Origin of the sequence: Mesobacterium pallidum, assembly GCF_019966535.1 — a bacterium.
Taxonomy (GTDB): Bacteria; Pseudomonadota; Alphaproteobacteria; order Rhodobacterales; family Rhodobacteraceae; genus Mesobacterium; species Mesobacterium pallidum.
Window position 1 is genome coordinate 57,672 of the sequence record NZ_JAIMID010000015.1, and the last position, 57,671, is coordinate 115,342.

Below are 57,671 nucleotides of genomic sequence, written 5' to 3' on the forward strand. Positions count from 1 at the left end.
CAAAGGCCTACCTGGCCTGTATCGCGGGCGGGGAGGCGCTGCAATCCTGCCTTGCGGTGGCCCATGCGGCCTGCGACGCGATCCCGGCCGAAACACCCGCCGCGGCCATCGCCTGCTACCGCGCGGCCGAGCAGGGCTGGACCGATGCGATCAAGTCCACGCTGCAATCGCGGGCCGAGACCATGGCGCCGGACGCGCTGACGGCCCTGTCGATCAACACCCGTTATGACCTCATGACCGCGCTGCTGCAATGCGACCGGCGGCAAGAGATCGGGCTGGCCGTGACCCAAGACCCCGCGCCCGAGATCCAGGCCGCCCGCGCCCGCTGCGGCGCGCTCTCGGCGGCGCTGGTACTTGCGCGGCTGGGCGCTGCGCCATGACGCCGCGCGCGGCCTTCTGGCGCGGCTACCGCGACTGCGCGCCCTTCATCCTGATCGTCGCGCCCTATTCGATGTTGTTCGGCGTTGTGGCGCGGGACGCAGGCCTCGACGTGGTGCAGACCATGTCCATGTCGGTTCTGGTGATCGCCGGCGCCTCGCAGTTCACTGCCGTGGCCCTGTTGCAGGACCATGCCCCGGTGCTGATCGCGCTGCTCGCCTCGCTGGCCGTGAACCTGCGGATGGCGATGTATTCGGCCGCGCTGGTGCCGCATGTCGGGCATGCGCGGCTTTGGGTGCGGGCGGTGATGGCCTACCTGATGGTCGACCAGGCCTTTGCCGTGGCCGTGCGCACCTACGAGGATCGGCACGACATGACGCCCGCCGCCAAGGTCGCCTATTACTTCGGCTGCATGATGCTGATCTGTCCGTTCTGGTACGGCTTCACCTTTGCGGGCGCCGTGCTGGGGCAAGCTGTCCCCGCGTCCTGGTCGCTGGATTTTGCCGTGCCGGTCTGTTTCATCGCCCTGGTCGCGCCGCTGCTGCGGACCGGCACGCACCGCGTCGCGGCGCTGGTCTCGGGTGTCGCAGTATTGGGCTTTGCCTGGGTGCCCTGGTCGCTGGGGCTGATCATCGCGGCCCTCGCGGGGATCGTCGCCGGGGCGCAGGCCGAGCTCTGGCTCGCGCGGCGCCGGGTGCCCGCATGATCGACGCGGGCGATTTCTGGCTGCTGACCGGGCTGATGGCCGTCGGGACCTTTGCGATCCGGTTCTCGTTCCTGGGGCTGCTCGGCGGGCGCGAGCTGCCGGGCTGGCTGCTGCTGCATCTCAAGTACGTGGGCGCGGCGGTCTTCCCGGCGCTGATCCTGCCGCTGCTCGCCTGGCCCGCCGCGACGGGAGGAGAGACTGATCCCATCCGCCTCGTCGCCGCGCTGGCCGCGTTCCTTGCCGGGATGCGTCTGTCGGTCATCTGGGCCATCGTGGCCGGGATGGGAACGCTCTACCTGCTGCAAGTCCTGTTCGCCTGAACCATCGGAGTCCGCCATGATCCACGAACCGCCCGCCCTGACCATCCTCCGCGACTTTCCCCGCCCGACCGGGGCGCAGGTGGCCCCGTTCCGCGACGTGCCCACCGGGTTCGTCTGCGACGCCATGGGCGGGCAGGGGGCGTTGGCGTCCGTGATCCAGCCGCTGGGCGGCGGGCGCGACATCGACTGCCGCGCGGTCGGCCCGGCGCTGGTCGCGGACAATGGCCCGGCCGAGGCGGCGCTGGAGGAAAAGGTCAGGGGCGGCTATTGCGACGTGCCTGAAGTGGCGGCGATGATCGCGGACGGGCGCGCGGTGGTGAGCGGGTAGGGGGCGCTGCCCCCGTCCGCCAGGGCGGACTCCCCCGGAGTTTATTGGCAAGATGAAGGGGATCCCCGGGCGTCTTGTTCAGAGGCGGGCCGCCTGGAGCGAGGGCATTGGGGGCGCTGCCCCCGTCGCCATGGCGACTCCCCCGGGGTATTTCCGGAAAGATGAAAGGGATCGGGGGCTTTCGGGCGGCGGTCAGGCCCTGGTGAAGGCGCTTCTGGCGCCGGCGGAGTCCTGGGTCTTGAAGATCGAGCCGGTGTCGGGGGCCGGGGGAAGCGGCATGCGGATGGGGACCTGCTCGATGCGCGGGGTGAGACAGGGGGCGCCGGTGATCGTGCGCTCTTGCAGGTCTTCCCAGAATTTCCGCTGGCCGAGGCCGTGGAAGTACGACCCGGCGCCGAGCAGGGGCCAGGCGTCGGCCGATGCGACTTCGTAGAACAGGATCTTGCGGGCGCGGTCCGACAGGTTCGGGGCCGAGCCGTGCAACACGCGGACATGGTGCACCGTCATGCTGCCGGCGCGGCCGGTGAGGGTGACGGCCCTTTCGGGCTGGAACAGCGGATCATCGGGGTCGATGGCCCCGGCGAAGACACCGTTGGCCATGTGGCTCAGCACCGGGCCGCGGTGGGTTCCTGGAATGACCATGAGCGGGCCGTTGTCCGGGGTCACGTCCTCGAGCATCAGCCCGAAGGCCAGCAGGTCGTCGTTGGTATGCGGATAGAAGGCCCAGTCCTGGTGCCATTCCACCGCGCGCCCGCCACCCGGCGCCTTGGTGTTGAGCTTGGAGGTCAGCAGCGTCGTCGCCGGCCCCAGCAGGTCGGTCAGCACCTCGGTCATGCGCGAGTCGCGCAGCACCTCCCAGAAATACGGGTCCTGTTTGTGCGGGACCTTGATGCGCGTCAGCCGCGGCGTCTCGGGCCCGTGACCGGTGTCGAGGTCGTAGACCTCGTCGCTTGTGGTCACCTGCCGCGAGGCGTCGATCAGCCGGTTCGTGATCTCCTGCATCCGGGCCAGCTGGTCGGGGCTGACCGCGTCCTCGACCAGGAGATAGCCGTTCTCGGCGTAGAAGTCCTTTTGCGCGGCGGTGAGCATCAGCCCCGGCCCTTTGCCGCTTCTTTCTCCATGTCGAGGCCGTTCAGCCGCGCGATGTGGTCGGCGATCCAGGGCACGTAATCCTCGCCGTGGCCGATCGCCTCGACATGGGCGAAATACTGTCGCGTGGCCGAGGCGATGAGGCTGAGCGCGCCGGCCTCGGCGGCCATGGCATTGGCGTAGCGTACGTCCTTCGCGGCATTCGTCACGGTGAACTTGTGCGCGTCGCGGTTGCGGTCCACGGCGTAGGACATGAACGTGTCGAAGAACCCGTTGCCGAGGCGCGACGATCCGATGACCTTCTGCACGGTCGCCGGAGCGATGCCGACCTTGGCGCCCAGCACCGTCGCCTCGGCGTAAAGCGCGGCGTAGGACATGGCGATGAGGTTCATCAGGAGCTTCATCTTGTGGCCCGCGCCCACCGGGCCGACGTGGTTGATGTTGCCCGCCCATGTCTCGATGATCGGCTTGACGCAGTCGAAGACATCCGCATCGGCCCCCACCATGGCGTCGAGTGTGCCGGCCTCGGCCTCCTTCGGGGTGCGGCCCAGCGGGGCGTCGACGAACCTGCCGCCCTTGTCCGCCAGTGCCTCGGCCAGGGCGAGGGTGGAGTTCGGATCGGCGGTCGAGGCGTCGACGACGATCAGCCCGGGGCGCGCGCCGGCCAGCAGCCCGTCGTCGCCGTGGAAGACGCCTTCGACCTGGGGCGAGTTCGACAGGCAGATGTGGATCACGTCGCACTGTGCGGCCATCTCGCGGGGGGAGGCCGCCTCGGTCGCGCCCTTCGCGACAAGGTCCTCGACCGGCGCGCGGTTGCGGTTGCCCTTGACGACCAGCGGGTAGCCGGCGCCGAGGATGTTGGCGGCCATGCCGTGGCCCATCAGGCCGACACCGATGAAGCCGATGGTGGGTTTGTCGCTCATGGCTCTGTCTCCTGTTCAGAGGCTTGCGGTGATGCCGCCGTCGACGAACAGCGTGTGGCCGTTGACGAAGCTGGAGGCGTCGGAGGCGAGGAAGATGCAGGCGCCGACCAGTTCCTCGACCCGGCCCCAGCGCCCGGCGGGGGTGCGCTTTTCCAGCCATGCGGAAAACTCGGGGTCGGCGACCAGCGCGGCGTTCAGGGGCGTGTCGAAATAGCCCGGCGCGATGGCGTTGCAGTTCAGGCCATGCCGCGCCCAGTCGGTGGCCATGCCCTTGGTCAGGTTGGTGATCGCGCCCTTCGAGGCCGTGTAGGGCGCGATGCCCGGCCGGGCCAGCGCCGACTGGACCGAGGCGATGTTGATGATCCGGCCCCGCCCGCGCGAGATCATGTGCCGCGCCACCGCCTGCCCGACGTAGAAGGCCGAGTTGACGTTGGTGCGCATCAGCCGGTCGAAGGCCTCGACCGGGAAATCCTCGAGCGGGGCGCGGTGCTGCATCCCGGCGTTGTTGACCAGGATGTCGATGGGGGTGCTGCCTGCGTAACCATCCACAGCCGTGCGGACGGCATCGGCATCGGTCACGTCGAAGGGCAGGGTGTCGACCGTCGCGCCCGTGCTGCGCAAGGCTTCGGCGGCCTCGTCCAGCCGCGCGCCGTCGCGGGCGTTCAGGACGATCCGCGCGCCTGCTGCGGCCATGCCGCGCGCCAGCGCCAGCCCGATCCCCATGGATGATCCGGTGACCAGGGCGGTGCGCCCGGTCAGGTCGAATAGCTGCATGTCACCTCCCTCGGTACGCGCCTTGGCGCGGGGCGTCGGCGCGGCATTGACATTGCCGCCCAAACCCGTACCCATGAAAATGGTATACCATTTCGGGGGCGATGCAAGCATCGTCCCGGGCAGGGAGGATGGCCCGGATGCAAGCGTTATATGCGCATGGCGCAAAGGATCTGCGCCTGTCTTCGTGCGAGCTGGCGGCGCCGGGGCCGGGCGAAGTCTCGGTCCGGCTGGCGCGCGGGGGGATCTGCGGGTCGGACCTGCATTACTTCAATCACGGCGGGTTCGGCACGGTGCGGCTGCGCGAGCCGATGATCCTGGGCCACGAGGTTTCGGGCCATGTCACGGCCCTGGGCGACGGCGTGAGCGGGCTCGAGGTCGGGCAGCTGGTGGCCGTGTCGCCCTCGCGTCCCTGCGGGGACTGCGGCGAATGCCTGCGGGGGCTGCCGAACCAGTGCCTGAACATGCGCTTCTACGGCTCGGCCATGCCTTTTCCGCATATCCAGGGCGCCTTTCGCGAGGAGCTGGTGGCGGGCGCCGCTCAATGCATCCCGGCCGACGGTCTGGACCCGGCGCAGGCCGCCATGGCCGAGCCGCTGTCGGTCGCCCTGCATGCCGTGCGGCGGGCGGGCGAGATGCTGGGCCGCCGCGTGCTGGTCACCGGCTGCGGTCCGATCGGCGTGTTGGTCATCCTCGCTGCCCGGCGGGCCGGGGCGGGGCAGATCGTGGCGACGGATATCAGCGACCGGATGCTGGAGTTTGCGCGGGCTGCGGGCGCCGATGTCGTGCTGAACACGCGCGAAGACCCCGAGGCGCTGGCGCCCTTCACTGCCGGCAAGGGCACGCTGGACGTGCTCTTTGAATGTTCCGGCGCGCAGCCGGCGCTTGTCGCGGGCATCGGCGCGCTGCGGCCGCGCGGGCGGATCGTGCAGCTGGGCCTGTCGGGCGACATGTCCCTGCCGATGATGCAGCTGACCGCCAAGGAGCTTGAGCTCTGCGGCTCCTTCCGCTTTCACGAGGAATTCGCGGTCGCCGTGGACATGATGCGCAAGGGGCTGATCGACGCCGGCCAGCTGCTGACGCACAGCTTCCCGCTGGCGGATTTCGCGGATGCCTTCGCCATGGCCAACGACCGAACACAGGCCATGAAGGTGCAGCTGGATTTCGCCGCATGCTGACCTTCACGGCCGCTGTCTTCCTGCTGTTCATCACGCCGGGGCCTGGTGTGCTGACCACGGCGGGCTTTGGCGCGGCCTACGGGTTCCGGCCGTCGCTGCGCTATGTGCTCGGCCTTTTCATCGGCACCAACCTCGTGATGCTGGGCGTCGTGACCGGCGTCGCGGCGGTGATCCTGTCGCTGCCCTGGCTGCGCATCGTGCTGATGATCGCCTCGGTCGGCTACCTCATCTACCTCGCTGCCCGCATCGCCTTTGCCGGGGCGAAAATCGCGTTCATGGAGGCAAAGGCCCCGCCCGGCGTGCTGGGCGGGCTGGCCTTGCAGGCGATCAACCCCAAGGCCTACGCAGTCAACACCTCGCTGATCTCGGGGTTCAACTACGCGCCCGACGCCTATGTGTTCGAGGTGGTCAGCAAGGCCGTCATCATGAACGCGATCTGGATTCCCGTGCACCTCGCCTGGCTCTGGGCCGGGGTCGCGCTGCACCGGCTCGACCTGTCGCCCCGGGCGCAGCGCGGGATCAACTATGCCATGGCGCTTTCGATGCTGGGCGTCGTGGCGCTGGCGCTCTGGTCGGCGGCGCAGACATGACCGATGTGAATGAACAGGAGACTCCCATGACTCCCATCCCCGATGCCACGCTGGTCGGCCGTGCCTGGCTGCCGCAGATCGGCCCCGCTCTGGTGCGGCTGGACGGCGAGACGCTGGTGGATATCACCAGCCGCGAGTTGCCGACCATGCAGGCCCTGCTCGAGGCCGAAGACCCCGCCGCCACCGCCCGCGCCGCGCCCGGGCACGCGCTGTGCGCGTTGGCGGATCTGGGCGGCGCGGGCAAGCCGCAGCTGCTGGCCCCGCCTGATCTGCAGGCGATCAAGGCCTGCGGCGTGACCTTCGCCCAAAGCATGGTCGAGCGGGTGATCGAGGAACAGGCTGCCGGTGACCCGGACCGGGCCGAGGCGATCCGCGCCCGTGTGGGCACCGCGATCGGTGACAGCCTGTCGGGCATCGTGCCGGGCTCCGACAAGGCGATGGAGGTCAAGCGCGTGCTCCAGGCCGAGGGGCTCTGGTCGCAATACCTCGAGGTCGGGATCGGCCCGGATGCCGAGGTCTTCACCAAGTGCCAGCCCATGGCCTCGGTCGGCCATGGCGCCGCCATCGGGCTGCACCCGGTGTCGCGCTGGAACAACCCCGAGCCCGAGATCGTGCTGGCCGTGTCCTCCTGCGGCACCATCGTCGGCGCGACGCTGGGCAATGACGTGAACCTTCGCGACGTCGAGGGGCGCTCGGCCCTGTTGCTGGGCAAGGCCAAGGACAACAACGCCTCCTGCGCCATCGGGCCGTTCCTGCGGCTCTTCGATGACGGCTATTCGCTTGACGACGTGCGCCGGGCCGAGCTGACGCTGCGGGTCGAGGGGGAGGATGGCTTTATCCTCGACGGCGCCTCGTCGATGCGCGCGATCAGCCGTGACCCGGCTGACCTCGTGGCACAGACCATCGGCGCGCATCACCAGTACCCGGACGGGTTTTTCCTGTTCCTCGGCACGCTCTTCGCGCCGACGCAGGACCGCGACGCGCCGGGGCAGGGGTTCACGCATCACATTGGCGACGTTGTCACGATTTCCGAGCCCAGCCTGGGCGCGTTGACCAACACCGTGCGGCTCACGACCGAGTGCCCGGAATGGACCTTCGGCACCTCGGCCCTGATGCGCAACCTCGCTGAAAGGGACATGCTGTGACCGGGCTGCGCGTCTTTGACGACCGCAATTGTTCGCTGGGCGAGGGGCCGCTGTGGCACCCGGCGCGCGGCCAGTTCTTCTGGTTCGATATCAACGCGCATCGCCTGCTGACGCGGACCGAGGACGGCCCGCAGCACTGGCAGTTCGACGACTACGTCAGCGCGGCGGGCTGGGTCGATCCGGGCAGGCTGATGGTCGCCACGGCCAGCGCGCTTGTGCTCTTCGACCTCGGCACCGGCGCGCAGGAGAAGATCTGCGATCTCGAGGCGGACAGCCCCGCCACCCGCTGCAACGATGGCCGTGCGGACCCGTATGGCGGTTTCTGGATCGGCACCATGGGCATTGACAAGCAGCCCGATGCCGGCGCGATCTATCGCTATTACCGGGGCGAGCTGCGCCAGCTCTACGCCCCCTGGTCGATCCCCAACGCGATCTGCTTCACGCCCGACGGCGGCCATGCCTATCTTGCCGACACGCCGCGTAATCGGGTCTGGCGCCAGCGGCTGGACGCGCAGGGTTGGCCCTCGGGTGAGCCCGAGCTGTTCCTTGACCTGCCGCTGGACAGCTACCGTCCGGATGGCGCCGTGGTGGACAGCGCGGGCGACATCTGGATCGCGCAGTATCGCCACGGCAAGGTGGTCCGGTTCTCTCCGAACGGGCCGGAAAGGCAGGTGATCCCCGTCCCCGCCGCCCGCACCACCTGCCCGGCCTTCGGCGGGCCGGAGCTGACGACACTCTACATCACCACCGCGAACCAGGAAATGGACGCCCCGGGCGAAGCGGACGGCCGCACCTACGCCCTTGAGGTCGACGCACGCGGGCAGGCCGAACACCGGGTGATCCTGTGACACGGTTCCTTGCCATCGGCGAATGCATGGTCGAGCTGGCCGAGACCGGCCCCGACACCTACCGCCGGGGCTTTGCCGGCGACACGTTCAACACCGCCTGGTACGCGCGCAAACTGCTGCCCGCCGACTGGTCGGTCGGCTACGCCAGTGGCATCGGCACCGACGCTGTGTCCGAGGAAATGGCGGCATTCATTGCCGCGCAGGGCATCGACACCTCTGCCTTGCGGCGGGTGCCGGGCCGCACGGTCGGCCTCTACATGATCTCGCTGAAGGACGGCGAGCGCAGCTTTTCCTACTGGCGCAGCCAGTCAGCGGCCAAGCTGCTGGCCGAGGATGAAAGCTGGCTGGACAACGTCTGCGCGGGCCGCAAGATCATCCATTTCTCGGGCATCACGCTGGCGATCCTGTCCCCCGACCACCGCGAGACGCTCTGCGCCGCGCTGGCCCACGCCCGTGCCGGCGGGGCCACGATCGCCTTCGACACCAACCTGCGCCCGCAGCTCTGGGGCAGCACCGAGGCGATGCGCGACGGCATCACCCTGGGCGCCTCGGTTGCGGATGTGCTGCTGCCGTCCTTCGACGAAGAGGAAGGGCTGTTCGGCGACGCGACACCCGCCGACACCGTCGCGCGCTACCGCGACGCGGGCGCGCAGGTGATCGCGGTCAAGAACGGCGGCGGGGACGTCACGCTATGGGACGCGGACGGGTTGCGCACGCTGCATGTCGACAAGGTGCCGCAGGTCGTGGATTCCACCGCCGCCGGCGACAGCTTCGGTGCCGCTTTCCTGGCGGACCTCGGCCAGGGCCACGGCACCGACGCATCCGCGCGGGCGGCGATGAAACTGGCAGCAAAGGTCATCCAGGCGCGCGGGGCGCTCGTCCCCGCGATCTTCGAGGGAGGAGGAGAGACATGAAGGTACTCATCATCGGTGGCGGCGGGGTCATCGGCCAGAAGCTGGGGCAACGGCTTGCCGCGCGCGGTACCCTGCGGGGGCAGGCGATCGACCGCATCGTGCTGGCCGATATCGTCGACCCCGCGCCCATTTCGGGCGACGTTCCAGTCGACACGATCCAGGTCGACATCGCCGACCCGCAATCGGTTGCCAAGGCCGTGACGGCGGATGTGGACGTGATCTACCTGCTCGCCGCCATCGTCTCGGGTCAGGCGGAATCGGACATGGACCTCGGCTACCGCATCAACCTGCAGGGCACGATCAACGTGCTGGAACAGGCGCGGGCGCTCGGGACCTGCCCGGTCGTGGTCTTCTCGTCCTCGATGGCGGTCTACGGCGGCGACGTCCCGGACCCGATCGGCGATCACACGCCGCTGCTGCCGCAGACCTCTTACGGCGCGCAGAAGGCGATGGGTGAGCTGCTGGTCAACGACTACACGCGCAAGGGCTTCATCGACGGGCGCGGCTTCCGGCTGCCGACGATCTCTGTCCGGCCGGGCAAGGCGAACCTCGCGGCGTCGAGCTTCATGTCCTCGATCCTGCGCGAGCCGCTGAACGGGCAGGCGGCGATCTGCCCGGTCGAGGACGACTTCCCCCACTACTACCTCAGCCCCCGCATGTGCGTCGAAAACCTCGTCCGCGGCGCCGAGATCGCCGCCGAGGACCTGGGCACCAACCGCTGCATGCAGATGCCGGGCCGGATGTGGACCATCCGCCAGCTGATCGACGCCATGACGGCGGTGGCGGGGCCCGAGCCGGCCAAGCTGATCCGCTGGGAGGCGCAGCCCGAGGTGCAGCGCATCGTCATGGGCTGGAAATACGATCTGCGCGCCGACCGGGCCCTGTCGCTGGGCCTGACGGCGGATGACAGCTTCGAGGACAACGTGCGCTACTACATCGAGGACGACCGCCCCGCCGCCCCTGCCTGAAGCCGCCGGACCGCGCGCCCGGCCCAGCTGTCGGATTGCCTCCGGCGGGAGTATTTCAGGAACAGTGAAAGGGCAGGCGCGCCCAGCCCTTCATTGTTTTCCAAATACCTCGGGGGGAGTCACCAAAGGTGACGGGGGGCTGGCCCCCCTGTCGCACCGTCTGCCACCCGCGCCGCACCTGTGCTTCCTTGGTCCCGAAAGTACCTCGGCGGGCGCGCTTGCGCGCGGGGGACTGGCCCCCTGCGACGTCCGACCCGGACGCTCAGTTCACCGGGGTGAGCAACCCGCTGCCGCCCAGGAAGGCGCTGACGTTGTCGCGCTGCAACTGGCCCATGGCGGCGCGGGTCTCGACCGTGCCCGAGCCCTGGTGCGGCTGGATCACCACGTTGTCCAGCGCATAGAAGCGCGGGTCGATCGCGGGCTCGTTCAGGAAGACGTCAAGCCCGGCGCCAGCGATGGCCCCGCTTTCCAGCGCGTCCAGCAGGGCCGCTTCATCGATCGTGGTCCCGCGCGAGATGTTCACGACGATGCCGCGGGGGCCGAGCGCGGCCAGCACTTCCTTCGAGACGAAGCCCTCGGTGTCCTTGCCGCCGACAAGTGCGACGACCAGGTAGTCGACCGCCTTGGCCAGCGACACCGGGTCGGCATGCCAGGTCCAGCCGGGCGTGTCCTTCTCGGACCGCGCGAAATAGTGGATGTCCATCTTGAACGCCGCCAGACGGTCGGCGATCTCGCGCCCGATCCGGCCCAGCCCGACGATCCCCGCCGTGCCGCCGCTGATCTTGCGGTTCAGGCGGTATTCGCCCTTGGCCTTCCAGTCGCCCGACCGGGCCCAGGCCGAGGCTTTCTCCATCTCGCGGCCCTGCATCAGCAGCATCGCGACGGCGAGGTCCGCCACGTCGTCGTTCAGCACGTCGGGCGTGTTGGTCACCTTGACCCCGCGCGCCGAGGCGGCGGCGGTGTCGATGGCATCGTAACCCACGCCGTAATTGGCGATCAGGCCGAGTGCGGGCAGCAGGTCCATCTGCGCGGCGCCGAAGGGCTTGTGCCCCTTGTAGGCCACGGCCGTGACCGCGTCGCGCTCCGCCACGTCGCCCAGCCCCTCGGGGCCGTCGAGGAACGCCGCGCCCAGGGCGGCAAGGGCCGCGTGATCGTCGTCGCTGTAGGGGCCGATGGCCAGGATCTTGGGCATGGGTGCCTCCTGAATTTGGTATACCAGATGTGTGCGGCGCGGCGGGCGCCCTGTCAACCGGGCTCAGATGTTGTCGGGCCGGAAGCCAAGCGCATCCTGCTGGCGGCGCGCGCGGTCCGTGGTGGCCTTGCGGCGGGCGCGGCCGCGTCGTTCGGCCCGGGCCTGCGCGATGCGGCGCATCAGGTCGGCCAGCCGGCCCGGGATGCGGCCCTGGTTGCCGAAGGTCGCCCGCCGGACCAGCCGCACGAGGCCCGGCACCTGGTCGGTGAACAGCGCATCCTCGAGCGACACGAAGGCCTGGGCCGAACCGCGCTGCCCCTGCCGCGCGGCCCGGCCGATCAGCTGCCGGTCGATCCGGGCCGAGCCGTGGAATTCGGTCAGGATGACATGCAGCCCGCCTATGGCCTCGACCTCGGGCGCCACGGGGATGTCGGTGCCGCGCCCGGCCATGTTGGTCGCGACGGTGATGCGCCCCGCCGCCCCCGCGCGGGCGACCAGCGCGGCCTCGTCCGCGTCCTGCCGGGCGTTCAGCACCTGCGGATCGAGGCCGAGGTCGCGCAGCCGCGCCGCCACCTCTTCGGAGGCCGCGACCGAGCGGGTGCCGACCAGCACCGGCCGCCCCGCGCCCGCCAGCTTGCGGGCCGCGGCGGTGACGGCGCGCCATTTCGCCTCGCTGCTGCCGAAGGCGCGGGTGGGCCAGTGCGCGCGGCGCGGCCGGCGATGGGTCGGCAGGCGCAGCACGGCCCGGCCATGGGTCAGCCGCAGTTCGCGCGCGACCTCGGCCGCGGTGCCGGTCATGCCCGCGAACCACAGGTAGCGGGAAAAGAATGTCTGGTAGGTGATCTGTGCCAGGGTCTCGCGCTGGCCCGATCGCTCCACCTCTTCCTTGGCCTCGATCATCTGGTGCAGGCCGGATTGCCATTGCCTGTCGGCCATGACGCGGCCGGTGAATTCATCGACGATGGCGATGCCGTCCTCGGTGCGGATGTAATGTTCGTCGCGGATGTAGAGGTGCAGCGCCGACAGCGCCTGCACCAGCGCCTCGCGCCGGGCGGGTTCGGGGCGCAGCTCGGGCGTCGGCGGGTCGAGCGCGGCCAGCACGTCTTCGGCCGGGGGCAACAGGCGCACGGCGCGGGCCTTGGTGTCGACGCGGTAGTCGCGGCCCTCGGTCAGCGATGCGGCCAGCGCCAGCATGACCGCCTGCGCATGGCGAGCGTCCTCGCCGCCGGGGCGTTCGGCGGTGATGATGAGGGGCGTCTGCGCCTCGTCGATGAGGATGCTGTCCACCTCGTCCACCACCGCGAACCCCAGCCCCCGCGTCAGGATACGCCGCGCATCCGGCCCGGCGTGGCGCGACAGCACCCGGCGCGACAGGCTGGCGAGCGTGGACCGGTCCGCGCCGATGGCCAGCCGGTCCCGCAGGTAGTCGAAGGCGACGTCCGAATTCGTCGCGAAGACCACGTCGCGGTCGTAAAGCGCCGGGCGCTCGTGATGCTCGGTGTCCTCGGTGATCACGGAATGGGTCAGGCCGAAGGCATTGAGCACCGGGGCCAGCGTCTCGCGGTCGCGGGTGGCAAGGTAGGGGTTCACCGTGATCACATGCACCGGCGTGCCGGTCAGCGCGACCAGCACGGCGGGGACGAGGGTGGTGATCGTCTTGCCCTCGCCCGTCGCCATCTCGACGATGCGGCCGCGCGCCAGGGCCAGGCCGCCGGTCATCTGCACCGGGTGATGGCGGAGGCCAATGGTGCGAAAGGTCATCTCGCGCACCCCGGCGGCGGCGATCCGCAGGGGGGCGCCGCGCAGCCCGTCGGCGATCAGGCGCGGGGCCTGCGCGCGGACCTCGGTCACGATGGCGGCCGTGTCCAGCGTCTCCATCCGCGCGCCTTCGCGCAGGATCGCGCGGGTCTCGGCCCGGACCCCGAGCCCCGGCCCGGTGGCGGCGCGGCGCAGGCGCGACAGGACCGCGCGCACCGCCTCGTCCGACTTGTGCGGGCGGGGCGGGCGGCGCTCGGGCTCGACCGTGTCGGCGCGGTCGGCGATGTGCCAGGGGCGCGGATCAGACGTCGAAAGCATCGAGGAACACCGCCCGCACCGCCCGAGAGATCCGCGTGGCGAGGGGCTTGGGTGCAAAGGTCAGCCGCACATGCGCACGCATCCCCCAGGCGGGGCGGGAGGGCGCGTCGAGCGCCACGTCGAACTGGAAGAGCCGCGTGGCGCTGCGCAGGCTTCCATCCTGCGTGGGCGTCGTGGCGAAGGGCCCGCCGCCGTCCAGCGCCAGCACGGGCGAGGGCAAGGCGTCGGACCCCGCCGGCACGCTGCGCGCTACGTGGCCCGGCAGGGCGCGCGAGATGTCCGAGGCAAAGCGCACCTCGACCCGGCGCACCTCGCCGCGTACCAGCTCGGCCAGGTCTTGCGGGACGGCGACGCGGATCACCGGGGGCGTGTCGGGCAGCACATGGGCGATGACCTCGCCGCGGCGAAAGAACCGGCCCTCGGGGCTGGTCTGGCCGGGGATGTCGAGCTGTCCGGCCAGCTCTGCGGTGACCGACAGGGCGGCCAGGCGGTCCTGCGCCTGGGCGAGGGTGGCGGCGGCTTGCTCCACCGCTTCGGACCGATCGGCGGCTTGTGCGCGGTCGGTCACACGTGCGGCTGCCAGCTCGGCCCGGGCGCGGGCCAGCTGCGCCTCGGCCATACGGACCCGGGCGGAAAGATCGGGGGCGGAGAGCGTCAGCAGCGGTGCCGCAGCATCGACCATGGCGCCCGGGGGCTGGGCCAGCGACGCGACGCGCCCATCCTCGGGCGCGCGGACAAAGGCGTCGTCGGGCAGCCAGGTGACCCCCTGCACCACCGCCATATGCGGCAGCGGCACGGCGAAGAGCCCCAAGGCCAGCAGCCCGCCCGCCGCCAGGGCGCCCCCCGTCGCCCGCCCTCCGGCAGCGCGGATGCGCGGGTCGGTCCAGGCCTTGCGCGCGGTCTTGAGCGCCGGCCAGAGCAGCGACAGCGTCAGCGACCAGGCCGCCAGCACGATGCCCAGCAGCCGGTACGTTCCAGCGACGAAGAGCGCGATGGTGAGCGAGATCATCACCCGGTAGACCAGCGCCGCCGGGGGGTAGAGCGCGAACCACAGCCGCTCCCACCGCACGGTCTGCATCCGGGCGCGGGGCCGCTCGATGGTGCCCAGCAGGTGGATGCGCAGCTTTTCGCCCCACCATTGGTTGCCGCGCTGGGCCAGGTTGGGGATCTCGATCAGGTCGCACAGAACGTGGTAGCCGTCGAACTTGAGCAGAGGGTTGCCGTTGACCGCCAGCGTCGACAGGCCCGAGATCACCATGGTGTTGAAGAGCACCGCCCGCAAAGCGCCGGGTTCCGTGTGGATCCACAGCAGGAAGGCGAGGGAAGCGATCACCAGTTCGACCACCACGCCGGCGGCGGCCACGGCGGCCCGGTCCCACTTGGACGGAAAGCGCAGAGCGGCCGAGGCCTCCACGTAGGGGATCGGATAGAAGGCGATGAACATCAGCCCCATCTCGTGCACCTCGCCGCCGCGCGACCGGGTGACGACGCCATGGCCGATCTCGTGCAGCGCCTTGACCACCGGGTAGATCAGCGCGATCAGCCCGAGGTTCTCGAGGTCGAGAAAGCCGTCGAGCCCGCGCGCCCGCAGCGCCGCCCAGTGCAGCGGCAGCTGCGTGAGGCCTGCCAGGATCACCGCCAGCGCGATCAGCCACCAGAGCGCCGAAGGCAGCGGCGACATCGCCCGCGCCAGCGCCTTGAGGAAGCGGTCGGGGTCGACCAGCGGTAGCGTGGCCGAAAGCGGGTTGAGCAGCAGCTTGCGCCAGGCCATGCCGCGCGCCTTGTCGCGGCGGGTCAGCAGGTCTGCGAGGTGCGGCGTCTCGGCGCTTTCGAGCAGGTCGGCCTGGTGCAGCTGGGTCATCAGCTGCACGACCTCGTCCTGGGTCGGGGCGTCCTCGGCCAGCGTCTCCGACACGTCCTGCCAGATCCGCTTCACATCCTGCGTGCCGTCGAACCGGCCCGCGATGGCCCAGGCGGCGGGGGTCAGCCGGTGCACCTTGGTGCCCGTGCGGTCGGTCAGCACGTACCAGGGCCGGCCGAGGTAGACATGCCGGGTGGCGCTGGCGTCGCGGCGCAGGCGCGGCCGCGCCTCGGCCACGCGGTACCAGTCCTGCGACCGGTGGCTGTCGGTCGTCATGGCCAGATCCGCCAGAGCAGCAGCCGCAGGCGCACCCATGTGCCCCGCGTCCAGGCGCGGGCCAGCGAGGTCCGGCCGGCGGTGATCTTGGCCGTGCCTTCCATACCCGGGCGCAGGGTCGGGGGAGGTTCGGTCACCCGCGCCTCGACGCGGAACCGGTTCTCGCCCTCGGCCGGGTCCGAGACGGCGGCGATGGCGGTTACGGTGAAGGGTACCGGCTGGCCGGGCAACCCGGTCAGCACCGCCTGTCCCGCCTGGCCTGGCGCCACCAGCCCGAGGTCGTACTCCGACAGGTCGATCCGCAGCCGCCAACCGCTTTGCGCGGCGATTTCGAACAGGGTGTCGCCCCGGGTGACGGGCGCGCCGATGCGTTGCGACAGGTCGCCCGAGACGATCAGCCCGGCAATCGGCGCCGTGATCTCGAGCCGCGACAAGCGCTCGGCGATCAGGTCGAGCGCGGCCCTGGCCTCGTCCAACTCGGCATTGGCAATGGCGGCGGCGGCGCGGTCGCCGTCCGACAGCGCCTCGCGCAGCGCCTGCCGGGCCTGGCCCACCCGCGCCTCGGCGCCGCTGCGTTCCAGCGCCAGGTCGCGGTCGTCGAGCCGGGCCAGCAGCTGACCCTCGGTCACCTCCTGCCCGGCGCGGGCGAATTGCTCGGCCACGAAACCGTCCACGGGCGCGACGGCGGCCTGTTGCACCGCGCCCTCGAGCGTGGCATCAGCGCGCAGGCGCAGGTCGGTGGGGATCACCCAGGGCAGGCCCAGCACCAGCGCGGCCGCCAGCGCGCCCGCCGCGATGGCCGGACGGCGGCCCAGCAGGGCCGTGGCCCCCCGGCCCGCCCAGTCGCGCAGCCGCCCCGAGACCAGCCGCCGCGCGTCATGCTTGGCCTTGAGCAGCGGTGCGATGGCCGCCGCGACCAGCCGCAGTTCGTCCAGCGTGCGATCGGCCAGCCGCATCGCGTCCTCGCCCCGGGCGCGTTGCAGCGTCAGCACGCCGACCACCTGCCCGCGCACCAGGAGCGGGGCCGAGACCAGCGCCCCCGCCCCCAGGTCCTGCGCCAGCGCGCGGTGCGCGCCGTCGATCATGCGGCGTCCGTCCGGGCGCTCGGGCCAGGCGATCACCTCGGACTGCGCCACGACCTCGTCCATCGCCGCCTCCCAGGCGCGGGCGCGGTCGGATTTGCGCGCGAAACTCGCCTGCCGGCTCAGGGCCTCGAGCCGCACCCGGCCGCGCCGGACCATCCCCAGCGCCGCGCCGTCGAACCCGGTGTGTTCCGGCACCGCGTTGACCAGCGACAGCGCGGCTCCGTCGAACCGTTCATGTTCGTCGGCGGCGGCCAGCAGGGCCGTCATCAGCCGCGCCGAGTCCGCCTGCCGCCGGCCCAGTGTCGCCTGCCCTTCCCACAGCCGTGCCTCGATCCAGCCGCAGGCCCAGTGCAGTTCGCGCATGAGCGTGCGGAACCGGGCGCCGTCCGGGTGGCGGGTCAGCGCCAGCACCAGGATGCCCTGCACCTCCGCCCCCGTCTCGACCGGGTAGCCCAGCAGGGTCCGCGCCGCGTCGCGGTGCAACAGCGGCTCGGGGTGGCGCAGAACGGCCTCGGCCAGGGTCGCCATGGCCCGGTCCTCGCCGCTGGCCTGCCAGAGCGCGGCGGTGCCCAGCCGCCCGCCCTCACCGCGCAGGAACAGCGCGCCACCGCTGGCGTCGGGAATGCGCCCCGCCGCGATGGCCAGCCAGCCGGACAGGAAGGCGCCGCTGTCTCCGGGCGCCAGGAAATCCCGCCAGGGGTCGGCACCGTGGCCCTGCGGCGCATCGGTGGGTGTCTGTTGCCCGCTGCCGCCGTCCACGCCCTAGTCCTTCAGCGGGCCGTAGCGGTTGCCGTAGCCCTCGAGCAGCTCGTCCAGCACGTCGCGCAGGCGCCGGGCGGCATGGGGGCTCATGATCACGCGATGGGCGATCTCGATCTCGAAATCGCCCTCGGTCCGGTCCCAGTTCTGGTTCAGGCCAAAGTTCAGCACGACCTCGTCCCGGGTCGAGGTCGCGTTGCAGACGTTGCAGTAGCTGCTTTTCATCCGGCTGGTGTCCAGCTTGATGCGCCGGTCGGCGGGCGTGGTCGGGCGGTCGGTCATTCCTGGTCCATCGGGTCGGAGCCGTCCAGCAACGCGGCGTGCCTTGGCCGCGCCCGGCGGGTCGTGTCCCGCCCAGCTTGACGCGGAGAGAGCGAGGAGGCAAGCGCCAGCGCGGCCAGCGGCGGCAGGCTGACGCGGTCGCCGGCGTCGGTGACGGCCTGTGCGGCGGGGGGCAGGGCGGCCTCATCGAGCTCCGACACCTCCTCAAAGCACAGCCGGGTGCGGGGCCGGGTGTCGGGCGCCGGGACGGGCGCGGCGCGGCTGTCCAGCACCTCCTGTGCCGGGCGTTTGACGAGGCGGAAGATGTCGCCCGTTTCGAGGTCGGGCGTGCCGGGGACGGTCAGGCAGATCTCTCCTTCCGGCCCGGGTGCATCGGGCGGCGGCGGGGTGGTCAGCCCGTTCAGCCGCCAGCGCTGGTCCGGGTCCGCCAGGTCGGCGGCGCGCCCTTCGAAACACAGGCCGATGCGCGCCGCGCGGCCGGTGGCGCCCGCGCCTGCGTCCTCGGGCACGAGGCACAGCTCGACCGGGCGGGAATAGGTGTAGGTGATCAGCCGATCGTCGCCGCGGACAAAGCTGTCCGGCTGTCCGCCCATCATGAAGGCGGGCAGTCCGGCCTGGCCGGGGCCGGTTGCCTCGGAGCCGAAGATCGTGGCAAAGGCCGCCGTCAGGCCCGAGCCGCGCGTCCCGGCCTGCGCCTGCGCAGTGGGGAAGGTGGGCGTGACGGTGCCTCCGCCACCGCCCGTACCGCCACCACCGGTGCCGCCACCACCGGTGCCACCGCCGCCCGTACCGCCACCGCCCGTGCCACCGCCGCTGACGCCCGACAGGCGCAGCGCGTCGGGATCGACGCGGAACCAGGCTGACAGCCCCTCCATCGCCGCCGGGTCCAGCGTGTCAAAGAGCGCCGCGTCGCCGTCGGTCGCGCTGGCATCGCCATCGGCATCGCCAAGCAGCGCGGCCAGCGCCAGCACCCGGTCGCCCGACAGGCGCTGCTGGCCGAGGCTTTGCGCCACGCCGTTGATCTCGACCACCGAGACGCGCAGCGGCTGACCCATCGCGCCGTAGGCGGCACCGTCCAGCATGCGGCCCAGCACCCGGCCAAGCTCCAGCCGTCCCGCATCCGGCGGCGTATCAAAGGCGATCCGGAACCGCGCCATCCCGCTGGCCTGCGATACAAGCGTGACCTCGACCCCCGAAAGGTCCGACACCAGCCCTTGAACCGTCATCAGCGCATGGTCCCAGCCCAGCTCGATCACCATGGACCGCAGCCCGCCGGATTGGTCGAGCGCCAGCTCGAGCCCTTCGCCCTCGGGGCCAAGCGCCTCGCCCGGGGCCTGCACGGCCTCGTCCAGGTGCAGCTGCACCGGGCTCGCGGCCACGGTAAAGGCGGTCTCGTAATAACCCTGCGCGCCATTCGACAGGGCATCCCAGCGGCTTTTCCAGCCGAGGTCGCCGCCGACCAGGCGCAGACGGTAGGTGCCGGGCGCCATGCCCTCGCCCGTCGCGATCAGGGCAAAGCCCATGTCGTCGGCATCGGGGATCAGGCTGCCGCGGATCGGCACGCCGGCGGCGTCGATCAGCAGCACGTCCACCGGCTCTCCCGGACGGTCGGCGGTGCGGTAAGGGTTCGGCAACCCGGTGTCGATGGGCGCGTTGAACCGGACGTTGACGCCCCAGGGCCCGGCCGTGACCGAGGTGACGAACAGCCCCGGCGTCTCGACCGGCAGGGTGGCGGTCAGGGTCGCCGTCGCGCTGACGCCGTCGCTGCCGGTCAGGGTGACGGTGTAGGTGCCGGGGGCGGCATAGGTGTGGCCGGCCGAGGTGGCCGCGGGGTCGAGCATGTCTTCGCTGCCGTCGCCCCAGTCGATCCGCAGCGTGGCGCCGGCGAAGTCCACATTGGCCAGCGACAGGGCGACGCGCACCTCTTCCTCGACCACCGCGCGGGCGGGGGTTTCGAGCGTGAGTTCCGGCGTGGTGCTGCCTTCGGGCGTCACGGTGATCGTGATGACCTGCTCGGCCGTGCCGCCCTTGCCGTCGCTGACGCGGACGCGGATGTCCTGCGGCCCGCTGCCGGTGGCGATCCAGGCCAGCGCGCCGCTGTCGCTGACTGTGACGCCCGCCGGGCCATCGACCAGCGCAAAGGTCAACGGGTCGTCATCGGCATCGGCGGCGGTCAGTTGCAGGCTCAGCGCCTCGCCCGCGCGCAGGGTGGCACCGGCCGAGGTCAGGAAGACCGGCGCGTCGTTCACCGGGGTCACGTCCATGGTCACAGTGGCGGGCAGGCTGGTCAGCACCGCGTCGCTGGCGGTGAAGGCAAAGCTGTCGGTGCCGTTGAAATGTTCGCCCGGGATGTAGCGGAAGGTGCTGCCGTCCACCCGCACCAATGCGCCGTTCTGCGGCTGGCGGGCGATGGCAAAGCGCAGCGCGTCGCCCTCGGCGTCACTGGCGAGCGGGGCGAGGTCGATCAGCAACGGGGTGTCTTCGGGCGTCGTGACGCGCGTCGCCGTGACCACGGGGGGCGTCGTTTCCTCGGGCAGGGGCACGTCGAAGGCCAGGCCCTGCACCTGCGCCTCGGCATCCTCGGCGCCAAAGCCGATGAGGTCGAGCGACAGCACCAGCTGCGCCCCGGCGCCGATGGCCGAGAGGTCCACGGTGATCCGCCGTTCGATGAAACCGTCCCCGGCCAGCACGGGGCCCGAGGCGGTCAGCCCGGCGGCCAACCGCAGCGTGCCGTCGGCCTGCAGGTTCAGCGCGGCATCGGTGTTCGTCAGCCCCGGCAGCACGGTCAGCGGGTTGCCCACCGCGCTCAGCAGCGCGATCTCGAAGGCGTCGGGCACTGTGCCGGGCCGCGCCACCATCCGGGTGCGCAGGGTAAAGGCCAGCTCGGTCGCGCCCTCGGGCACGGTATAGGTGCGCTGAGCGGCGGTGCGGGCGCTGTCGCCTTCGGCCAGGGTCAGCCCCTGCGCCCCGCGCGTGACGTCGCCCAGCACGTGCCAGCCGGTATCGGCCAGCGGGACCGAGCCGGTGAAGGGCGCGAAGGCATAGTCGCGGTTCGGCCCGTCGCCGTCGTCTTCCAGCACGCTCGCCGCCCGCGCCTCGCGCAGGAAGGCGGTCAGCCGGTCCACGTCGACCGCGTGCAAGGCATCGGGGTTGTCCGAGGCCAGCCGCAGGATGTCGCCCAGCGGCCCGCTGATGTTGAAATTGTTCTGCACGCCCATGAGGCCCGCGTTCGGCAGCTCTGCGCCCTCGTCGAAATCGTAAAGGTCGGGCAGGCCCAGCGTATGGGCGATCTCGTGCGCATAGCTCCAGGCCGCGATCTCGGCAAAGGCGGCGGCGGCATCGAACCCGTCCGCGCCGCTTTGCGCGACGAGGGCGCGGAACATCGCCTCGGGGTCGAGCACCACCGCATCGCCGTAGCGGTCGAGGTTGAAGAGCTGGTCAAGCAGGAAGAGCCGCTCGGCCCGGGTCATCTGCGCCGTCTCGGCGGGGTCCAGAAGGCGGTCCAGCAGCGCGGTCGTCTCGGCATCTGCCCCGGGGTCGGCCGGGGCGAAATCGTACCTGGCAAAGCCGAGACGGCTGGCGGGCGTGATGCCGGAAAGCCGCGCGAGCACCTTGTCGAGCTCTTCGGCGGTCTCTTCCTCGAAGGTCTCGGTGGCGGCGCTGGCCGCGTCCAGCTCGGCCTGGGCCTCGCCCGCGGCCTGGGTGACCTCGGCCAGAAGCGCGTCGTAGGCGGGATCGTCGGGCGCCGTCTCGACCAGTCGCGCCAGCAGCCCGCCGACCCGGTCCATAGCGCCCTGCATCCCCGCGAAGACGGCCGAGAGGCCGTCGATACTGGCGTTGATGGCACTCGTGAGGTCGGCGGCACCGTCCAGCCCGGCACCCTCGGCCGCGCCGCCGATGGCGCCAAAGCGGTTGACGGTCTGCGCCATGTGCACCGTCTCGTGCTGGACCTGCAGCATCTCGCTGTTGAACTCGGTCAGCAGCGCGCGGGCGTCGGCCTCGGTCGCGGCGCGGGCCCGGAACGGGGCCAGCTTGCTGTCGGCACTGTCCGAGACCGTCGCGCGCAGCACGTCAGAGGTGCCGCCGAACTGGTCGCGCAACTGCTGCATCTGCGCCTCGCCCCGTTCGCGCAGTGTGCCGGCGGTGGAGCCGTCGGTGATCGCATCGGCCGGCGGGCCGCCGACCTCGGTCCGCACGCGGGTAAAGATGTCGCCGGCGCGGTCCAGCTCGGCCTGGCCGGCCTCGTGCACCCCGGCCAGGTCGTTGACCCGCGCGGCGAATTCGAACGAATCCACCTCGCCGCCAAGGATGTCGCCAAGCAGGTCCAGCGCCTCGGAGACCGAGCCGCGCAGCCCGCCCAGCGACTGGTGATAGGGGTTGGCGGCCGAGCCGTCGGGGCTGGCCGCGTCGCCCAGCAGCGCGTCGATGCTGGCGACCAGCCCGCTGGCGTCGAGCGCATGGTCCCCCTGCGGCCCGCCGGTGACCGAGCCGGGCGACGAGAGCGCATCGACGATGCTGTGCCGCAGGCTGTCGCTGATCACGTTGCCGTCGCGGTTGAGGAAGGGCGAGGTGGCGGCGAGCCCGGACAGTTCGCCCTGCACCGCACCCATGAACCCGGCCAGCGCATCCCGGTCGCCGCCGGCGATTCGCGTGCTGTCGGTCAGCCAGTCGCCCAGGCCGGTCAGCTCGCCCCCGGTGTCGTAGGCGGACGCGATCACCGCGTCGAAATCCGCGAAGAGGTCGGCAAAATAGTCGCCGGCCGACACGTCCTGGCTGCCGAAGTCGCGCATGATGTCTTTCGCGGCGTCGTTGGCCCTGCGCGTGGTGTCGACCTGCTGCTGGATCATCTGGTCCAGCTGCTGGGTGCGGCCCTCGATCTCTTGCTGGCGGCGGGTCATTGCCTCGATCTGGGACGTGAATCCCTCGAGCAGGCGATGTTCGGCCTCGGTCGCGGTCTGTTCGTTGATCTCGCCGGCCCGGGTTGTCACGTCGGTGCGATAGGCGTCGGACTGGCTCTGGTGGGCCATTTCATGCGCATGGAGGTCGAGCGTGGTGTCGTCCCACCAAACCGTAAATTTCTGCGCCTCGGTAAAGGCCCGCGCGCCCTGCGCTTCGATCGCCTGCCGCGTCGCTTGCTCGATCTGGATCGACGAGGCGTCCAGCACCTCCTGCCTGAACCGGTCCAGCGAGGATTGCAAAGCCGCGTTGTCGGCCGCGAGTGCGGTGCTGCTGGCGCCACCTTCGGCCCGGGCCTGCGCGCTGTCCTCGCCGCCGAAGACCGCGTCGTAATTGGTCAGCAGCGTGTCGAAGCGTTGAAGCTCGCCCTGCACCTGGCCCAGCGTCGTCGCGCTGCTTTCGGTCACGTCGCCAAAGAACGCCTGCATCTGCGCGGCAGCGGCCGGATCGGTGGACAGCGCCTCGCGCAGGCTCATCCCCGAGGCGCCCAGGCTGGCGCTGTCGGTGCCCGCCATGCCCTGTCGCAGGATCGCGGTGAAATCCGACAGCGCGGCATTGCCGGTGCTGCCGTACCCGGCCTGCGGCTGGAACGTGCTGCCGGTGCCAAGGCCCGCCGCGCCGATCAGGCCGGTCAGCCGGCCGCGCGCATCGTTCATGCGCTCCAGCACCGCGTTCATCTCGTTCAGAACCTGCACCTGCTCGGCCGTCTGGGCCTGCGACTGCGAGACCAGCGCGCTATGTGCGTCCAGCAGGCCCGTGAGCGATTGCGCCTGTCCGGTAAGCGCGGCGTTGAGAGCGCCAAGGCTGGCGCCGGCGCTGGCCAGCATCCCGCCATAGGCGGTCGCGTCGCCGTCAGCGGCGGCCACGATCTGCTTGAGCGCGGCGGTCTCGGCCTCGAAGGCGGCCATCTGCGCCGAGAACCCGGCCGAGACCTCGGCAAAGAACGCCTCGGTCTGGTCGGCCAGCGTGGCATAGGCGGCCATCTGGTCACCTTCGGCGATCAGCGTGCCGGCGGCATCGCCCATCGCCTTGTCGAACCGCTGCGCTGTCTCCTCGAGCTTGGCGGCCTCGTCCTCGATCGCCTCCTGTGCGGCGCCTTTGGCCTCTTCGGTCGCCTCTTCGCTGGGATCGGGCGGCACGTCGAGCGTGGCGGCATCGGCCGCGCCCGAGGTGAAGGCCCAGTCAAGGCTGCCGTCCGCCGCTTCGCTGAGGATGAAGGACGTGGCGCCCGGGATCGCCAGCATGGTCTGCACCGCCTCGCGGATGCGCGACTGCACCTGGCTCCAGCCCGCGTCGGTCAGGCCCTCGAAAAGCGCGGCGAAACTGTCCACCGGGGGCTCGTCGCCGGCCTCCCAGCCCTCCAGTTCGCGCAGGGCGGTGAGCTGTTCCTCGACCGCCGCCTTGAAGCTGTCGAGGTCGAGGTTGATGACCTGCGTCGGCACGGCCCGCCCCTCGAGGTCGACGCCGCCCAGGTCGCCGCCGTTCCATTCGAACCTTATGCCGGCGGTGTCGATCAGCCCGTCCGCGATGGCCGCACCGGCGCCCAGGTAGGCCGGATCGAAGAGAAAGCGCAGCGTGCCGCCCTCGGGCGTGTCGGTCTTGAAATAGCCGCGCCCGTCCGTGGCATCGACGCTTGCTTTCAGCTCGCGCGCGCCCGACAAGCTGCCGTGCACCGGGATCTCGACATAGCGCGTGGCCAGGTTGGCCCCGGCCGCATCGGCATTGGGCGCCAGCGTGATCTTGCCGTCGGTGCGGTCGTCATCCCCGGCCTCGACCAGGTAGAAGAGGTTGCCGCGCTTGGTCTTGACCCCCGCTTCGCCCTCGATCGACCAGACCATGTCCAGCTCTCCGGTCAGCATGGCCAGGCCATCGGGGCCCAGCAGGCCGTCGAGCCGGCTGGGCAGCACCGACGCCTCGAGCGACAGCTCGGCAAAGGCGCCGCGGGGCAGGGTGATCTCGACCGTCAGGGCGCTGTCGCCCGCGCGCATGTCGACACCTTCGGCGGTCAGCGCCGCGCCGCCCACTTTCCAGTCGCCCCGCGCCGCGCCCACGGTCAGGAAATCGTTCGCCGGCACGCGGATGCGCAGGGTGACGGTCTTGTCCTCGGTGTTGCGCACGGTGACGGTGTGGCGTGTGTTGGCGCCGGTCGGGGCATCCTCGGCCGCCGTTTCCGGCCGCGCACCATCGTTGAAGAAGATGTTGAGGTCATTGGCGGCGGCGCTGCTGTCGGTCAGCACCAGCCGCCCTTCAAAGCTGATGTTGTCCACGTTCAGCACCAGGTCGCTGTTCAGCTGCGGCTGGCCCGAGACGAACATGTGCGAGATGATCAGCCGCCCGACCTTGCCCTGCACCTCGGGCGGGATCCTGAACATCACCCGGTCCCAGAGCCCGCGATGCTCGGCCGAGATGCGGTCGCTGCCGGCCTCGATCGGCTCGAGCTCGATCAGCGATCCGTTGATCTCGGCCTGCACGCGGATGCGGTTGATCACGTCCGGGAAATCGGCGCGGTCGGTCAGGCCCACCGTCCACTTGGTGTCGATGCCGATCTGGTCCTGGCCCGAAGGGAATTCCAGCGTGTTGTGCACCAGCGCATCGCCGGCCTGGATGCGGAAGCTCCATTCCGCGAACTCGTCCTGGATGTACTTGAGGATCGGCGGCAGCTGGTCGAGCAGTTGACCCACCCGTTCGCGCCCCGCGCTGGTCGTGGGGGCAGGATCGGTCGTCGTGATCTCGGTCTGCTTGAAGATCCGCCAGCGGTTGGCGATGCCCTCGGGCGTGCGGTGGACGCTGTCGGCGCCGTTGCGGCGTACCTCTTCGCGCAGCCGGTGCTGGAAGTCGAGCCGCTGCGCCGCCTTCAGCCAGCGTCCTTCGGCCTTTTTCAGCAGCGTGTCCCAGGTCTTCTGACTGGTCACCGCGTCGAAGATCCGGGTGTCGAGCGTGTCGAGGTCGGTGAAGGCCTCCCACATCTCCTGCAACTCGCCGGTCTTGAGCTTGTAGAGGATCGAGGCAAGGTCGGACAGGATCGACCCGGCATTGCCGGTCTCGGCGCCGACGCCCGACGGAGCGTCCCCGCCGCTGAGCACGATGGGCTCGGCGCCCGGCTCGGGCGTCAGGAACAGCCCGTTCAGCAGGCGGCCGATGTCCTGCGCCATCGACTTGGCCTCGTCCAGCGTGATGCCGGCCTTGGCCTGCAAGAGCAGGTTGGCGATCCGTTCGACCGAGAATTCCAGCGCCAGCGAGGACAGGCCCGGCACCGGGATGGCCATGGCGTGGGTCGCGGCGTCGAAGCCGTCCAGCTCCGGGTTCGGTTCGAACCAGCCGGCAAGCCCGCCGCCGTGGTAGGACCAGCCCGCCACCTCGTAAAGCGACCGGCCCGGCAGCGGCGCCCGGCCAAAGAAGGGGCGGAACGAGGCCTCGAAATCGCCGTTGAACACGTCATCCAGCACCGCCTTGCGGTCCGGGTCGGTTGAGTTGTTGTAGGTGACCGGGTCGTAGCCTTCGCGCAGGGTCTCGCCCACCGTGCTCTGCGCCTCTCCCAGCTTGAGGCCGCCACCGAGCGAGGAATAGAACCAGCCGGTGCCGACGCCTTCCCAGTCGTGGCCGGTGTTCGGCGCGGTCAGGGCCCTGTAGGCGCCGGTGCTGAGGCCGAAGGTGCCCAGCTGTTCCTCTTCGCGGGCGACGTACCAGCTGCGCAGGTTCTTTTCGAACCCGGCCACGTTGGTCTTGATGTTCTCGGCCGAGGGTGGCTGGTCGCCTTCGTCGTTGTAGAACCGCGCCAGCTTGCCGATGTCGAACGACACGTCGCTGAAGAAGGGGATGGAGGCGCTGTAGGCCGTCTTGACCTCGGCAAAGCGGTCCTGCAACCCGCGCCAGATGTTGTCGGGTGTGCCGCCGGCGCCGGTAAAGGTCTGCGCGTTGATGTCGGCGGTGCCGAGATACCAGCCAACCGCCCGCGCGTTCAGCGTGCCGACGCCCAGCCCGTACTGGTCCGGATTGAAGAAACCGATCTTGATGTTCGGCACCGCGTCGTCCTCGAAGAACCCGGGCCGGCCGTCGAGCAGCATGTTCACGTCGGCGGTCAGCACCGCCCCGCCGATCGAGGTGAAAGAGCTGACCTGATCCTTGTTGGCGGCGGTCTGGTAGTAGTTGTCGGCGTAATCCACGCCCTTCCAGTTGACCACTGCCGGGTCGCGGAAGTTGGAATAATCGATCTTGTCGAAGCCGACCCATTTGACCACGCGGCGGGTGTTCTCGATGATCTGCTCGACCTTGGCGGCCAGCCGCGCGAACCGGAAGCTGTGGATCGTCAGCGGCCCGGTGACCGCGGCGGTCGCGCCTTCGCTCACCACCGTGACAAAGGCCGTTCCGATCCCGAGCGTGTAGAAGCCGACCTTGGTCAGCGTCGACATCTTGCCGATCAGCTCGAGATACTTGTCGGTATTGACCACCATCTGCGGCTGCGGCGTGGTGATCGGGTCGATGGTCGTGACATGGACATGGCCCAGGTTGTCCTCGCCATAGCGGGTCATCAGGCGCTGCACGATCTCGGAATTGACCGAGGCGCCGCGATCCTGGCCGATGAAGTGCAGCGGCGATTGCAGCGTGCCCGAAAGCGCGGTCTCGAGCGCGACGATGTCGGCGTAGAAGGCATCGGCCGCCGCCTCGGCAAAGCCGCCGTCGTTCGACACGCTGGCGTCGATCCAGTCGGGGATCAGCACCAGCGAATTGGCGGTCCGCGGATCGCCGTTCAGCGCGACCCAGTTGCCGACCCGCCGGGAGTCCGTGCCGCCGTTGCCGAACTGCGGATCGTACAGCATCGCGACGCCGCCCGAATTCTCGGCGATGGCCAGCGCCAGCGCGTAGACCGGGCTTTCCTCGAGCACGCCGCCGATCAGCGGCGCGCTGAAACCATGGGTCACCACCGTGACCCCGGCATAGCGCGCGCTGCCCTCGGGCTGCGGGCTTTCGACGAAAAAGCTCGCCTCGGCGTATTCGGTCTCGTGCTGGTCGTCCTTGGCCTGGCGCCGGACCTCGACGCCCCAGTGGTATTGCTGGCCGAAGGTCAGCACCGTGTCCTCGGGCAACTCGATCCGGGTCAGCCCGTCCTCGCCGGTGATGGCCTGCATCTCTTCGGGGGTAAAGCGGCGCGTGAAGACCCGGTTGCGGTTGCCCTCGACCGTCAGCAGGTCGGTGCCCGAGGTCACGTCGGTCCAGCCCAGCAGCTTGAGCGCCTCGATCTGCTCGGCCGTCGTCTCGCCCGGGAAGAGGCCCTGCGCCGGGCCGGCGGCCGAGACGGTGACGATCAGCTGCGACACGTCCTCGTAATCGAGCACCTGGAACACCAGCGTGGGCGTCTCGAACGCGCCGCCGCCCGGGGCATAGGGCGCCAGCCGGATGCGGTTCTTGGCCGCCGTCACCTCGGTCTCGCCGGTGACGCCGGCGGGGGCGAGGTTGATCGAGTTGCGCCGCTGGGTCACCCCGTTGACGATGCCGCCGGTGACGATGGGGGCGTAGCGTTCCCAATCCTCGGGCGTGCCGAGGATCTCGATATCCTCGAGCCCGTCGGAATAGCGGAAGACACCGTAAAGCGCGCGTTCGTCGACCTTGAGCGACACGGTGCCGATGCTGCGGCCAAAGGTGCTGGTGCGGCCGGTCTCGCCGAAATCGTCCAGCGGGAATTCGTAGAGCCGGTTGAAGAGCCCGTCCGCGTCGCGGTCCTGGACCAGGCGGATCAGCTCGTCCATCGCGGCGATGTCGTAGACCAGCGCGGTGCCCAGCCGGCCGCCGGACATGATCAGCTCGCCCCCGTCGGCGGTAAGCCCCAGGTCGGTGCCCCAGCTTTCGGGAATGCCGCGCGTGGCGGCGATCACCTTGATGCCGCCGCTCTCGCCGCTGCCGGGGCCGGTGGCGCCCGTGCTCTCGAGCAGCCCGGTGACCACGGCGATGTTCGACCCCGCCGGGTTGAAGTACCGGTGCGAAATGGTCGGGAAGGTCTCGGCCGCGAGGTTGGGGTTGCGGTCGATATAGCGCCAGTCGTAGCGCCGTTGCCCCAGCACGTAGCCCGTGCGCCCGTCGCGGGAAAAGACGATGTCGACCGGGTCGGACACCGCGAAGGGGTCGGTCAGCGTGTTCGGGTCCTCGTCCAGCGGGAACTGGAACGGCGCGACCTTCTCGCGGACCCAGGTGCCGCCCGCGTCGCGCATGAGGACGATGATCGAACCGGCATAGCCCGCGCCGTTGAAGCGATAGCCGTTGTCGAGGACGATCGCCCGGACCAATCCGTCATCGACGCCGAAATGGGTCTGCACGCCGCGCGGGTTGCGCAGGAAGATCCCGCCACCGTTGTCGCGGGCGCCGAACTCGGCCCGAAGCGCCGGATCGTCCGGCGTGCCATCTGGGCCGGCCATGGGTTGAGTCGTGCCCAGCAGCGCGAGGTCAAAGATCGCCACCCGCCCGTTGCCCTGGTTGCCCGCGTCGCGGTCGGTGGTGCTGTCCTGGGTGACGACGAGCTGTTCGAAATCCGGGGTCAGCGTGGCCTTGAGGTTGACCCAGTCCCTGCCCAACGACCGGCTGCCCAGCACCCGGTGATAGGTCGCCGGGTCGTTCGGGTCGGTGCCGATGATGTAGACCAGCGAACTGGCGCCGTCGAAGGCGTAAAGCCGTGTCCCCGCTGCGTTCAGCAGGATGTCGGAAATCCGGGGCGCGCCGGGAATGTCGATGGTGTTGATCCCGTCGCGGAGCACATCCGCGTCGATCTGCCAGTTGATGACGGCATCCACCACCGCGATGGCCCCGGCGCGTTCCAGCCCGACATAGATCCGCGCCCCGTCGGGCGACATGACCAGCTGCCGCGGCGCCGTCGTTGCGCCGTCGCGCACCGGGGTGCCGTCGGGATTGAGCTTGCCGATGGGAATCCGCGCGATGAGCGAGGTGCGCGTCTCTTCCGAATCCGGGTCGGGGTAGGGCAGTTCGCGCAGCACGACCAGCTGGTCGACCAGCCCTTGCACGGTCGCGACCTCGGTGTCGTCCGGCTGTTCGATCCCGCGTTCGACCGCCAGGTAGCTGTTGCGGTAATCGGCGGTGACGCGGGCGACGGTCGACAGGCGGATCTTGAGATCGCTGACCGCGCCCGACACGTTGTTGCCTTCGGCGAACCGGCTGATCCCGTCCAAGAGGTCGGTGGCGGTAAAGCCGGTGCTGGGCTTGGCGATGCGGTACTGGTTGACCGCCACTGTGCGCGGCGGCGTGACGCTCAGCACCTGCTGGCCGTCCTCGATCCGCCCCTCGGCGCGGACCGCCACGCCGTAGGAACTTTCCGAGAAGACGTAAAGCTCGGGCGAGTCGCTTTCGATCGTGCGCAGCAGCAGTTCGCGCAGCTCTTCCTCGGGGAAGTCGCCAAAGACGATGTAGCTGGGCGCGCCGCCCTCCGCGGTGTCGTAAAGCTTGTTGCCCGTCACCTCGAACCGCGGTCCGGTGACAAGGTTGCTGCCTTCGGCGACATCTGTGTTCAGCTTGACGGTGTAGCCCGTCACCTCGGGCAGGTCGCCGAAGAAGTCCGTGAAATTGGCCGTGCCGACCATCGAGACGCTGTAATTGGCCGCCTCGGCCGCGATGGTCAGGATGGCCGAGCTGATGAAATCCAGCGTGTCGCCGTTGAACAGCGTGGTGGTCAGCTCGGTGATCGTGCGGGGCAGGTTGACGACAAAGTTCGCGCCCGCGTTCAGCGCGCCCATCATCACGCCGCCGCCCACGCCGTTGGTCACGAAGGCCGAGGATTGCACCGCGTCCGAAGCGCCCTTGGCCTTGACCTGGACCGAACCCGAGACCTCGCGCACCTCGGAGGGGTTCACCTTGAACACCGCCATCTGCCCGTTCGACGTGGCCCCGATGTGGGGCGGAGAGGCCGTGCGGGCAAAGCCGTTGGCATCCACGTAGCCGGAATCGATCTCCTGGTAGCCCTTGGCGATCGTGCCGTCGGGCATCAGGAAATCCGAGATGTGGTAGAACAGCACCTCGTCGCCGGGGTCGAGGTCGGTGGGGATGGCGAATTGCGCCGGGATCCACATCGGCGCATTGCCCGCGTCGAAATCGAAGGCGGCGGCGAATTCGAACCCCATGCCCTCGGGCACCGGGTCCGCGGCCAGCTGATCCTCGGTCAGCGTGGTCATGGTGACGGTGACGTCGCGGTTCAGCGCGCCGGCCGCGATGGCGACCTGGTAGCCATCGGCATTCTCGACGATGCCGCCGTGGGCGCCCACGGGAATGGCATCGCCAACCGTGGCGGCCGAGACGGTGACCGGCACCAGCACCTCGGTCGCGCGGAAGAGCACCTGCACCAGCGTCTCGCCTTCGGCAAGGCCGATGATGCGGCCGTCCGGCGTGACCTCTGCGATCTCGCCGTTGACGACATAGGCCTGCACCTCGTCCGCGCGGGTCTGGATCACGTTCTCGCCGTCGAGGTCGAACAGCAGCAGCTGCCGCGCCGCACCTTCGGTGATCATCACCGCGTCGGGGTAGACATCGGCGCCATAGGCGATCAGCCCTTCGTCATAGGCGCTCAGCTGCCCGACGCGCACCACCGTCGCCGCCGTCACCGCGCCGCGATGGGCCTGCAGGGTGGTGTAGCCGTCGCTGCGCCCCTCGAGCTGGCCGCGCGTCATGCCCGCCACGGCCGGATCGGCGAAGTCGAGCGTCACGTAGCCCTCGGGCAGGGCGACCGAGCCGCCATCGGCAAAGGTGCCGGTGACGCCAAAGTCCATCCGCATCCCGTCAGCCAGCGACGGCGCGCGGGTCGAGAAGGCGATGCTTTCGAGGGCCGCCTGGCTGATGTCGACGGCCAGTGTCTGTTCGGCCGACCAGCGGTAGCCGTCGCTGGCGCGGATCATGATGCGGGCCGGATCGGTGCGCCCGGCCTCGGGGGTGAACAGCACCGTGCGGCCATCGGCCAGCAGCGTCGCGGTGCCGCCCACGGCGCCGGTCACCTCGTAGAACACCGCGTCGCCTTCGGGATCGCCGGTCATCGAGCCCAGGTCGATGCGGATGCCAAGGTCGGAATAGGTCTTTTGCCGCGCCGGGGTGACGATGGGGGCAAGGTTGGCCCGCAGCCCGTAGTTCTGCAGCAAGAGCGCCCGGTCACGCGCATCGCGCAGCCCGTCGCCGCTGATGTCGCTGGGCGCGGCGTCCCAGAGGCCAAGGTCGGTGCTGTCCACGCTGCCGTCGCCGTTGACGTCGCCCGCCGCACGCAGCGCCAGCGTCACGGCCCCTGCCTCGGCGGCGGTCAGGGTGACGACATGCAGACCCGCGCTGTCGACGGCAAAGGTCGCGACGGTGCGGCCGTTCGCGCGGTGCGTCTCGAGCGCCGCCATGCCGTCCAGCAGCAGCCCGGCCGGGGCCGCGCCGATCACCGCGACGCGCAGCAACATCCGGCCGCCGGCGCTCTCCAGCTCGCTTTCGCGGATGGTGACCGTGACGGTCTCGGTCGCGCCCGCGGCGGGGGACAGGGCAAGCGGCTCCGCCTCGGCCAGCACACCGACATGGGTGGCCGATGGCGCCTCGATCGCCGCGCCGCTGGCGTCGTAGCTCCAGTGCCGCGTCTCGTCGCCGATCACCGTGGTCAGCCGCCCCGCCCCGCCGGTCTCGTAGCCGTAGGTCACGGCCTCCGACGCGGCCCCGGCAAAGGTCAGCCGCCCGGCTTCGTCGTAGAGATACAGCAGCCGCCCGCCGTCCGGCAGGCGCAGCCCGGCGATGGTGCCGAAGGCGCCGGTCATGATCTCGACCGCATCGCCATCGGGCGCGATGATCCCGCTGTCCGACAGGCGCAACCGGGTGCCGTCCTGCGTGACCCCGGTGAGGCGGCCGCGCCCGTTCGCCGTCCATTCGGTGCCGTCCGGCATGGTCAGCGCCAGCACGTCCGTCTCGCGGGTGAAGGGCGAATAGGGCAGGCCCGAGACCGCGTCGTACAACCCGCCATGGGCCTGCACCAGCAGCGGGCCGCGATGGGTCAGCGTGTAGCCGGGCACGCTGCTGTCAAAGACCAGCGTGACCTTGTCGAAGCCCGCGATGCGCTGCGTCTCGAACCGGGCCGTGAACACCATCCGGGTGCCGTCGGGCGCGGTCAGGTGGATGCGGTCGCCCGCCTGCAACGCGCGGTTCAGCGCCACCGCCGGGCCCGCGTCGAGGCTGAGGTCGCGCCAGCCCGCGCGCCAGCCCAGCCCGAAATCCCCGGCCCGCGCGGCATCGGTCGCGTCGTAGCTGCGGCTGAGGTCCAGCGTGACCCCGGCGAGCGTCACGGTCGCATCGGTCTCGGTCAGCGTGAAGGCGCCGGCCTGCGGCAGCACTTCGACCAGCCGGTCGGTGAAACTGCCCAGCCCCGCCACATCCACCGCCTCGAGCCGCAGCCGGTAGAAGCCCGAGCGCAGCCCCTCGGGCGGCAGGGCGCCCAGCTGGCCGTTGATCGCGTCGGTCCCTTCGCCCAGCAGGTATTCGGTGCCGTCGCCGGCGACCAGCGTCAGCGACCAATGGTCGAGGCTGGGATCGGCGACCGAGCCGAAGATGCCGCCGTCCAGCACCGCCCCGTCCAGCAGCGCCAGCGCCAGCTGCGGCGCCGAACGGTCGCCCGCATCGCGCACGGCGATGGAGCGCTCCATCCGCCCGACACGGCCATCGGCATCGGTCACCTCGAGCACGGCACTGATCCGCCCCGGCGCATCCGGCACGATCACCGCGCGACCCAGGTCGTCAAGCGGCACCTGGGCCCCGTCGACCAGCAGCCGGTAGCCGGTGATCGGCACGAAGCCCGAGACGCTGACCGACAGCGTCACCGTCTGGCCCGGCTGCGCGGGAAAGGACGGCGTCACGTCGAGCACGGCGATGGGCGGCACCGGGTCGCGCGTCACGCGCAGAACAAGGGCGCGGGCGACCTCTTCGGTGCCGTCATCGGCGATCACGCGCAGGACCAGATCGCCCAGGTCCCCGGCCTCGGGCGTGAAGGTCAGCAGGTTGGTGGCCGGATCGAAGCTGGCGGTGGGCGGCAGGTTCTCGACCCGCAACGTCACGGTATCGTCGGCATCCGGGTCGCTGGCCGAAAGCGTCAGCGACAGCGTCTCGCCCAGCACCACGGCGCGGTTCTGAACCAGCGGCATCGGCGCGCGGTTGCGGTTCAGAACCTCGACGGCCACGTTCTGCGTCGCACTCGCCCCGCCGGCATCGCGCACCCGGACCGAGATGGCGTAGGTGCCGGCCTGGTCATAGCCGGGCGTCCAGGTGAATTCGCCCGTGCGCGCGTTCAGGCTGGCACCGGCGGGCAGGGCGCCGACCGGTTCGAACACCACGCCGTCGCCGTCCACGTCGGCGGCCAGCAGGCGGAAGGACAGCGGATCGCCCTCGCGCCCGGTCTGCTGCGGGGTCGGCACGAAGTTGGGCGCGCGGTTGGTGTTGGTCACGATCAGCGTGACCTCGATGCTGACATGCGCCAGCCCGTCCGTCGCCTGCACCGTGATCGGGTATTCCCCGGCCTGGAAGGAATGCGGGGTAAAGGATAGCTCTCCGGTCAGCGGGTCGAGCCAGGCGCCGGTCGGCAGCCCCTCGGCGGCGAAGGTCAGCGGATCGCCATCGGGGTCGGTGGCCTGGAAGGTGTGGGCCAGCGTGTCCAGCTCGGCCACCGTGATTTCGGCCACGGGCGCCAGCAGCGGGGCGCCGTTGGCGCTGCGAACGGTGACGTCGAAACTGATGGCATCGGATTGCGCGGCGTCCAGGTCCCCGGCGCCGCTGTCGGTGACGGTCAGCGTGACCGGGTAGGTGCCGATATCCCCCGCCGCGGGCGTCCAGTCGAGCCGGGCGAGGCCGTAGGTTTCCAGCGGCGTGATCGTGGCGCCAGGCGGCAGGCCCGCGAGATCCCAGGTCAGCAGGTCGCGGTCGGCATCGCTGGCGGCAAAGACAAAGGACAGCGGCTGGCCCGGCACCGCCACCAGCCCGGCTACCGGCGACAGCGCGGGGCCGAGGTTGCCCGCCTCGACGCTGAGGATGAAGCTGCCGGTGGCGCTTTGCGCCGCTGCGGCCGTGCCGTTGCCGTCATCCTCGACCGTGAGCTCGATCAGCCAGTCGCCGCGGTCCACCTCTTCGGGGGTCAGGCGCAGCACGGTCGTCCCATCCTCGCGCGTGACGATCCGGCCGAGCGGAGAGGTCCCGTCCAGCGGCACCGGGTTCGGGTCGATATCCACCTGGTCCGCGCCCGCCGCGCGGGTCGCACTGGCCGCGAACAGCAGCGGGCCGCCGTCCGGGTCGATGCCCGAAAGCTCGATCTCGATCACCTCGCCGCCGGCGACGGACCGGTTGGGCAGCTCGGGCAGCTCGGGCGGGCGGTTCAGGTCCTCGACCACCAGCACGATGTCGATCGACCGGCTGGCCGAGACGCCGGTGCCGTCGCCATCGTCGGTCGCGGTCAGCCGCATCACGTAGCGCCCGGCATCCGCGTAATCGGTCAGCCACGTGAACTGCCCGGTCTCGGCATCATAGGCCGCGCCCTCGGGCAGGCCGGTCAGCTGGTAGGTGACGCTCGGGTCCTGCGAGCCCTCGTAAAAGACCAGTTCGCCATCGAAATCCCGCTCGGGCAGGACGAAATCGGGGTTGTCGGGGTCAAGAGCGGGGGTGCGGAAGAAGATGCCCTGCCCCTCGGTCACCGTCCAGTCTTCGAACCCCTGCAGGATCGGCGCGCCGTTGGCGTTCACCACTTCGATCCCCAGCACGATGCGGGTCACGAGGGTGCCATCGGTCACGTCCACCGGGATCGCGTAGCTGCCGGCCTGGGTGTAGCGCGGGGTCCAGCTGAAGAGGCCGGTGGCCGGGTCGATCTCGGCCCCGCCGGGCAGGAGGGGGGCGTAGAAGGTCAGTGCCTGCCCCTCGGGGTCGGCCGCCGTCAGTGCCAGCCGCAGCGGGTCGCCTTCGCGCACCGTCAGCGGCGCCGGGGTCGCGACCACGGGCGCGAAGTTGCCGGGGGTCACGACGATGTCGAAGGTGACCGTGCTTTCCTTGGCGCCATCGCTGACGCCCAGCACCACGTTCTCGTAGCGGCCGGACTGGCCGGGCAGGGGGGTCCAGACCAGCTCCTGCGTCTGCTGGTCCAGCCAGGCGCCCTGCGGCAGGTTGTCGGCGAACAGCAGGATGCGGTCGAGATCGGCATCCATGGCGAGGATCGGCAGCCGCATCTCCTCGCCCTCGGCTAGGGTGATGATGTCGCTGGGCGGGCTGATCTCGGGCGCGGTGTTGGTGCCCTCGGCGATCTCGATCTGCCAGGAGATTTCGCCAAAGCCGCCCGCGTCGTCGTAGACGCGCACCGTGACGGTGCTCAGCTCATCCGCCGTGGCGTCCGGGGTCCAGGTCAGCAGGCCGGTGTCCGGATCCAGCGCCATCCCCGCCGGCCCGTCCATCTGCACGTAGCCTAGCGGGTCACCCTCGAGGTCGGTGGCAGTGATCTGGTGTTCGTATAGCACGCCGATCTCGGCCACCAGCGGCGCGTTCTCCAGCACCTCGGGCGCGGTGTTCGAGCCGGGCAGGATGCGCACCCCATGGGCAAAGGGCGCGCGTTCGCCGGGTTCCAGCAGCAGCGACACGGCCAGCGCGGCGGCGCTTTCGCCCGGCGCCAGCATCCCGTCCTCGCCCAGTTCGGGCGTCAGGTCGATCAGCCAGATGTCATGCGAAGAGATCCCGCCCAGCGGCCGCCCCGCCCCGGTCGGATCCGAAGCGTCCAGCGTCAGCTGAACCGGCGCGCGCAGCGGCCTTGTGCCGGTGTTGGTGACGATCACCTCGTAGGTCGCCACCCCGGTGGCGCGGTCGAACCGGGTGTTCTGGAACTGGATGTCGACATTGGCCGTCACATCCTCGAGCCGGGTAAAGAGATAGGTTCGCGGTGCCTCCATCGTCACGCCGCGCGCCGATTGCAGCGTGTCCGAGACGCTGACCGCGTAATCCCCGCGCGGCAGGGCGGCAAAGGTCAGCGTCACCTCGCGCAGGGCCGCGTCGTAGCGCACGCCGGTGATCGGCACCAGCTGACCCAGCCCGTCGACCAGCGCGTAATTGGCCGGTTCCAGCACCGACCCGACGCCGCTGGTGGCCATGTCGTCGTCGAAGCGCAGGCTGAAGCTGGCGACCGGCAGCGTGGTGATCGCGCCGTCCTCGAAGGTGGAGGCCACGATTTCGGGCGCATAGAGCGGGCGCAGCACGTCGAGCCCCGCGCCATGGGCGACCAGCACCCGGCCATCGGCCAGCGCGGCGATCCCTTCGGCATGTTGCGTTGCGGCCGCCACGGTGACGATCCCGCGCGAGGCGATGTCCATGGCGAGGATGCGCGACAGACCGGCGCCGTCGCGGTTGGTGGTCAGCAGGGCGAGGCCCGCGAATTCCGACCCCGCCGCGCCGAAGGCCAGCCCGTCAAGCGGCATGTCGAGCGTCGCCAGCACCTCGGCCTGGCCCTTGGCGTCAAACCGCAGCACGCGGCCCCGGTCCGGCCAGCTGGTGCCCCAGAGCGTGCCGTCCGGCGCCACGGCCAGGCTGTCCACGCGGGTGTCGCTGAAGGCGGTAAAGCGCTCGGTCTCCACGTTGAACACGGCGATGCCGTCGCCGGTCGAGACGTAGAGCTGCCCCGCGCCCTTGACCGCGATGGCCTGTGTGACGCTGTCGCCATAGCGGCCCATGATCTCTCCGGTCTCAGCATCGAGTTGCAGCAGCGCGCCGCCCCCCGTGGTGGCCCAAAGCCGCCCGGCGCCATCGAGCGCCATGCCGAAGATCGGCGTGTCCAGCCGGGCCAGCGGTTCGTCCGCGCCCAGCCCGTCGCTGTCTACGCGGTAAAGCCAGCCGCGATCCGGCCCGCCCGAGTAAAGCGCATCGCCGCCCGGCAGCCCCAGCACCGCCATGGCGCCAAGGCCCCCCTGGCTGCCGGGCAGGTCCGCGACGAAGGCCTCGAAGCTGAACGGCGCCACCGAGGTCGCGAAGACCCCCGGCCGCAGCGGGGATATCGTCGCCGTGACGCCCGCCAGCGCCTCGAGGAACAGCGCGTTCTGCGGGGCGCTGCCGGTCGGTTCGGCCTCGGGCAGGGGGGTGGCGGCGGTGGTCCCCTCGGCGGTGGTGCCACCAAGGTCCAGCGTCTCGCCGTCGAGGCCCGAGGCGCCAAGGCCCGCGGGCGGCGCCTCGCGGTTGCCGGCCAAATCGCGGGCCAGGACAAGGATCTCGACCGTCGCGCCTTCGGGCGCGGTCCAGGTAAAGCTGGTCCCGGTCAGCTCGCGCCCCACCACCCGGAAATCGCCGCCATCGACCGAGGCATAGACGTTCACGTCACGCAGCCCCGACCCGCCCGCCGCATCGGTCGCGGTCCAGGTGACGGCGTAATCGTCGGTGCCGGGGATGCGGGTGACGCTGTAGTCGGTCTTGGGCGCGGCCATGTCGAGCCGGTAACTGTACGGCTTCGTATCTTCGGGCGGGGCGATGTCGGTCAGCACGCGGGCCGAGGCGGTGACGGTCACCCCGTCAGCCGTGTCCGCGTGCCCCTCGGCGCTGTAGCGCACCGATCCGGTCTCGCCCGGCAGCAGCAGGCCCTCAAGCCCATCGCCTTCCAGCAGCTCGCCCGTCTCGGGGTCGATGGCCTGCACCAGCCAGGTGGCCGTGCGCGAGCCGAGGTCGATCCCGGCCGAGACCCGCAGGACGAAACCGCGCGTGGCGGTCAGGTCAAGCTCGGCCTGGTAGACCATGCGGCCGGGCGGCACCTGCAGCGACAGCGACCCCAGCGTCAGCCCGCCCAGCCGGAAGCTGCGGGCATCCAGGCCTTCGTCCAATTCGGTCACGATGCGCAGCTCGCGCACGGGGCGGGGGCTTTCGGCATCGACGGCAAAGCCGATCTCGTGCGGCAGGGCGACGTCGCCGGGCACCCAGTTGCCCGCGCCGCTGCCCACCGGGCCGCGCAGCCAGGCCGTGCCCTCGCCCGCCGCCACCCCCGCGATGTCGCGGAAGCGGTCGAGGTCCAGCGCCTCGAGCTCCCCGGTCGTGGCGTCCGATCCGAAATCGGGCAGGTTCACGGCCCCCGCGCCCAGCCAGGGCGCGTAGATGTTGAAGGCGGTGAAGGTGGTCGGGCGGCTGAGGTCCTGATCGTAATCGGCGGCATCAGGCAGCACGGGCACCGGCACGTCGTAGGGCAGGCCCCGCGGCGGCTGACGCACGTCGTAGCGGGCGATCGGCGCGGGTTCGGACGGGGTCGACCCGTACCAGGCGCGGACCTGGGCGTAGAAGTCCACCAGGTCACCGGTGCTGGCGATCTCGGCCCCGGCCGGGCCCAGCAGCAGGCCCTGGCTCAGCTGCGCCACCAGCGAGGTGACGCGCGTCGACTCGAAGACCGGCGGCGCGTCGGCCTCCTCGCGCAGCAGCCCGGCCTGTTCCAGCGCAGCGAGGAACCCGTCGATCCAGGCGGCCGCGTCCGCCGCCAGCGCCTGCAAGGCGGGCACGGCGGTCTCGTCGGCCAGCACGGCCTGGCGCAGCGTCTCGGCATCGGCGCGCTGACGGGCGACGAATTCGTCCCGGGTCATCGGGGTCGCGGCGGCCACCACGTTGAACTGGAACGGCAGGTACCAGGGCAGGTCGCCCGAAATCACCTCGAAGCCCGGATCGGTGAAGATCTCGTGGATCAGCGGGTCCACCGCTTCCAGCGCATCGATGCCGCCAGCCAGCCCGTCCGCCTCGGCCAGCTCGGGATCGCGGGCGTAGAGGACGGTCTTGATGCCCTCGAAATCGCGGTCGATCAGCGCCTGCAGCCCGGGATAGGTCTGCACGGCGAATGTCATCTGCGCCTGCCCCTCGGCGGCGAGGTCATAGGCATAGCCGGGCGCCAGCAGCTGTCCGCCGAGGTTCAGCCCCGATTGCGCGCCGGTCAGGCCGGCGGCGGGGCTGTCCGACCCGTCGCCGATGTTGGTGGCAAAGGACAGGAACGGCAGCCCGTAGGCCATGTCGTTGCTGCCCATCTCGGGCGCGCCGAAGGTGAAATGGACATAGGGCGTGTCCACGTTGGTCAGGCTGTCCACCACGACCGAGTAGATCCCCGCCTCGCCCGCCGGCACCACCCGCGGGCCGCCAAGGCCGACGGTCACGTCGCGCTCGATCTCGCGCTCGACCAGGTAGCGGTAGGGCTCGACCGCTTCTTCGCCGTCGCCGTTCACGACCACCACGTCGTAAAGCCCGTGCGGCGCGTCCTCGAGGTCGAAGGTGGCGATGATGCGGGTGGCGTCGATGCTCTTGACCGAGACCGGCAGGTATTCCGCCACGCCGGGGCGCGACAGCTTGGCGATGGCGCCGGGCAGGATGCCTGCGCCGTCGATGGTCAACGTGACGAACCGGGCCGAGCCGCCCTGATCGGGCGAGACATCGGTGACCTGGAAGGGCAGCACCTCGGCCTTGAGCGTATGGGCGACCGGGTCGCCGTCGCTGCCGCCGAAGCTGCGCACGAGGATGTAGTAGCTGCCCGCCTCGGTGGACGAGACGATGGCCTCCTGCAACTGGCCGAAGACGGTGTCGTGGCTGGCGTCGAAAATGGCCTGGGTCGGCGGTTGGTCCCAGCGCACGAAGACCTCGTTCGGGACATCCGGATCGCCGCCGGACAGCGCGACGCGCAGGGTCTGACCGGCCTCCACATCGACGCGGTAGAGCCGTTCGTCGGACCCGTCGAGCGTGATCGTCGTCGGAATGCCCAGCGTGATCCCAGGCGCGGTGACGGTGAAGGGGGCGATCCCGGCGGCGGTGTTGTTGCCTTCGAACGCGCCCTCGGGCACCTGGTTGCGCGCATCCGTCCGCACCAGCACGCGCCAGGACGACTCCGCCAGCACCGGCAGTTCGGCCGTCAGGCTGCCGGCATACGCCTCGCCCGCCGCCAGCCCGCCGCCATGGGCGAAACGGCCCAGGAAGACGTCGCCGATGTCCCAGCTGCCGTCCCGGCTGAGGTAGACGCTGTCCACCCAGTCGCCGCTCGCATCGGCGGCGCTGTCGTTGGTCACAGCCCAGGTCACCGTCACGCTGTCGCCGGGCGCCGTGCCGCCGGTGATGGCGACGTTGTCCACGGTCAGATCCGAGGGCGGCACCTGGTCGATCACCAGCGGCTGGGCCGAGGACCGGACGTTGCTTTCGGCCCCGCCCTCGTAGACCGCGCCGGCAAAGCTGCCGTTAAGCGGGTCCGAGACGACATAGACGAAATAGCTGTCCGACAGCCCCTTGGGCAGCAGCGCCGACAGCGACACCTCGCGTTTCCCGCCAGCCTCGAGGGCCGAAAGGTGGTCGTGGTAGCCGAGGAAGAAGTCGGTCTTGGTGTCCAGCGATTCATCGCGGCTGAGGTAGACGAGGTCGCGCCAGCCGCCGCCCGTGCCGAAGGCACCGGTGTTGGTGATCTCCCACGTCAGCGCGACCGGCTGGCCGGTGATGCCGCGCTGGGGCACGTCGAAGCGGGTGATCTCGAGGTTGGCGGTCTCGGCCGCCTCGACGGTGATCGCGCCGGTGGTGCGGTTGTTGCCCTCGCCCGCGAACTCGTCCACCGCGTCGGCGGCAGTGCCCAGCCCCCGCAGCCCGGCGCGGATGGTCGAAGGCTGGTAGCTGCCGCCCTCGTCGAAATCCGAATCCGTCTCGATGAAGATGGTGAACGGCCCCTCGATCCCGATCGGCAGGATCACGTCGAGCGTGGCGGTGTAGCTCTCGCCGATCCCCAGCGCGCCGTCATGCACCAGCTCGCCCAGCAGGTAATCCTGTGCGTCGAGCGAGCCGTCGGCCGAGAGGAACACCCGGTCGGTCCAGCGGCTTTCGCGGGTGGCGCGGCTGCCCTGGTTGGTCACCTCCCAGGCCAGGGTCACGGGGCCGCCGCTGGTGCCATCGGTCGGGATGGTCTGGTCGGTGATCTTCAGGTCAGGCTCGGCATAGGTCACGTTCACCGCGCCCCGGCCGAAATTGCCGGTCGGGTCGTCGGTGCTTTCATAGACCGTCGACTGGTAGGTGCCGATCACACTGGCGGCGGTGCCCGACAGGCTCTCTCCGCGCGGCAGGTTGCCAAAGCTGTCCACGTCCGTGGCGACATGGATGTAATAGGCGCCATCCGTGCCCGGCGGCAGGTCATAGGCCATGGTTTGGGTGTAGGACTGCCCGGCGGCCAGCCCGGCCCCGGCGTCATGCAGCACCTGGCCGAGGAAATAGGCGCGGCTGCGGTCGAGAACCGGGTCTTTCGACAGCCAGACCGCGTCGCGCCAGTATTGCGTGCCGGTCCAGACGTCTCCGCCCTCGTTGCGCACGGTGTAGGTGATGTCGATGGGCTCGCCCGAGGTGCCGGGCCCCGAGGCCGTCACCGCGATGACCCGCAGGTCGGCGGCGGTGCCGGTGACATCGGCCGTGCCCGAGGCGAGGTTGTTGGTCTCGTCCTCTTCGACCACGGCCTCGCGCCCCCGGACCGAGGCGTCGGTGACGACATGCACATACATCCCCCGCGCCGAGGGCGGCAGGTCGAAGGCCTGGGAGGCGGTGTAGCTGCCATCCGGCGCCAGCGCGCCGTCGCGCCGGATGTCGCCGAGGTGCCAGAGTGTCTCTCCGGCGGTGCCCAGCACCTCGCGGTCCGAGAGGTACACGCGGTCGATCCAGCCATCCGCGAGCGTGTCGATCAGCCCTTCGTTGGTGACGGTCCAGTTGACCACCAGCTGGTCCGTGCCCGCCACCACCGGCGCATCCGTCGTCACGTCCGAGATGACGAGGTCCGGTCGCACGGGTTCATAGCCGAGGATGTCAATCGCCCGGCCCTTGTAGTTGTTGTTGTCGATCTCGTTCGGGTCGTCGGGGTTGACGTTGATCGCCAGCGTATCCTCGAGCACCGCGTCGTAGGTGTCGGACCAGGGCGTGATGTAATAGCGCCCCGAGGGCAGGTCGGCGGGGATCGTGACCCGCACCACCATGTCGTAATAGTCCCCGACCTCGAGGTGGCCGGTATGGCTGACCTTGGCCAGCAGGCGCGCGGAATTGCCCTTGAGGAAATCGGCCCCCGCGATGTCGGCAAAGGCCGCCGTGTTGGGCCGGCGCGGATCGCGGGCGATCCAGATCGTGTCCTGCCAGCTGTCGTCCAGCGTCTGGCCCTGGCCCAGGTTGGTGACGCGGTAGCGCAGCTCGATCTCTGAGCCGTAGACCGCCTGCACCGGCGCGACGACGCGGCTGGTCACGAGGTCGGGCCGCGGCAGGGCCGAGACGCCGAAAGAGGCCGACCCGAGGTTGTCGCTGTCGAACGGGTATTCGTCCACGTTCGACCCGGCATCGGTCGAGACCAGCACATAGGCCGTGTTCGACCAGCGCAGCGGCACCGTGCCGATGTCCGAGGTGACGGTGTAGCTTTCGCCCGGTGCCAGCGACAGCGGGTTGCCGGTGCGGCTGATCAGGATGTCATCTGCGCTCAGCTTGTCGTCCAGCGACAGGTACACCCGGTCTTCCCAGGCGCCTGTCGCCTCGACGGCGCCCTGGTTTATGATCTCGAAACTCGCGCTGACCGACCCGCCCGCACTGACCGAGGGCGCGACGATGATCGTGCCGACCTTTAGGTTCGGCCGCGGGTTCAGCGCGACCTCGAGCGCGGTGTCGTCCACCAGCGTGTTGTTCTCGGCCGCGGCCCCGTGTTCGTAGATGCCACGGTTGGTGTTGGTCACGACGGTGACGCGGTAGAGCCCTTCGATCTGCGCGGGCAGGCGCACCCGCTCGGTGCGCTGGTAGGTCTGGCCGATGGCAAGGCTGCGGGAGTTGGTGAAGGTGCCCAAGGTGATCGACGGCTTGCTCGGGTCGTCGGGGACCAGCAGAACGCGGTCGGTCCAGCTGCCCGACAGCGGCGCCTGGCCCTGGTTGACCACGCGCCAGGCGATGTCGATCTCGTCGCCCTCGGTCGCGTCGGTCTCGGTCGCGATCTCCTGCACCTTGAGGTCGGCGCTGGGCGCCAGCGCGACCTGCACGGTCAGCGGATCGGCCCGGTTGTTGCCGCCCAGCACGAACTCGTAGGGTCCGCGATAGGGCGCCGTGGTGACCGAGACGTAATAGGGCCCCTCGAGCCCCTCGGGCACGTCGATCTCGGCCGTGCGGCGGTAGGTGTCGCCGACCTGCATGACGCCGAGATGGGTGAAACTGGCCGTGGCCACCTGCCCGGTGCCATCGGGATTGGCCGACAGCGCCACCAGGTCGATCCAGCTGGAGGTGTTCGTGGCGCCGATGCCGAAATTCTCGACCTCCCATTCCAGTGTCAGCGTGGTGCCCGAGGTGGTGCCGGCATCGGCCCGGATCATCCGGGCGCGCAGGTCGGCATAGGGCGCGCGGGTCACGTCCACGTCATGCGGGACGAGCGCGCGGTTGTTGGCGGTCGCGCCATCCTCGAACACCAAGCCCGCCGCGTCGGTCACCACGTAGATCTGCAGGCGCTGCGAGAAGGCGGGCGGCAGGGTGATCGCCTCGGACCGGACATAGGCGGCGCCCGGGGCGAGCCTGCCGATGCGCGCATAGCTGCCCAGCAGGACGTCGTCTCCGTCCCCGAGGATGCTGTCGGTCGAGGCCCAGACCTCGTCCGTCCAGCCGGTTTCCGATCCGCGCGCGTCCGAGATGTTGGTGACCGTCCAGCCCACGGTGATCGTGGCCGGGTCGGCGACCGTCAGCGGCGGGGCGGTCACGTTGCCGACGCGCAGGTCGGCATGGTCGGCCAGCGTGACCTGAAGGGCCTGGGACAGGGTGTTGTCGCCCTCGTTCGACTGCTCTTCGACCACGTCGGTCGCGTCGGTGAGCACGATCAGCTGCCAGCCATCGCGGATCTCGATCGGCAGCGAAAGGTCGGCGGTCTGGGTGTCGACCGCGCCCGCGTCCAGCGCGTCCCGCGCGGCGCTTTCATGGATCAGGATGTCGCCGCCGCCGACCACGCCGTCCTGCGACAGGTAGATGCGGTCGATCCGCCCCGCGCCCGCCGTGCCCGCGCCGTCGTTGCGCACCTGCCAGGTGACGGCGATGACCTCGCCCGATGTCGCCGTGCCCGGCGCCTGGATGTTGGCGACCTTGAGATTGGGCGTGGCGAGGCCGAAGGTCACTTCGGACACGTCGCTGTTGTTGTCCTCGCGCCCGATCTCGTAGACGCGGTTGTTGTAATCGGTCACGACCAGGAACTGCCAGGCCCCGTCCGCGAGGTTTGGCAGCGTCACGTCAAAGCTGACGTCGCGCCAGGCGCCGGGGTCCAGCGGGGCGGCATGGGTGTAATCGCCCAGGTAGCGCGCGCCGGATGTGGTGCCGGTCTGCGTCAGGTACACCCGGTCGGTCCAGGGCGCGCGGGCGGTGCCTTCGCCAAGGTTGTCGATGCGCCAGGTCAGCCTGGCCACCGCGCCGGGCGATCCGTTCTCGGGGCCCGCTACGTCACTGACCTTGAGATCCGGCGCGGGCGAGGACGAGATGCGCAGCGGCTCGAGCGCGACGCCGGCGTTGTTGTCTTCGTTGACGCCTTCGCCCTGTGTGTCGTCTGCATCCGTGACGACGATCAGCCGCCAGGCGTCGGTCAGCCCGCCGGGGATCGTGATCTCGGCGCTTTGCACGTAGTCCTGGCCGGGGGCGAGCGGGCCGTCCGGCGCCGCCACCTCGGCCAGCAGGATGTCGCCGCCGTCCAACACCGCGTCCTGCGACAGGTACACCCGGTCGACCCAGTCGCGCGCGGCGGTCAGCTGGCCGATGTTCTCGACCCGCCAGGTGACGGACCGGGTGTCGCCCCAGCTGCCCTCGGTCGGGCCCAGCACGCTGGCGACCCAGAGGTCGGGTGCGCTTCCGGCCGCGATGGTCAGCGGCACCGGGTCGGTGATGTTGTCGGCCTCGCCATCGCCCTCGGTCACCACGTCGTTGGCATCGACCACCACGGCGAGGGTCCAGTCGCCCACCGCGTCGCCCGGCAGCGTGACCGCAAGGCTCAGGGTCTCGGAGGCGCCCGCCGCCAGCCCGCCCCGGCCGATGCCGCCAAGAGAGATGTCGTCCTCGTTGCCGATCACCGCGTCGCGGCTGAGCACGACGCGGTCAAGCCGCTGCCCGGCCGCCACCGGTCCGGCATTGGTCACCTGCCAGGCCACGGTGACCTGACCGCCCGCCACCAGCGGACCGGTGACGGTCGGCGTGGTCGGGCGCAGGTCGGGATAGGTCCGCTCGGTCGAGACAAAGTCGATCTGGGCGGTGTTGTTGTTTTCGGCGTCGCGCGCCTCGTTGTCCTCGACGATGCGGGTGGCGCCAGTGTAATCGAGCGAGACGTTGAAGCGCAGGCTGCCCGCGCCGTTCGCCCCGTCGGGCAGGGTCAGCACCAGGCTGCGCGCCCGGCTTTGCCCGGCGGCCAGGACGGTGCCGCCCTCGGGCTCGAAGTCGATATACTGGTCGTAGACCCATTGCCGCGTGGTGTAATTGTAGACCCAGAGCCGGTCGGTGAACCCGGTCAGCACGCCGGCGGTGCCGGTGTTGACCACGTCCCAGGTCAGGGTGATCGTGTCGCCCGCCTGCGGCGCGGCCGGCTGGATGACAAGGTTCTGCACCACCAGATCGGGGACCGACAGCACCGCGATTTCGGCGATGTTGTTGGTCTCGCCCGTGCCGTCGTCGTTGTCCTCGGCCACCACGTTGTCGAGGTCGGTCACCACGTCGAACAGCATCCGGCCGGTGCCGTCCGTGCCTTCGGGCCAGGTGATCGTGACGCTGCGGGCGACGCTGGCGCCGGGCGGCAGGGCGCTGTCTCGGGCCGGATCGAAGGGCAGGCCCTCGAGCACGACGACAGGGTCCAGCCAGAGCGAGTCGTTGCGCACCCGCAGCTGTTCGGCAAAGGGCGCGGTGACCGCCACGCCGCCGGCGTTGCGGGTGGTCCAGCTGACCGTCACCCGGTCGCCCGGGGCGTAGTTGCCCGCCGGTTCGACGCGCAGATCCTCGATCACCAGGTCGGGCAGCGAGTCGCTGAGCGCGGTGAAACCCACCGTCGCGCCGTTGTTCTGTTCGCGCGCGAGCCCGCCGCTGGCCTCGTCCACCTGGCCCGCGATGTCGAGCTCGAGCTCGGCCACCAGCGCGCCGGCGCCCAGCGCGCCGCCGGGCAGGGTGATCGTGACCGAGCGGTTGACGCTGCCGCCCGCCGCCAGCACGGCCGTGCCGTCGCCGGTCAGGCGCATGCCGACGATTTCGCCCGTGTCGACGCGGCGCAGGATCACCCGGTCGCGGCCCGGCACCGTGGCTGCGTCGCCCGCGTTGGTGACCGTCCAGCTGACGGCGACCGGGGCGCCCGCCGTGATCGCCCCGGCCGCCCCGACCGACAGGCCCGAGGGCACGAGGTCGGGCGCACCGCGCGGGGCCGAGGTGACGGTGGCCGGCCCGGGCTGCGGCACCTCGAGCAGGGAAAACCGCATCTCTTGCGGGACGATCTGGCCGGTCTCGCCCTCGAGCAGCAGCGTGTAGGTGCCGGTCTTGGTCAGCGCGACGGGATCGGGCTGCAGGAAACTGCTGGCGCCGTCGATGAATTCGCCGTCCGGCCCAAGGATGCGCCAGGTGGTGGCGTAGGTGGCGCCTTCGGCGATGTGCAGCAGGATCTGCTGCCCTGCGGTGCCCTCGAACCGGAATCCGCGCGTCACCGACCCGGGATCAAGCCGAACCGGCACCGGCTCGCCCAGCGCGACCTGCTGAAGCGCGGCAAAGCTGAGCAGGCGGAACGGCATCTCGACCGCGAGGTCGTCGGCGCGCGACAGGCGCAGCGTGTAGCTGCCCGCGTGCAGGTAGGTCCGCGCGCTGTCGCCCACGTCGTCGTTGAACGTGTCGCCCGACATCCTGCGGCCGCTGGCATCGTAGATCGCCCATCGGGCGTTGCCGTCGTTCAGTTGGCCGTCGAAATAGACCTCTCCGTCCTCGGGCAGGGTAAAGCTGTAGTCGAGCCAGCCGCGCTTTTCGGGGATCGTGTCCTGCCGCCGTTCGCCGAAGGTCAGGGCATGCGTTTCGACCGCCGGCTCGATCAGGCGGAAATCGTAGGTCAGCGGACCGGAAAGGTTGATTTCGGGGATGGTGACCAGCGTCCAGCGGCCCGACATGCGCAGCCGCGTCCAGCTCAGATCGCTCATCCGCTGCCAGTCTTCCATGGCGCCATCGGGCGCAACCAGGCGGAAGTATCCGTCGGAATAGGCCGCGCTGGGGTTCTCGATGTCGAAGAACAGGTCCTGCCCGGCCACCCCGTCAAAGTGATAGACCCGCGCCGCGCGCGCGGCACCGATCGAGACGTCCACGTCCGCGCCGATCTCGATCCCCGCGCCCGCCCCGAGGTCGTGCAGCGTGACCGGGAAATCCGGGTGGCCGGTGCCGCTGTAGAGCGTCAGCGTGTAATCGCCCGGCGGCAGGGAAAAGAACGTCTCGGTGTTGTTGTCGCTGCGGTGGTAGCCGGCCCATTCGACGCCGTCCGCGTCGATCACCGACCAGCCCACGTTGCGGGTCCAGATCGACTGGGTGTCGAGCAGCAGCCGCCGGTCGCTGTCCAGCGAGAACGAAAAGCGGTCCGCGGAATTCTCGTCGGGCAGGTGGACCGTTTCGGCCGTGCCAAGGGCGATCGGCGTGGATTCGTTCCCGCGCAGGGTGACCGTGATCTCGTTTGGCGCGACCTCGCCCGGCTCGCCGTCGATGATCAGCGTGTAGACCCCGTCGGTCGGCGCGCCGAAATCGACGAAATGGGTGTAGTGCGAATAGCTGATCCGCTGGCCTTCGGGGCCAAGGATCATGAAGCGGGGCCGGTCCGCGACGCCGTCGGATTCGCCGATCTCGAAGGCCAGCCGTTCGCCTGCGCTGGCGGTGAAGGTCACCGCATGGGCGCGGGTTGCCGGGTCGAACAGGAGCACCTGCGGCGTGCCCCGGTCCAGCCGTGGTCCGGCATCAAGGTCCAGCAGTTGCAGGTTGTAGGGCGCGGCGGCGTCAAAGCTGCCGATGTCCAGCCGGTAGGTCCCCGGCGGCAGGTCGAGCTGCCAGCTGTCATAGACGATGTCGTCGCGCGGGATATCGGTGTCGAGCAGCGTGTTCAGCGCCCGCCCCCCGGCCATCCGGCCCCAGGGGTCGTGAAGCTCCATCCAGGTGCGGTTGCTGTTGGTCTGCCCGTCGAACATGATCCGCGTCCGCTCGGTCAGCGTGATGACGTAGCTGTCGGGCACCCCCGAGTCACCGAGGTTGCCCGAGGCGGTTTCGCCCAGCGCAAGCGGCGTGCCGGTCAGCGTCGCGCCCGCGCGCCGCTCGGCCTCGCGCATGGCAAAGGCGAAGGTGGCGGTTTCGTCGGTCAGGGTGGCCCAGCCGCTGACGACCATGACATAGGTCCCGGTGCGGCGCAGCAGCAGGCCGGACGTGTCGCGCAGGTAGGACGACCGATGCACCGCGTTGCCGTCCGGGTCGTAGAGCGAAAAGGCGATGTTGCCGTTGTCGTAGGACAGCACGTCGAGATCGAGCACCTGCCCCGCGACCCCGTCCCATTTGAACAGCGCATCGGCACTGGCCGGCCGCAGCGTGGTCAGCGGGGTCGACACGTTGTCCTCGAGCGTGACGGCATCGGATTCGGGCGTCAGCTTGAAGCTGTAATCGCCGGTGAAATTGCCGCTGCCGGTCACCACCAGCGCGTAATCGCCGGGGCCGAGGTCGAACCGGACATGCGGCGTGTCCGTGGCCTGGAACGAGATCGCGTCGCGGATCGCCACGCCGTCCTTTTCCAGCCGCCAGCTCAGCGCCGTGCTCGAGACCTGCGGGTCGAAGTAATGCACCTCGCCATCGGCCAGGGTGAAGGTGTGGCGCACGCTGCTGCCCGGCGTGTCGATCGTCCCGGTCGCGTTGACGCCCGGGGTCATCGGCTGGCTGGTCCGGGTCGCGAGGCTGGCGCGGTAGGTCATCTCCCACCCGGTGTCGACGGCGGTGCGCCCGTCGAAGGTGACGATGTAGCGCCCGCTCATCGCGGTGCGGATCGCCATGTCGGATTGCGTGCCTTGCGTGTCGAGCCGCGCGCCGGTCGGGTCGTAGATCGACCAATAGGCATCGCCGCTGCGCGACAGGGCATCGAGATACAGGTACGCGCCGGCCGCCAGGTCGACGTGGAAGACCTGGAGCTGCCGGTCGCCGGTGACGGCCTGGTCGGCCCCCATGGTCAGCGGCGCGCTGTCCGACATGTCGCGCAGGGCAAAGCGGTAGTTGGGCAGGTTGCCCGCGCTATAGGCCGAGATCCGCATCCGGTAGCTGCCCGGGGCAAGGTCGATCCGCGCATCGGTACCGGTGTCGCTGTCAAGCCGCCGGCCCGAACCGGACAGCAGCGCCGTGTCGGTGTCGTCGTAGATCTGCCAATACATGTCGTCCGGCAGCTGCCCGTCGACATAAAGCGCGGTGGGATCGTCCAGCGTGAAGGTGAAATCGCGCACCTGGAAGGGCACGTCGATGGCGCCTTCGACCGTCTGGCCCAGGGTGATCGCCTGCGTCGTCGGGCTGGCATCGCGCAGGGTCAGATCGAAGGTCATGGGCTGGCTCTGCCCGAAGGGCCCGTCGATCAGCAGCACATGGCGCCCGTCGCGCGTCGCGGTGAAGCGGCGGTCGGTGCCATAGCTGTCGTCGTCCAAGCGCACGTCGCCATCCGGGCCGATCACCGCCACCCGCGGGTTCGCGCTTGTGGTCTTGCCGGTGAACGCCGCGAAATCCAGCGTCACGACCTGGCCCGCGCGGGCCTCGAACGTATAGCCCAGCAGCCGCTCGCCGGGGTCCATGGTGCCCAGGATCTGCGTGCCGATGGCCGTCGCGGAAAAGCCGCGCCCGTCGCGGATCGCGATCTCGGCCGCGCCGGTGTCGTCGTTCAGGCCCCAGACGCGCAGCGTGTAGCGCCCCGCCGCCACCTCGTAATGCAGATCGTCCGGCGATCCGGTGAGGGCGCGCTGGGTCTCTGCGGTGCCGTCGGGGCGGAAGAGCTGCACCCGCAGGTTCTCGGCCCCGGCGAGGGACCGGACCAAGTCCACCGTGATCGAGGTGGCGGCATCGACGTCGAACACATGGTCCACCACCTGCCCGGGCGTGTCGATCCGCATCTCGGTCGGCGTGTCCAGCGCCAGCGCCTGCGTCTCGACGGGGCTGCGGTGCAGCGTCCAGCTGGCGGCCGCGATCCGCGCGGAATCTTCGCGCGTGACCTCGAGCATGTAGGTGCCATCGGTCGCCACGTAGACCGCCTCGGAATAGGGCGCGCCCTCTTCGAGCGACTCGATAAGGTGGCCATCGGGCGCGTAGAGCCGGTAGGAGATCTGCCAATAGACGCCGGATGTCACGTCATAGGCTTCGGGGTCGAAAACGATCCGGTCGCCGGCCTGCAGGTCGACCGAATAGACCCGGCGGGCGGCCGTGTCGTCCAGCACCGTGGTCACCTGGGTGCCGGGGGTGATCACCTCGGCCGCGCGCTGGCGGTCGACCAGCTCGAACGCGTAGTCCCCGGCGGCCTCGGTCGCGGCCGCCACCGACAGGGTGTATTGCCCGGGCCGCAGCCAGGCCAGGTGCCGCGTCTCGCCGTAGAAGACGCCGGGCCCGGCCTTCAGGACCCCGCCTTCCGGCCCTTCGAGCGTGTAGACCACGTTCTCGTTGCGCGTGAAGGGGGCCAGCCAGGCCTCGGTCTCGGCAGTCACGACGAAGGTGTAGCGGTGGATCTCTCCGGCGCTGGTCATCGTGCCGGTCAGCCGGTCGCCGAAATCCGCCGCGGCGGTGCTGCGCGTCGCGGGCGTGCCGGCATAGGCGCCGTCCTGCGCCAGGGTAAAGCCGTAGCTGCCAGTGTTGTATCCAGCGCGCATCACCAGCCGGTAGGTGCCCGCCTCGAGGTCGAAGACCTGCGGCGCCTCGGCCGTCGGCAGGATCTGGGCCGATCCGACAAGGCCGTCGTCGCTGCGCAGCTCCCACGCGGGCACCCCGTAGGTTTGCGTGCCGCTCAGCGACACCCGCGTGTTCGCCGCCAGGGTCAGCGTATGGACATGCCATTCGCCGTGTCTGTCGAAACTGGCCGAAACCTCGGTCCCGAGGGTCACCGCACCCTTCTGCTCGGTCCCGGCGCGGGTGGCGGTGAAGGTGACGGACTGCGCCTCGACGTTGCTGATCCGCCCCTCGACCTGCAGCGTGTACTGGCCGGTCTGCTTCAACGTGAACCCGGTATCGACCCACCAGTTGTAGGCGTCGAAGGCAATCTCTCCATCCGGGGCGAGCAGCAGGAAGCGCCCGCCGAAATTGCTCGAATTCTCGCCCACATCCAGATAGATCCGCTCGCCCGTCACCCCGTCAAAGCGGAACTGCGCGCTTTCCTGTCCGGTCGGCAGGGTCACGGTCGTCGGGCTGCCGAAGGCCAGCGCATCGGCATCCGCCAGGTCCTTCAGCTCGAAGGCATAGGCGCCGGTCTGGTACGCGCTGCCCGAGATTGACAGCGTGTAGACCCCGCGCGCCAGGTCGATGGGACGTTCGACCTCGTCATCGTTCAGCGATCCGGTGCGGCTGACGTTGCCGGGGCCTTCCAGCCGCCAGGACAGTTCGGACGGGGTCAGGCTGTCGAGCGTGACGCGGGTCGGTTCGCTGATCGTGATCTGGTAGCTGTCGATCTCGCCCGGGACCGAGATCGTGCCGGCGATGGGAAAGAGATCGGCCGAGAGCAGCAGGCGCGGCTCCAGCGTCTCCATCAGCACGCGGCGCGAGACGGTGCCCCTGGCGAGGTCGGAGCCGGGCGCATCGTCGCCCGTCCCGCCACGGCGGGAATCAGGCGCGTCACGCCGCATCTGGTTCTTCCGGTGATCCGCGCTCATCGCGCAGGGCCCGTCGCGTGGACCTTCCCCGGATCTCGAGCCCCCATGTCGTCCCTCATGGCTCAGCGAAATCGATTGACCCGGCACAAGCGCAACGGAATGCTCGAAATTGAACTGGCAGCTCGGGCAAAAATTGATGTCCCGGTGCGCACCGCGCGGGTAGAATTCTTGTCTTAACGCGCCGACGCTAGCACTATGATCCCGCATTCTCCAAGGGAAAAAGCACAAGTGGAGCCTTTGCCCATACACACCCGACTCGCTTTTGCAAATCGCTTTGGCAGGCCCCGGATGGCAGTCTTTTCGGCTGCGATCTGCCTGTCCTGCGGGCCGCTGTCGGCGCAGGACAGCGTCGATTGCCTTGTCCGCGCGCAGGAGGTCGCGCGCATCGGCGCGGCGACGCGGGGCGTGGTCGAGCAGATCCATGTGGACCGCGCGGACCGGGTCCGGCAGGGCGAGGTCCTGGCCGAGCTTGAGGCGAGCGCCGAGGCGGCACAGGTCGCGCTGGCCAAGCTGAAGCTGGGCAGCGACATCGCGGTGCGGCTGGCCCAGGCCAAGGCCGAAACAGCCGAGTTGCGCGCCGAGCGGCTGACCCGGCTTGGCCGCCAGAACCTCGTGCCGCGCAGCGAGCAGGAAGAGGCGATGCTGGCCGCCCGCACCGCCCGGCTGGAGGAGGAGCAGGCGCGGCTCGACCTCCGTGTGGCCGGGGTCGAGCTGGCCGCTGCCGAGGCCGCGCTCGAGCGCAAGCGCATCCGCGCGCCGTTCGACGGGGTGGTGACCGACCGGCTGATGTCGGTGGGCGAACTGTACAACGAACAGGAGCCGATGCTGGTCGTGGCGCGGATCGACCCGCTGGTGGTCGACAGCTACCTTCCGGGCGACATGCGCGAAGCGGTGAGCGCCGGGATGGAGGCGCGGCTGGTTCTGGAATCGGGGCAGGAGGTCATGGCCAAGGTGGACGTGATCGACCCGGTGCTCGACGCGGCGACGGGGACGTTCGGCATCCGGCTGGGCCTGCCGAACCCCGAGGGCGCGATCCTGGCCGGACAAAGCTGCCAGCTGTGGCTGGGTGGGGGCGCGAACTGACGCCTGCCCGCGTCAGGCGGGCTGCGTCAGGCATGTGACGTCAGGCGGGCGGCGTCAGGCGGCGTCAGGCAGGTGACGTCGGGCGGGCGGCGTCAGGCGCAGGCGGGGCCAGCAGGCCCATCGCCTCGAGCCTGGCCAGCAGCCCGGACACCAGCGCCTGCGGGTCGGGCGCCCTTGGCGCCGCCAGGTCCAGCGGGTCGTCCTCGGCCGTCACCAGCGCCGGCAGCGCCCCGGCCAGCGCGGCGTGGTCGCGGGTGCCGTCGATCAGCGGCAGCGCCTGCCGGATCTCGGGGCCGATGCGCAGCGGGGCGTGGTGCAGGGTGGTGACCCAGTCCTGCCCGGCCGCCAGCTCGGCCCGCGCGATATCCAGCACCCGCGGCCGGTCGTCCGCCGCCCGCCCCGAGCTGACGGGGCCGGCCAGCACATGGGTGTAGCCGGCCACGGCGGTGCGCAGCAGCGCCTCCATCACCCGCTCGGACAGGCGCTCGGGCGCGATGCCGGGCAGGCCCTGCAGGCCCGCCAGCAGATCGCGCGGGGTGCGTGTTTCGGGCCAGGCGCGGCCCAGGGCGTCGAGCGCCTGGATCACCCCCGGATCGTTGGTCTTGAGCCCGCTGCCATCGGGTCGGGCCAGCCGCCGCTCGGCCGCGCCCGGCTCGCCGGGCTGGACGCGCAGCTGGCTGGCATAGTGCAGCCCGGCCATGCGCCGCGGCTCGGCCCGGCGCGCGACGCGGGCGGCGGCTTCGGCCGGCACCAGCAGGGTCTGGCGGAACTGCCGTCCTTGCAGGAAATCGGTGTATTGCTCGTAGCTTTCCACCCCCGGCCCGGCCATGGCGCGCACCAGCTGGTCGCGCTGCGGATCGACCATGCCCGGAAAGGCCAGCGCCAGCCGCGATTCCGTCAGGAAGGCCAGGCCGCGCGCCCGGGCGTCGGCCATGAACTCGTGGAAATAGCAGGGCCGGTTGTCCTCGACCAGGAACTCGGACATCAGGTAATTCTCGGCCAGGGTCGACAGCGCCTCGGCCTCCTGCCGCAGAAGCTGGCCGTAGGTGGTCTTGTCGGACGAGCCCTTGGCCAGCTGTTCCAGCAGCCAGCGCCCGCGCGCCACCCGGTCGGCGGGGCTGCGCGCGGGATCGTCGTCGAACTGGAAGATGTCGCGCACGATCTTGCGCTGCTGCCAGCCGGGCAGCACGTTGTAGCTGACATAGCCGATGCCATCGGGGGCAAGGCAGCGCCCCAGGAGGTCGAGGATGCGGCCCTGCACCCCGGCCGGCACCCAGCTGTAAAGCCCATGCGCGATGATGTAATCCTGCGGGCCCGGGTCCAGCCCGTCCTCGCCCAGGTCGCCCTGCCGGATCTCGATATTCGTCAGCCCCAGCGCCGCGATCCGGTCGCCCGCGATCTCGACATGGCGCTGCGACAGGTCGATGCCGAGGAACCGCGCCCCCGGGTAGCGCGCGGCCAGCGGGATCAGGTTCCCGCCCGAGGCGCAGCCCAGCTCGAGCACCCGCGCCGTGGCGACCGGCGGCGGGGTCAGCCCCAGCGCCACCCCCAGCGCCGCCATCTGCTCGGGCCGGGTGTCGGGGAAGGGATAGGAGGTATAGGGCAGGTCGTTGAAGAAGCCTCCGGGGGCGTCGGTCATGGCAGGCGTCCTTGCAGGGTCCTCCCGTTTGAACCCGATGCGGGTCGGCTTGGCAAGCGCGCGGGGCCGCCGGAACAATTGACGCAATGTGCCGCTTCGTGCGATCCTGAACGCGATTTTCAGATCCGATTATTACGGGGCCGCCATGGCGATCGACTATTACCTCGAGATCGACGGCGTGCTCGCCAATGGGACCGATCCGGACCTGCCCTCGGGCAAGCTGACGGACTGGTCGGCCCAGTTCACCACCCTGCCGGACCGCAAGGGAACGGTGCTCGAGTCCTTCCACGTCACCTTCGACTCGGACGCCGGGCTGGCCGACCTGATGTTGCGGACTCTGTCCGGCAAGATCATGCTGTCGGGCGAGATCACCGGCTACGACAGCGGCGACAAGGCCCGGACCGGGACCGAGATCGAAAGCCTGCGGCTGGCCGAGTTCATCGTCACCGATATCGAGGACATCTCGAACGGCGGTTTCAAGGTTTCGTTCGGCGCGGGCGAGCTTGGCTGGAAATCGCAGCGGATCGGTTCGGATGGCGGGACGACGACCCATGATTTCGCCTGGGATTTCGCGACCCAGAGCGAGATCGGTTTTCGCAGCCTGCCATCCCCGGACGGCCTCCTGGCCGATGTCGGACCCGAGACGAACCTGGACTACTACATCGCCTTCGACGGCGTGCAGGGCGACAGCCGGCTTGGCGATTCGGACGGGTTCTTCAAGCTGGGGGACATCGCGTCCTTTGCCTTCGAGCAGGCCGGGCGCGGCCGCGTGGCGATCGACGATTTCAGGGTGGCGCTCGACGGCGGGACGGTGATGCCGGCCATGCTCAGGCAGTTGACCTCCGGCAAGCTCTTCGATGCAGCGCAGGTCATCGGCCTCAACTTCGCGGGTGACCGGGTCTACGAGCTGGCGCTCGAGGACGTGATCGTGACCGGGGTGGACAGCGGCTCGGGCGTGGACGCGCTGACGCTCGATTTCTCCAAGATCGGGTTGACGCTGACCTCGCCAGCGGGGGCCCGGCTGGGCAGTTTCGGCTGGGATCTCGTCGATGACGCGGCCATCGACGCCGCGACCGTGGCCCTGCCGACGGTGCCTGGCGGGGCAGAGGCCCCCTACCTCGTGGCAGACCGTTATTTCATCGCCATAGACGGGCTCAACGGCGATCTGCCGGTCGGCACGCTCGGTTCAATGGGCCGGGACCTGGGCGGCTGGTTCGAGCTGAGCGATTTCGACCTCGATTTCGCGTCGGACCTGGGCCGCGTGGTCCAGAATGGGTTCACGGCCGAGATGGCCGGAAATGCCGGCTTTGCGGGCATCATCGAGCTGATCCGCGACCGGTCCAGCGTGGCGGCGGTCGAGGTGCTGGGCGTCTCGACCCTGACCGAGATACCCACGCTGGCCGAGCGCTACGCCTTCGAGAACGTGCTCTTTTTCGACGCCGAGGATACGGGCCCCGGCGGGTTCACCTTCGCCGCGAACATGGCCCGCATGGGGGTCGAGAGCTTCGTGGCGTCTGAGACGGGGCGCCCCGTCTCAAAGGCCGAGTTCGGGTTCGATTTCGCGCTGGACACCGAGATCAGCCCGCCGACCCCGGGCCTGCGCGCCAAGTTCGGCGGGGAGACGGCGGACGAAGGCCCCTTTGCCCGGTATTACCTCAGCATCGACGGGCTGGCCGGGTCGGCCGCCGGGCCGGACCACCTTGGCGAGACCCTGATCACCGGGCTCAAGTGGGGCGCGGAAACCCCGACCGGCAAGAGCTCCAAGTTCCAGCCCGACGCGCTGACGATCACCGGCGACCTGGACGCGCTGCTGCCCGGGCTGATGAAATCCGCGGCGCTGGGCAGCGGGTTTGACGCGCTCGAGGTCAAGTCGTTCAGCATCGGCAGCGAAGGCGAACGCCTCGGCACCCACTACGTGCTGAACAACGCCCGCGTCACCGGGATCGAGATGAACGGCACCGGCCCCGATTCGGTGACCTTCTCCCTCGGCACCGCCTTCGGGGTCGAGCAATTCCGCTACGGGGGCTCCGGGACCGGCACCCTGGTCGGGACCGACCGGTTCGCCCATGATTTCATCCTTCAGGGTGCGACCGATTTCGAAAAGCTGTCGCTGGTCCAGTCAGAAATCTTCGGCGGCAGCACCCCGGTCGAGGAGGAGGTCAGCAGCTACATCAAGATCGACGGTGTGGACGGCGTCCGCTACCCCGAGGCTTCGCGCGAAACCGGCCTGATGAAGCTGTCGGACTATTCGCTCGACATCTCGGCCCCCTTGGCGGGGCGCCCGGGCTTCGGCGCGCTGCAGCTGACCTTCGAGGACGACACTGGGCTGGTCGCGCTGACCGAGATGGCGCTGACGGGCAAGAAGATCAGCGGCGCGCAATTGCTCGAGATCGCGGACGGGGCGACGCACGAGGGCGAGGCCTTCCTTGACGCCCGTCTTGGCGGGGCGCAGGTGCTGAAGGTCGAGGACATCGCC

22 protein-coding genes (2 of these 22 cut by a window edge) are annotated in these 57,671 nt (G+C 70.2%); 12 read left to right on the top strand and 10 right to left on the bottom strand.

Annotated features, from left to right (window positions below; all coding sequences use genetic code 11):
• The 4 genes in view from MF270_RS19630 to MF270_RS19645 are tightly spaced (at most 16 nt apart) and all read left to right on the top strand, a layout consistent with a single transcriptional unit that may run on beyond the window.
• Nucleotides 1-380, top strand: partial view of a hypothetical protein gene (locus MF270_RS19630; RefSeq protein ID WP_238367481.1) — the 3' portion only. The gene continues 73 nt to the left of window position 1, outside the view; the window shows 380 of its 453 coding nt (coding positions 74-453); the start codon falls outside the window, past its left edge; the stop codon is at nt 378-380.
• Entirely contained in the window at nt 377-1,084 is a 708-nt protein-coding gene (locus MF270_RS19635) for an AzlC family ABC transporter permease (RefSeq protein ID WP_238367482.1), read from the top strand. Before MF270_RS19630 ends, MF270_RS19635 begins: the two co-directional genes overlap by 4 nt.
• Nucleotides 1,081-1,404 carry an AzlD domain-containing protein gene (locus MF270_RS19640; RefSeq protein WP_238367483.1) on the top strand — a complete coding sequence of 108 codons (324 nt, stop codon included), beginning with the start codon at nt 1,081-1,083 and terminating at the stop codon, nt 1,402-1,404. The genes MF270_RS19635 and MF270_RS19640 overlap by 4 nt, the downstream gene beginning before the upstream one ends.
• Nucleotides 1,405-1,420: 16 nt before the next feature.
• The gene (locus tag MF270_RS19645; protein ID WP_238367484.1) at nt 1,421-1,732 is read left to right on the top strand and encodes an RraA family protein; all 312 of its coding nucleotides are present in this window, start codon (nt 1,421-1,423) and stop codon (nt 1,730-1,732) included.
• 192 nt (nt 1,733-1,924) lie between these two features.
• On the opposite strand, the gene MF270_RS19650 is transcribed toward MF270_RS19645, so the two are convergent.
• Genes MF270_RS19650 through MF270_RS19660 form a run of 3 tightly spaced genes read right to left on the bottom strand, consistent with a single transcriptional unit; the run spans nt 1,925 to nt 4,518 of the window.
• On the bottom strand, nt 1,925-2,821 hold the full coding sequence (locus MF270_RS19650) for a phytanoyl-CoA dioxygenase family protein (RefSeq protein WP_238367485.1): 897 nt from the start codon (nt 2,819-2,821) through the stop codon (nt 1,925-1,927).
• Nucleotides 2,821-3,744: an NAD(P)-dependent oxidoreductase gene (locus MF270_RS19655; RefSeq protein WP_238367486.1), complete on the bottom strand. Its 924-nt coding sequence runs from the start codon at nt 3,742-3,744 to the stop codon at nt 2,821-2,823. Before MF270_RS19655 ends, MF270_RS19650 begins: the two co-directional genes overlap by 1 nt.
• 15 nt (nt 3,745-3,759) lie before the next feature.
• On the bottom strand, nt 3,760-4,518 hold the full coding sequence (locus MF270_RS19660; RefSeq protein ID WP_238367487.1) for an SDR family oxidoreductase: 759 nt from the start codon (nt 4,516-4,518) through the stop codon (nt 3,760-3,762).
• A gap of 137 nt (nt 4,519-4,655) precedes the next feature.
• On the opposite strand from MF270_RS19660, the gene MF270_RS19665 reads away from it, so the two are divergent.
• Genes MF270_RS19665 through denD form a run of 6 tightly spaced genes read left to right on the top strand, consistent with a single transcriptional unit; the run spans nt 4,656 to nt 10,158 of the window.
• Nucleotides 4,656-5,693 carry an L-idonate 5-dehydrogenase gene (locus MF270_RS19665; protein ID WP_238367488.1) on the top strand — a complete coding sequence of 346 codons (1,038 nt, stop codon included), beginning with the start codon at nt 4,656-4,658 and terminating at the stop codon, nt 5,691-5,693.
• Entirely contained in the window at nt 5,687-6,283 is a 597-nt protein-coding gene (locus MF270_RS19670; protein ID WP_238367489.1) for a LysE family translocator, read from the top strand. The genes MF270_RS19665 and MF270_RS19670 overlap by 7 nt, the downstream gene beginning before the upstream one ends.
• A 26-nt stretch (nt 6,284-6,309) precedes the next feature.
• Nucleotides 6,310-7,428: a fumarylacetoacetate hydrolase family protein gene (locus tag MF270_RS19675; RefSeq protein ID WP_238367490.1), complete on the top strand. Its 1,119-nt coding sequence runs from the start codon at nt 6,310-6,312 to the stop codon at nt 7,426-7,428.
• Nucleotides 7,425-8,276: an SMP-30/gluconolactonase/LRE family protein gene (locus MF270_RS19680; RefSeq protein ID WP_238367491.1), complete on the top strand. Its 852-nt coding sequence runs from the start codon at nt 7,425-7,427 to the stop codon at nt 8,274-8,276. The genes MF270_RS19675 and MF270_RS19680 overlap by 4 nt, the downstream gene beginning before the upstream one ends.
• Nucleotides 8,273-9,190: a sugar kinase gene (locus tag MF270_RS19685; RefSeq protein ID WP_238367492.1), complete on the top strand. Its 918-nt coding sequence runs from the start codon at nt 8,273-8,275 to the stop codon at nt 9,188-9,190. The genes MF270_RS19680 and MF270_RS19685 overlap by 4 nt, the downstream gene beginning before the upstream one ends.
• Nucleotides 9,187-10,158, top strand: a complete 972-nt coding sequence (gene denD / locus MF270_RS19690; protein WP_238367493.1) for a D-erythronate dehydrogenase — start codon at nt 9,187-9,189, stop codon at nt 10,156-10,158. The genes MF270_RS19685 and denD overlap by 4 nt, the downstream gene beginning before the upstream one ends.
• A gap of 262 nt (nt 10,159-10,420) precedes the next feature.
• On the opposite strand, the gene MF270_RS19695 is transcribed toward denD, so the two are convergent.
• The 6 genes from MF270_RS19695 to MF270_RS19720 form a co-directional block, all read right to left on the bottom strand.
• Nucleotides 10,421-11,350, bottom strand: a complete 930-nt coding sequence (locus MF270_RS19695; RefSeq protein ID WP_238367494.1) for a 2-hydroxyacid dehydrogenase — start codon at nt 11,348-11,350, stop codon at nt 10,421-10,423.
• Nucleotides 11,351-11,413: 63 nt separating this feature from the next.
• Nucleotides 11,414-13,426, bottom strand: coding sequence for a preprotein translocase subunit SecA (locus tag MF270_RS19700; protein ID WP_238367495.1), 2,013 nt, complete (start codon nt 13,424-13,426; stop codon nt 11,414-11,416).
• Complete coding sequence (locus MF270_RS19705) at nt 13,410-15,563, bottom strand: zinc metalloprotease (RefSeq protein WP_238367496.1); 2,154 nt, start codon at nt 15,561-15,563, stop codon at nt 13,410-13,412. Before MF270_RS19705 ends, MF270_RS19700 begins: the two co-directional genes overlap by 17 nt.
• The gene (locus MF270_RS19710; RefSeq protein ID WP_238367497.1) at nt 15,560-17,407 is read right to left on the bottom strand and encodes a GAF domain-containing protein; all 1,848 of its coding nucleotides are present in this window, start codon (nt 17,405-17,407) and stop codon (nt 15,560-15,562) included. Before MF270_RS19710 ends, MF270_RS19705 begins: the two co-directional genes overlap by 4 nt.
• 3 nt (nt 17,408-17,410) lie before the next feature.
• On the bottom strand, nt 17,411-17,689 hold the full coding sequence (locus MF270_RS19715) for a DUF3467 domain-containing protein (protein ID WP_238367498.1): 279 nt from the start codon (nt 17,687-17,689) through the stop codon (nt 17,411-17,413).
• Complete coding sequence (locus MF270_RS19720; RefSeq protein WP_238367499.1) at nt 17,686-52,446, bottom strand: CARDB domain-containing protein; 34,761 nt, start codon at nt 52,444-52,446, stop codon at nt 17,686-17,688. The genes MF270_RS19715 and MF270_RS19720 overlap by 4 nt, the downstream gene beginning before the upstream one ends.
• Nucleotides 52,447-52,761: 315 nt before the next feature.
• Between MF270_RS19720 and MF270_RS19725 the strand changes: the two genes are divergently transcribed.
• A complete protein-coding gene (locus tag MF270_RS19725; RefSeq protein ID WP_238367500.1) occupies nt 52,762-53,556 on the top strand; it encodes an efflux RND transporter periplasmic adaptor subunit in 795 nt (264 codons plus the stop codon).
• A 64-nt stretch (nt 53,557-53,620) separates the two neighbouring features.
• Here the strand turns inward: MF270_RS19725 and MF270_RS19730 are convergent, their stop codons facing one another.
• Nucleotides 53,621-55,195: a methyltransferase regulatory domain-containing protein gene (locus MF270_RS19730; protein ID WP_238367501.1), complete on the bottom strand. Its 1,575-nt coding sequence runs from the start codon at nt 55,193-55,195 to the stop codon at nt 53,621-53,623.
• Nucleotides 55,196-55,340: 145 nt separating this feature from the next.
• Here MF270_RS19730 and MF270_RS19735 point away from each other — a divergent pair, with 145 nt between their 5' ends.
• A protein-coding gene (locus MF270_RS19735; protein ID WP_238367502.1) for a type VI secretion system tube protein Hcp crosses the window boundary here: on the top strand, nt 55,341-57,671 show its 5' portion. 1,857 nt of this gene lie beyond the right edge of the window; the window shows 2,331 of its 4,188 coding nt (coding positions 1-2,331); its start codon is at nt 55,341-55,343; the stop codon falls past the right edge of the window.

Coding starts and splice junctions, on each gene's coding strand:
- MF270_RS19635 (WP_238367482.1), top strand. CDS start 377: ATGACGCCGCGCGCGGCCTTCTGGCGCGGCTACCGCGACTGCGCGCCC.
- MF270_RS19640 (WP_238367483.1), top strand. CDS start 1,081: ATGATCGACGCGGGCGATTTCTGGCTGCTGACCGGGCTGATGGCCGTC.
- MF270_RS19645 (WP_238367484.1), top strand. CDS start 1,421: ATGATCCACGAACCGCCCGCCCTGACCATCCTCCGCGACTTTCCCCGC.
- MF270_RS19650 (WP_238367485.1), bottom strand. CDS start 2,821: ATGCTCACCGCCGCGCAAAAGGACTTCTACGCCGAGAACGGCTATCTC.
- MF270_RS19655 (WP_238367486.1), bottom strand. CDS start 3,744: ATGAGCGACAAACCCACCATCGGCTTCATCGGTGTCGGCCTGATGGGC.
- MF270_RS19660 (WP_238367487.1), bottom strand. CDS start 4,518: ATGCAGCTATTCGACCTGACCGGGCGCACCGCCCTGGTCACCGGATCA.
- MF270_RS19665 (WP_238367488.1), top strand. CDS start 4,656: ATGCAAGCGTTATATGCGCATGGCGCAAAGGATCTGCGCCTGTCTTCG.
- MF270_RS19670 (WP_238367489.1), top strand. CDS start 5,687: ATGCTGACCTTCACGGCCGCTGTCTTCCTGCTGTTCATCACGCCGGGG.
- MF270_RS19675 (WP_238367490.1), top strand. CDS start 6,310: ATGACTCCCATCCCCGATGCCACGCTGGTCGGCCGTGCCTGGCTGCCG.
- denD (WP_238367493.1), top strand. CDS start 9,187: ATGAAGGTACTCATCATCGGTGGCGGCGGGGTCATCGGCCAGAAGCTG.
- MF270_RS19695 (WP_238367494.1), bottom strand. CDS start 11,350: ATGCCCAAGATCCTGGCCATCGGCCCCTACAGCGACGACGATCACGCG.
- MF270_RS19700 (WP_238367495.1), bottom strand. CDS start 13,426: ATGCTTTCGACGTCTGATCCGCGCCCCTGGCACATCGCCGACCGCGCC.
- MF270_RS19705 (WP_238367496.1), bottom strand. CDS start 15,563: ATGACGACCGACAGCCACCGGTCGCAGGACTGGTACCGCGTGGCCGAG.
- MF270_RS19715 (WP_238367498.1), bottom strand. CDS start 17,689: ATGACCGACCGCCCGACCACGCCCGCCGACCGGCGCATCAAGCTGGAC.
- MF270_RS19720 (WP_238367499.1), bottom strand. CDS start 52,446: ATGCGGCGTGACGCGCCTGATTCCCGCCGTGGCGGGACGGGCGACGAT.
- MF270_RS19725 (WP_238367500.1), top strand. CDS start 52,762: ATGGCAGTCTTTTCGGCTGCGATCTGCCTGTCCTGCGGGCCGCTGTCG.
- MF270_RS19730 (WP_238367501.1), bottom strand. CDS start 55,195: ATGACCGACGCCCCCGGAGGCTTCTTCAACGACCTGCCCTATACCTCC.